General features: G+C 72.2%; 46 protein-coding genes, 1 tRNA gene and 1 riboswitch (2 of these 48 only partly in view). Of the genes, 18 read left to right on the forward strand and 29 right to left on the reverse strand.

Annotation, left to right across the window (positions count from 1 at the left end):
- Positions 1-95: the start of a urocanate hydratase gene (gene hutU, locus OG753_RS18075; protein WP_327262797.1), read on the reverse strand. 1,570 nt of this gene lie to the left of the window's left edge; only the first 95 of its 1,665 coding nucleotides appear in the window; the start codon lies at positions 93-95; the stop codon falls past the left edge of the window.
- Between the two features lie 95 nt (positions 96-190).
- Between hutU and OG753_RS18080 the strand changes: the two genes are divergently transcribed.
- Positions 191-1,546 (forward strand): diaminopimelate decarboxylase, encoded by a 1,356-nt coding sequence (locus tag OG753_RS18080; RefSeq protein WP_405789180.1) that lies wholly within the window; start codon positions 191-193, stop codon positions 1,544-1,546.
- 97 nt (positions 1,547-1,643) lie between these two features.
- Here OG753_RS18080 and OG753_RS18085 read toward each other — a convergent pair whose 3' ends face one another.
- Positions 1,644-2,201: a TetR family transcriptional regulator gene (locus tag OG753_RS18085; RefSeq protein ID WP_327262799.1), complete on the reverse strand. Its 558-nt coding sequence runs from the start codon at positions 2,199-2,201 to the stop codon at positions 1,644-1,646.
- Between the two features lie 105 nt (positions 2,202-2,306).
- Here OG753_RS18085 and OG753_RS18090 point away from each other — a divergent pair, with 105 nt between their 5' ends.
- Positions 2,307-3,455, forward strand: a complete 1,149-nt coding sequence (locus OG753_RS18090; protein WP_405789182.1) for an FAD-dependent oxidoreductase — start codon at positions 2,307-2,309, stop codon at positions 3,453-3,455.
- Between the two features lie 10 nt (positions 3,456-3,465).
- Here OG753_RS18090 and OG753_RS18095 read toward each other — a convergent pair whose 3' ends face one another.
- Complete coding sequence (locus OG753_RS18095) at positions 3,466-4,308, reverse strand: MurR/RpiR family transcriptional regulator (protein ID WP_327262801.1); 843 nt, start codon at positions 4,306-4,308, stop codon at positions 3,466-3,468.
- A 141-nt stretch (positions 4,309-4,449) separates the two neighbouring features.
- Between OG753_RS18095 and OG753_RS18100 the strand changes: the two genes are divergently transcribed.
- Positions 4,450-4,833 carry a hypothetical protein gene (locus tag OG753_RS18100; RefSeq protein ID WP_405789183.1) on the forward strand — a complete coding sequence of 128 codons (384 nt, stop codon included), beginning with the start codon at positions 4,450-4,452 and terminating at the stop codon, positions 4,831-4,833.
- A 440-nt stretch (positions 4,834-5,273) separates the two neighbouring features.
- On the opposite strand, the gene OG753_RS18105 is transcribed toward OG753_RS18100, so the two are convergent.
- Complete coding sequence (locus tag OG753_RS18105) at positions 5,274-6,656, reverse strand: cystathionine beta-synthase (RefSeq protein ID WP_327266801.1); 1,383 nt, start codon at positions 6,654-6,656, stop codon at positions 5,274-5,276.
- 128 nt (positions 6,657-6,784) lie between these two features.
- Between OG753_RS18105 and OG753_RS18110 the strand changes: the two genes are divergently transcribed.
- The 3 genes from OG753_RS18110 (at position 6,785) to OG753_RS18120 (ending at position 10,447) form a co-directional block, all read left to right on the forward strand.
- Positions 6,785-7,783, forward strand: coding sequence for an SGNH/GDSL hydrolase family protein (locus OG753_RS18110; protein ID WP_327262803.1), 999 nt, complete (start codon positions 6,785-6,787; stop codon positions 7,781-7,783).
- Positions 7,784-8,015: 232 nt separating this feature from the next.
- Positions 8,016-9,236: an acetyl-CoA C-acetyltransferase gene (locus OG753_RS18115; RefSeq protein ID WP_327262804.1), complete on the forward strand. Its 1,221-nt coding sequence runs from the start codon at positions 8,016-8,018 to the stop codon at positions 9,234-9,236.
- A gap of 395 nt (positions 9,237-9,631) precedes the next feature.
- Positions 9,632-10,447 carry a hypothetical protein gene (locus OG753_RS18120; RefSeq protein ID WP_327266802.1) on the forward strand — a complete coding sequence of 272 codons (816 nt, stop codon included), beginning with the start codon at positions 9,632-9,634 and terminating at the stop codon, positions 10,445-10,447.
- Here the strand turns inward: OG753_RS18120 and OG753_RS18125 are convergent.
- Complete coding sequence (locus tag OG753_RS18125; protein ID WP_327262805.1) at positions 10,431-10,781, reverse strand: hypothetical protein; 351 nt, start codon at positions 10,779-10,781, stop codon at positions 10,431-10,433. The genes OG753_RS18120 and OG753_RS18125 overlap by 17 nt on opposite strands.
- A gap of 102 nt (positions 10,782-10,883) precedes the next feature.
- On the opposite strand from OG753_RS18125, the gene OG753_RS18130 reads away from it, so the two are divergent.
- Positions 10,884-11,114: a DUF4287 domain-containing protein gene (locus OG753_RS18130; protein WP_189971141.1), complete on the forward strand. Its 231-nt coding sequence runs from the start codon at positions 10,884-10,886 to the stop codon at positions 11,112-11,114.
- A 142-nt stretch (positions 11,115-11,256) separates the two neighbouring features.
- Here the strand turns inward: OG753_RS18130 and OG753_RS18135 are convergent, their stop codons facing one another.
- On the reverse strand, positions 11,257-12,105 hold the full coding sequence (locus OG753_RS18135; protein ID WP_327262806.1) for a Bax inhibitor-1/YccA family protein: 849 nt from the start codon (positions 12,103-12,105) through the stop codon (positions 11,257-11,259).
- Between the two features lie 146 nt (positions 12,106-12,251).
- Positions 12,252-12,333 (reverse strand) — tRNA-Leu (locus OG753_RS18140).
- A gap of 419 nt (positions 12,334-12,752) precedes the next feature.
- Between OG753_RS18140 and OG753_RS18145 the strand changes: the two genes are divergently transcribed.
- Both OG753_RS18145 and OG753_RS18150 read left to right on the forward strand, forming a co-directional pair.
- Positions 12,753-13,517 carry an ABC transporter ATP-binding protein gene (locus OG753_RS18145; RefSeq protein WP_327266803.1) on the forward strand — a complete coding sequence of 255 codons (765 nt, stop codon included), beginning with the start codon at positions 12,753-12,755 and terminating at the stop codon, positions 13,515-13,517.
- A 55-nt stretch (positions 13,518-13,572) separates the two neighbouring features.
- Positions 13,573-16,125 carry an ABC transporter permease gene (locus tag OG753_RS18150; RefSeq protein WP_405789184.1) on the forward strand — a complete coding sequence of 851 codons (2,553 nt, stop codon included), beginning with the start codon at positions 13,573-13,575 and terminating at the stop codon, positions 16,123-16,125.
- Between the two features lie 66 nt (positions 16,126-16,191).
- Here OG753_RS18150 and OG753_RS18155 read toward each other — a convergent pair whose 3' ends face one another.
- The 9 genes from OG753_RS18155 to OG753_RS18195 all read right to left on the reverse strand — a co-directional run bounded on the left by OG753_RS18155 (position 16,192) and on the right by OG753_RS18195 (position 26,809).
- Complete coding sequence (locus OG753_RS18155) at positions 16,192-17,601, reverse strand: class I SAM-dependent methyltransferase (protein ID WP_405789186.1); 1,410 nt, start codon at positions 17,599-17,601, stop codon at positions 16,192-16,194.
- 169 nt (positions 17,602-17,770) lie between these two features.
- Positions 17,771-19,156, reverse strand: coding sequence for an NAD(P)/FAD-dependent oxidoreductase (locus OG753_RS18160; RefSeq protein ID WP_327262809.1), 1,386 nt, complete (start codon positions 19,154-19,156; stop codon positions 17,771-17,773).
- Positions 19,157-19,546: 390 nt separating this feature from the next.
- Entirely contained in the window at positions 19,547-20,488 is a 942-nt protein-coding gene (locus OG753_RS18165) for an exopolyphosphatase (RefSeq protein ID WP_383201518.1), read from the reverse strand.
- On the reverse strand, positions 20,485-21,036 hold the full coding sequence (locus tag OG753_RS18170) for a DUF501 domain-containing protein (RefSeq protein WP_327262811.1): 552 nt from the start codon (positions 21,034-21,036) through the stop codon (positions 20,485-20,487). The genes OG753_RS18165 and OG753_RS18170 overlap by 4 nt, the downstream gene beginning before the upstream one ends.
- 56 nt (positions 21,037-21,092) lie before the next feature.
- A complete protein-coding gene (locus tag OG753_RS18175) occupies positions 21,093-21,581 on the reverse strand; it encodes a septum formation initiator family protein (protein WP_327262812.1) in 489 nt (162 codons plus the stop codon).
- A gap of 99 nt (positions 21,582-21,680) precedes the next feature.
- The gene (gene eno / locus OG753_RS18180) at positions 21,681-22,961 is read right to left on the reverse strand and encodes a phosphopyruvate hydratase (protein WP_030763520.1); all 1,281 of its coding nucleotides are present in this window, start codon (positions 22,959-22,961) and stop codon (positions 21,681-21,683) included.
- 291 nt (positions 22,962-23,252) lie between these two features.
- Entirely contained in the window at positions 23,253-23,966 is a 714-nt protein-coding gene (locus OG753_RS18185; protein WP_327262813.1) for a transglycosylase family protein, read from the reverse strand.
- A gap of 2 nt (positions 23,967-23,968) precedes the next feature.
- Positions 23,969-24,141, reverse strand: a riboswitch (cyclic di-AMP (ydaO/yuaA leader).
- A gap of 279 nt (positions 24,142-24,420) precedes the next feature.
- On the reverse strand, positions 24,421-25,431 hold the full coding sequence (locus OG753_RS18190; RefSeq protein WP_327262814.1) for a transglycosylase family protein: 1,011 nt from the start codon (positions 25,429-25,431) through the stop codon (positions 24,421-24,423).
- Positions 25,432-25,519: 88 nt separating this feature from the next.
- The gene (locus OG753_RS18195) at positions 25,520-26,809 is read right to left on the reverse strand and encodes a cytochrome P450 (protein ID WP_405789190.1); all 1,290 of its coding nucleotides are present in this window, start codon (positions 26,807-26,809) and stop codon (positions 25,520-25,522) included.
- Positions 26,810-26,930: 121 nt separating this feature from the next.
- Between OG753_RS18195 and OG753_RS18200 the strand changes: the two genes are divergently transcribed.
- On the forward strand, positions 26,931-28,136 hold the full coding sequence (locus OG753_RS18200) for a globin domain-containing protein (protein ID WP_405789192.1): 1,206 nt from the start codon (positions 26,931-26,933) through the stop codon (positions 28,134-28,136).
- A gap of 27 nt (positions 28,137-28,163) precedes the next feature.
- Here OG753_RS18200 and OG753_RS18205 read toward each other — a convergent pair whose 3' ends face one another.
- Together OG753_RS18205 and OG753_RS18210 are read right to left on the reverse strand one after the other, a co-directional pair.
- On the reverse strand, positions 28,164-29,186 hold the full coding sequence (locus OG753_RS18205) for a nucleoside triphosphate pyrophosphohydrolase (RefSeq protein WP_327262817.1): 1,023 nt from the start codon (positions 29,184-29,186) through the stop codon (positions 28,164-28,166).
- A 70-nt stretch (positions 29,187-29,256) separates the two neighbouring features.
- Positions 29,257-29,880, reverse strand: a complete 624-nt coding sequence (locus OG753_RS18210) for a SurA N-terminal domain-containing protein (protein WP_327262818.1) — start codon at positions 29,878-29,880, stop codon at positions 29,257-29,259.
- A gap of 278 nt (positions 29,881-30,158) precedes the next feature.
- Between OG753_RS18210 and OG753_RS18215 the strand changes: the two genes are divergently transcribed.
- On the forward strand, positions 30,159-32,534 hold the full coding sequence (locus tag OG753_RS18215; RefSeq protein ID WP_405789195.1) for a YfhO family protein: 2,376 nt from the start codon (positions 30,159-30,161) through the stop codon (positions 32,532-32,534).
- Between the two features lie 34 nt (positions 32,535-32,568).
- Here OG753_RS18215 and OG753_RS18220 read toward each other — a convergent pair whose 3' ends face one another.
- The 3 genes from OG753_RS18220 to OG753_RS18230 form a co-directional block, all read right to left on the reverse strand.
- Entirely contained in the window at positions 32,569-34,077 is a 1,509-nt protein-coding gene (locus OG753_RS18220; RefSeq protein ID WP_327262820.1) for a serine/threonine-protein kinase, read from the reverse strand.
- On the reverse strand, positions 34,074-34,730 hold the full coding sequence (locus OG753_RS18225; RefSeq protein ID WP_401683754.1) for a hypothetical protein: 657 nt from the start codon (positions 34,728-34,730) through the stop codon (positions 34,074-34,076). The genes OG753_RS18220 and OG753_RS18225 overlap by 4 nt, the downstream gene beginning before the upstream one ends.
- Positions 34,731-34,853: 123 nt before the next feature.
- Complete coding sequence (locus OG753_RS18230; protein ID WP_405789197.1) at positions 34,854-36,929, reverse strand: class I SAM-dependent DNA methyltransferase; 2,076 nt, start codon at positions 36,927-36,929, stop codon at positions 34,854-34,856.
- 164 nt (positions 36,930-37,093) lie between these two features.
- Between OG753_RS18230 and OG753_RS18235 the strand changes: the two genes are divergently transcribed.
- Both OG753_RS18235 and OG753_RS18240 read left to right on the forward strand, forming a co-directional pair.
- Complete coding sequence (locus OG753_RS18235; protein WP_327262823.1) at positions 37,094-37,789, forward strand: hypothetical protein; 696 nt, start codon at positions 37,094-37,096, stop codon at positions 37,787-37,789.
- 103 nt (positions 37,790-37,892) lie between these two features.
- Positions 37,893-38,606 carry a hypothetical protein gene (locus tag OG753_RS18240; RefSeq protein WP_405789199.1) on the forward strand — a complete coding sequence of 238 codons (714 nt, stop codon included), beginning with the start codon at positions 37,893-37,895 and terminating at the stop codon, positions 38,604-38,606.
- 70 nt (positions 38,607-38,676) lie between these two features.
- On the opposite strand, the gene mfd is transcribed toward OG753_RS18240, so the two are convergent.
- Positions 38,677-42,210, reverse strand: coding sequence for a transcription-repair coupling factor (gene mfd / locus OG753_RS18245; protein WP_327262825.1), 3,534 nt, complete (start codon positions 42,208-42,210; stop codon positions 38,677-38,679).
- Positions 42,211-42,624: 414 nt separating this feature from the next.
- Between mfd and OG753_RS18250 the strand changes: the two genes are divergently transcribed.
- Positions 42,625-43,890 (forward strand): DUF2079 domain-containing protein, encoded by a 1,266-nt coding sequence (locus tag OG753_RS18250; RefSeq protein ID WP_405792708.1) that lies wholly within the window; start codon positions 42,625-42,627, stop codon positions 43,888-43,890.
- Positions 43,891-43,976: 86 nt separating this feature from the next.
- Here the strand turns inward: OG753_RS18250 and OG753_RS18255 are convergent, their stop codons facing one another.
- Both OG753_RS18255 and OG753_RS18260 read right to left on the reverse strand, forming a co-directional pair.
- Positions 43,977-46,562 (reverse strand): ABC transporter permease, encoded by a 2,586-nt coding sequence (locus OG753_RS18255; protein ID WP_405789202.1) that lies wholly within the window; start codon positions 46,560-46,562, stop codon positions 43,977-43,979.
- Positions 46,559-47,335: an ABC transporter ATP-binding protein gene (locus OG753_RS18260; protein ID WP_245385273.1), complete on the reverse strand. Its 777-nt coding sequence runs from the start codon at positions 47,333-47,335 to the stop codon at positions 46,559-46,561. The genes OG753_RS18255 and OG753_RS18260 overlap by 4 nt, the downstream gene beginning before the upstream one ends.
- A 381-nt stretch (positions 47,336-47,716) precedes the next feature.
- Between OG753_RS18260 and OG753_RS18265 the strand changes: the two genes are divergently transcribed.
- Positions 47,717-49,333 (forward strand): MFS transporter, encoded by a 1,617-nt coding sequence (locus OG753_RS18265; protein ID WP_405789204.1) that lies wholly within the window; start codon positions 47,717-47,719, stop codon positions 49,331-49,333.
- A 96-nt stretch (positions 49,334-49,429) separates the two neighbouring features.
- Positions 49,430-50,293: a hypothetical protein gene (locus OG753_RS18270; RefSeq protein ID WP_405789206.1), complete on the forward strand. Its 864-nt coding sequence runs from the start codon at positions 49,430-49,432 to the stop codon at positions 50,291-50,293.
- A 185-nt stretch (positions 50,294-50,478) separates the two neighbouring features.
- On the opposite strand, the gene OG753_RS18275 is transcribed toward OG753_RS18270, so the two are convergent.
- Positions 50,479-51,039, reverse strand: a complete 561-nt coding sequence (locus OG753_RS18275) for a CGNR zinc finger domain-containing protein (protein ID WP_327262828.1) — start codon at positions 51,037-51,039, stop codon at positions 50,479-50,481.
- A gap of 81 nt (positions 51,040-51,120) precedes the next feature.
- Between OG753_RS18275 and OG753_RS18280 the strand changes: the two genes are divergently transcribed.
- Together OG753_RS18280 and OG753_RS18285 are read left to right on the forward strand one after the other, a co-directional pair.
- Positions 51,121-52,020, forward strand: coding sequence for an alpha/beta hydrolase (locus OG753_RS18280; protein ID WP_327262829.1), 900 nt, complete (start codon positions 51,121-51,123; stop codon positions 52,018-52,020).
- Positions 52,021-52,124: 104 nt separating this feature from the next.
- The gene (locus OG753_RS18285) at positions 52,125-52,802 is read left to right on the forward strand and encodes a DUF4232 domain-containing protein (RefSeq protein WP_405789208.1); all 678 of its coding nucleotides are present in this window, start codon (positions 52,125-52,127) and stop codon (positions 52,800-52,802) included.
- A 9-nt stretch (positions 52,803-52,811) separates the two neighbouring features.
- Here the strand turns inward: OG753_RS18285 and OG753_RS18290 are convergent, their stop codons facing one another.
- The 4 genes from OG753_RS18290 to OG753_RS18305 form a co-directional block, all read right to left on the reverse strand.
- A complete protein-coding gene (locus OG753_RS18290; RefSeq protein ID WP_327262831.1) occupies positions 52,812-53,870 on the reverse strand; it encodes a vWA domain-containing protein in 1,059 nt (352 codons plus the stop codon).
- A gap of 107 nt (positions 53,871-53,977) precedes the next feature.
- Complete coding sequence (locus OG753_RS18295) at positions 53,978-54,850, reverse strand: cellulose-binding protein (protein WP_405789209.1); 873 nt, start codon at positions 54,848-54,850, stop codon at positions 53,978-53,980.
- 131 nt (positions 54,851-54,981) lie between these two features.
- Positions 54,982-57,498 (reverse strand): SUKH-4 family immunity protein, encoded by a 2,517-nt coding sequence (locus OG753_RS18300; RefSeq protein WP_405789211.1) that lies wholly within the window; start codon positions 57,496-57,498, stop codon positions 54,982-54,984.
- A gap of 7 nt (positions 57,499-57,505) precedes the next feature.
- Positions 57,506-57,671, reverse strand: the final stretch of a protein-coding gene (locus tag OG753_RS18305) for an SMI1/KNR4 family protein (protein ID WP_327262834.1). It continues 830 nt past the right edge of the window; 166 of the gene's 996 nt are visible here — the last part of the coding sequence; its start codon lies beyond the right edge, outside the window; it ends in the stop codon at positions 57,506-57,508.

A 57,671-nucleotide genomic window follows, 5' to 3' on the forward strand; every position in this document is an offset into this window, starting at 1 on the left:
TTGTTCTGGAGCATCCGCAGCGCGGCCTCCTGCTGCCATCCCAGGGTGCTGAGCTCGGTGCCTCGCGCGGCACGTACGGGGCGGGGTCCTGACATGGCGGTGCCTCCTCCGATGTTGGTCAATCTATTCACATCCTCGCTCCCTGAATAGATTCAGTCAACAGCTGCGATCGGCCCCGTCGGGTGATGGGATGGCCGATATGGACACGGAGGGCGCCGCCGCGCGCCGGGACCTGGCCGTACGCGCCGCCGTCGAGCAGGGGCTCGTGGGCGGGGCCGGCACCGCGGAGCCGCTGACCTGCCTGCTGGACACCGCCGGGATCCGGGCCTCGGCCGCGGCCCTGACCGGTGCCTTCGCCGCCGCGCTGCCCCCGGGCACCCCCGTCCTGCACGCCTTCGCCGTCAAGGCCGCCCCGCTCGTCCCGGTCCTGCGGCTGCTCGCCGACGCCGGGCTCGGCTCCGAGGTGGCCAGCCCCGGCGAGCTGGCACTGGCCCGGGCGGCGGGTGTCCCGGCCGGCCGGACCGTCCTGGACTCCCCCGCCAAGACGGTGGCCGAGCTGCGCGAGGCCCTGGAGCTGGGCATCGCCCTCAACGCCGACAACCCGCAGGAGCTGGCGCGCCTCGACGCGCTCGTCGGCCGGGCGCCCGCGTCCACCGCGGCCCCGGTCGGCCTGCGGATCAACCCGCAGACCGGCGCCGGGGCCATCGACGCGCTGTCCACTGCGACCACGACCTCGAAGTTCGGCTTCGCGCTGCGCGACCCCGGCGCGCGCGAGTGGCTCGTACGGGCCTGCCTGGACCGGCCGTGGCTGACCCGCCTGCACATCCACTCGGGCTCCCAGGGCGTTCCGCTCGCCCTGATCGCCGAAGGCGTACGGGAGCTGCACGCACTGGCCGAGGAGATCAACGCGGCCGCCGGGCGGCGCCGGATCGACACCCTCGACATCGGCGGCGGCCTGCCGGTGAACTTCGCCTCCGACGAGGCCACCCCGACGTTCGCGCAGTACGTCGCCGCCCTGCGCGAGGCGGTCCCGGCCCTCTTCGACGGCTCGTACGGCCTGGTCACGGAGTTCGGCCGGTCCCTGCTGGCCAAGCACGGACTGGTGCTGGCCCGGGTCGAGTACACCAAGACCAGCGGCTCCCGGCCGATCGCGCTCACCCACGCCGGGGTGCAGGTGGCGACCCGCACCGCGTACGCCCCGGCGGCCTGGCCGGTGCGGATCCTGCCGTACGACGCGAAGGGCGCCCCGAGGACCGGAGATCCGGTGGCCCAGGACATCGCGGGCCCGGCCTGCTTCGCGGGGGACCTGCTCGCCGTCGCCCGCGAGCTGCCCCGGCTCGCCCCGGGCGACCTGATCGGCGTCCCCGACACCGGCGCGTACTTCTTCACGGCCCACTACGGCTACAACAGCCTGCCCCGGCCGGCGGTCCACGGCTTCACGGTCACGGACGCGGGCGAGGTCCGCTTCCGCCTGGTCCGCCCGGCGCAGGACGTATCGGAGATCGTCTCGGAAGCGGGCGGCGACCTGCGGGACGCGCTGCTGTAAGAACCTGGGCCTCCGCCGCTCCAGCCCCGCCGGCGTCCGAGGCGCGGGGGTTCGGGGGCGGCGCCTCCGACAGCGGCGCGCACTCCGGGCGACGGCCTCAGCCGGAGAGGGTGGCCGCCAGGGCCGGGGCCAGGCCTTGGACCACGCCCTCCGGCGTCAGCGCGACAACGCCCGGCAGTCGCAGCAGGTAACGGCTCAGGGCCAGGCCCAGCAGCTGCGCGGAGACCAGCCCCGCCACCGCCCCGGCCCGCTCCGACCCGACGGCGGCCGCCAGCGCCGGAGCGACCTGGGCCGCGAACACCTCCCGCATCCGCGCCGCGGCCCGCTCGTTCGTCACCGCCGAGCGCAGAAGCACCAGCAGGGCGTCGTCGGCCGGATCACCCTCCCACCGCTCCACGAAGTGGCGCACGAGGGCGGCGGGGAGCTCCTCGGCCGGCACCGCGCCGAGGTCGGGCAGGCGCAGGTCCACCGTGAGGGCGGCGTCGAAGAGCTGCTCCTTGCTGCCGAAGTACCGCATGACCATCGAGGGGTCGATCCCCGCGTCCGCCGCGACGGCCCGGATGGTGGTGCGCTCGTAGCCCTGGGCGGCGAAGCGCTCCCGCGCCGCCCGCAGGATGGCCGTCTTGGTCGTGTCGGAAGTGCGTCGCGCCGTCATGCCAACAACCGTAGGCCAACAGGCGTTGACATGCCAGCGAAGCGGGCGCACTCTTGAGTCAACAACCGTTGGCCAACAAGCGTTGGCCCGCCGGAGGAGGCCCGCATGACCAGCACCGCCGCACTCCCGACCCGTACGGACGTGGCCATCGTCGGCGCCGGGCCCACCGGCCTCGCCGTCGCCGTGACCCTGGCCGGGGCGGGTGTCGACTTCGTGCTCCTCGACCGGCAGGCCGAGGGCGCGAACACCTCCCGCGCCGCCGTCGTGCACGCCCGCACCCTGGAGGTCCTCGACGAGCTCGACCCGTCGGGCGGCCTCTCCTCCGAGCTGATCGGCCGCGGGCTCCTGGTCACCCGGTTCCAGCTCCGCGACGGGGCCCGCCCGCTCGCCGGCATCACCTTCGACCGCCTGCGCACGGCCCATCCGTACGCGCTCATGGTTCCCCAGTACGAGACCGAGGCGGTGCTCCTGCAGCGCCTGCGCGCCCTCGGCCACGACGTGCACCGCCCCCACGAGGTCACCGCCGTCACCCAGGACGCGGACGGGGTCACCCTCACCACCGCCACCGGCGAAACCCTGCGCGCGGCCCACGCCGTCGGCGCCGACGGGATGCACAGCGCGGTCCGCGAGGCCGCCGGGATCGGCTTCACCGGCAGCGCCTACGGGGAGTCCTTCGTCCTCGCCGACGTCGTCATGGACTGGGCCCCGGGCCGCGGGGAGGTCTCGCTCGCCTTCGGCGCGGCCGGGCTCACCGTGGTCGCCCCGCTGCCCGGGGGCCACTTCCGGATCGTGACCACCGTCGAGGAGGCCCCCGCCGAACCGGACCTCGCCTTCGTCCAGCGCCTGCTGGACGAGCGCGTCCCCGGTGAGGCCGTGGTCCGCGAGCTCGTCTGGTCCTCCCGGTTCCGCATCCACCACCGGGTCGCCGACCGCTACCGGGCCGGCCGGCTGCTGCTCGCCGGGGACGCCGCCCACGTCCACAGCCCGGCCGGCGGCCAGGGCATGAACACCGGCATCCAGGACGGCCACGCCCTCGGCCGCGCCCTCGCGACCGGGGACCCGGGCGGCTACGGGGCCCGCCGCCGCCCGGTCGCCCTGCGGGTGGTGGCCCTCACCGACCGGATGACCCGGATCGCGACCACCCGCAACCGCGCGCTGCGCACCGTACGCAACACCCTGCTGCCGGTCCTCCTGCGGATCCCGGCCCTGCACGACCGGCTGGCGAACGAGCTGGCGGAACTCGACTACCGCTGAGGCCGCGCGGCTACTCCACGAACAGGCCCCGCGCCGCCGCACGGGCGTCGAAGGCCTCCAGCCGGGCCTGCGCGTCCGGCAGCGCGTCCGCCATCGACTCCAGCAGCACCCGGCCCAGCAGCATCGGCGCGCACGCCGTGTCGAAGGCCAGCCCGGTGCCGACCTGCGCCGGAATCAGCAGGTCCGAGTGGCGCGCCACCGGGGCGAAGGCCGAGTCGGCGACGGTGACCACCGTCAGGCCGGCCCTCCGCGAGCGTTCCAGCGTGTCCACGACCTCCCGCGGGTGGCGGGGCAGCGCGAAGCACAGCAGCGCCGTCGCGCCCTCGTAGAGCGCCGCGTCGATGCGGTCCTCCAGCATCGTGCCGCCCTCGTCGAGGAGCCGTACGTCCGGGTGAACCTTCGAGGCGAAGTACGCGAACCCGCGCGCCTGGGAGGAAGCCGCCCGCAGCCCGAGCACCAGCAGCGGGGTGGAGGCGGCGAGCAGCCGACCGGCCTCCTGGACCGGCGCGGGGTCGGCGAGCATGGCCGCCAGCTGCCGCAGGTTCTCGATCTCGCCGAGGACGGCCTGCTGGTACTCGTTGTACGAGTCGTCGTGCGCGGCCTCCGGCCGCTCGGCGGGGGCCACTTCGCGCAGGTGGCGGCGGAGCGCGGGATATCCGTCGAAGCCGAGCGCCACGGCGAACCGGGTGACCGAGGGCTGGCTCACCCCGGCCAGTTCGGCGAGCTCGACGCTCGACAGGAAGGGCACCTCCGCCGCCCCGCGCACCATGCAGTGCGCGATCCGCCGCTGGGTCGGCGTCAGCCGGTGCCCCTCGAACAGCTTCTGCAGCCGCGCGGCCGGGCTGTCACTCATCCCGTCCCCTCCGTCCCGGTGAGATATTCAGTCACGGAGCACTCTGCATGCGGTTATGCAGCGGGGCAAGCCGTGCCCGCGATGCGGATACGGGGGATAGCCCCAGTGCAGGGGCCCGCCGGGGGTTCCTACGGTGAGGGCATGGACGCCCACGCCCAAGAGCTGAAGAAGGAATTCGACGCGACGGTGGACGCCCGGCGCGAGCTGGGGCCGGAGTACGAGGCCGCGCTGGTGGACTCGTTCGTCGAGAAGGTCGACACCCAGGTCCGGCGCCGGCTCGCCGAGGAACGCCTGGCCGCGGCCCGCGGCGACGGCCGCGCGCCCTCCGCCGTGGCGGGGGACGGGAACTTCGGAGAACGTTTCGGCTTCGCGATCATCACGCTGGTGCTGGCGATCCCGCTGTCGGCGATCGCTGCCGCGCACGCCAGGCTGCCGGGGCTGATCGTCGCCTGGGCGGGGATCGTGGGCGTGAACTTCATCCACGCCCATCGCCTCCGGCGCGGTACGCAGGACCCCCGAGACTGATGCAGTACGCCAGTGCGGCGCCGCTGCGGGGGCTCCGAACTCCCGCGCCTCATCCCCCGGCTGCCGCCGGGAGGTGCCCCTGGCGGGGCCGGGGCGGAAAAGGAACGCGCGGGGACCGCCGCACCCCCGGTCGCCCGAGGGGCGGGACGACGGCGGTCCCCGCGAAGGACACGGCCGGGTCAGGGCCGTCCGCGTCCGTGGCGCAGGCGCAGTCCGGGAGCCGCTCCGGAGGTACGCACACGCCGTTCCGTGGTGCCGGCCGGATTCCGGTCTCCCGGACTTCCCTGCCGACAACCACCACTGTGCCCCAGGCGTGTTAAGCGGGTGCTGCCGTCACGTGTCGTGCCCGTACCGTTTGCGCGAAGGCCACGCCACGGGCCGGGCGCCCGGGTGAGGAGGCGGGCCGTGGGCCCGCACCCCTCCCCCGAGCGGGCCGCAGGCTACTTCGCGGACTTGGCCAGGAAGGCCAGCAGGTCCTGACGGCTCACCACACCGGTGGGCTTGCCCTCGACCAGCACGATCGCCGCGTCCGCCTCGCCGAGCACCGCCATCAGCTCGGACACCGGCTCGCCGGAGCCGACCTGCGGCAGCGGGGAGCTCATGTGCTTCTCCAGCGGGTCGGTCAGCGAGGCCCGCTGGGCGAACAGCGCCGCCAGCAGCTCCTTCTCGACCACGGAGCCGATGACCTCGGCGGCCATCACGTCCGGGTGACCGGCGCCCGGCTTGACGATCGGCATCTGCGAGACGCCGTACTCGCGCAGGACCTCGATGGCCTCGCCGACCGTCTCCTCGGGGTGCATGTGGACGAGGGAGGGGATGCCGCCCTCCTTGTCCTTCAGCACGTCACCGATGCGCGCGGCGGGGCCGGCCTCCTCCAGGAAGCCGTGTCCCGCCATCCACTCGTCGCTGAAGATCTTGCTGAGGTAGCCGCGGCCGCTGTCCGGCAGCAGGACGACGACCACGTCGTCCGGGCCGAGGCCCTCGGCGGCCTTGAGCGCGGCGACGACGGCCATGCCGCAGGAGCCGCCGACGAGCAGGCCCTCCTCCTTGGCGAGGCGGCGGGTCATCTGGAAGGAGTCCTTGTCGGACACCGCGATGATCTCGTCGGTCACGTTCGGGTCGTAGGCGGTCGGCCAGAAGTCCTCGCCGACGCCCTCGACCAGGTACGGCCGGCCGGAGCCGCCCGAGTACACCGAGCCCTCGGGGTCGGCGCCGATGACCTTGACCTTCCCGCCGCTGACCTCCTTGAGGTAGTTGCCGGTACCGGAGATCGTGCCGCCGGTGCCGACGCCCGCGACGAAGTGGGTGATCTTCCCGTCCGTCTGGTCCCACAGCTCGGGGCCGGTGGTCTCGTAGTGCGAACGGGGGTTGTTCGGGTTGCTGTACTGGTCGGGCTTCCAGGCGCCGGGCTCGCGCGCGAGGCGGTCGGACACGTTGTAGTACGAGTCCGGGTGCTCGGGGTCGACGGCGGTCGGGCAGACCACGACCTCCGCGCCGTACGCGCGCATCACGTTGATCTTGTCCATGGACACCTTGTCAGGGCAGACGAAGATGCACTTGTAGCCCTTCTGCTGGGCCACGATGGCGAGTCCTACACCCGTGTTGCCGCTGGTCGGCTCCACGATGGTGCCGCCGGGCTTGAGGGCTCCGCTCTGCTCGGCGGCCTCGATCATCCGTACGGCGATCCGGTCCTTCACGGATCCACCGGGATTGAAGTACTCGACCTTCGCAAGGACGGTGGCCTGCAGGCCTTCGGTCACACGGTTGAGCTTCACCAGCGGGGTGTTGCCGACGAGGCTGATCATCGAGTCGTGGAATTGCACCATGTTCTCCAAGGAGGGGACTCCGCGGGTTCTCCGGGAGGTCCGGCCAGAGTATGCGGAAAGGGATTGGCCGACCGTACGTACGGGGCAGGTAGGGATCAATGAGGACCGAGGAGGTGGCCTGAAGGATGTCCAGGGCGAGGACAGCCCGCCGGATCGCGGCGGGGGCGGCGTACGGCGGAGGCGGCCTCGGACTGGTCGGGGCCGCCGCGGTCGGGCTGGTGGTGGCCGAGATGCAGTTCGCCAGGCGGGCGGTGGGCTCCGGGCTGCCGGACCCGCCACGGGCCGACGGGCTGTACGGGAGCGAGTTCGGCGGGCCGGAGCAGAGCCCGGGCCCGCTGCGCCTGGGCATGCTGGGTGATTCCACGGCCGCGGGACTGGGCGTGCGCCGGGCCCGGCAGACTCCGGCGGCCCTACTGGCCTCCGGGCTGGCGGCGGTGGCCGAGCGGCCGGTGGAACTGCGCAACGTGGCCCTCTCGGGAGCGATGTCGGACGACCTCGACCGGCAGGTCGGTCTGCTGCTCGACGGCACCTGGCCGCCCCCGGACGTCTGCGTGATCATGATTGGCGCGAACGACGTGACGCGCCGGATGCCGCCGACCCAGTCGGTGCGGCTGCTGACCTCGGCCGTGCGCAGGCTGCGCATGGCCGGCTCCGAGGTCGTCGTGGGCACCTGCCCGGACCTCGGCACGATCGAGCCGGTGTACCAGCCGTTGCGCTGGCTGGCGCGCCGGGTCTCGCGCCAGCTGGCGGCCGCGCAGACCATAGGAGTGGTCGCGCTGGGCGCCCGTACGGTCTCCATGGGGGACCTGCTGGGCCCCGAGTTCGCAGCGAACCCGCGCGAGATGTTCGGCCCGGACTCCTACCACCCCTCGGCGGAGGGGTACGCGACCGCCGCCATGGCCGTCCTGCCGACCCTGTGCGCGGCGCTGGGCCTGTGGCCGGAGTCGGACCGGCTGGACGTCTCCCGGGACGAGGACATGCTGCCGGTGGCGAAGGCCGCGTCGGCCGCTGCGGGCGAGGCCGGTACGGAGGTCACGGCGGTCCGCGGCCCCTGGGTCCTGCTCAAGCACCGCCGGCGGCGGCGGGTGCCGGCCACCGACCCGGCCCAGCCCGTGGTGCCGTAGACCCCGGCCGGGCGCTCCGCGCCGGGCTCACGGGGCCGGCAGGACGCCGCCCCGGGCCCCGCCCGGACGCCCGCCCGGGTGCCCTGCGCGTCGCCGTCCCGCCCGCGTACGGTCGGACCCCGCGGGCGAGTGCGGCCCGTGTCACACGCCCCGGCCGGTGACCTGGACCGTACGGGGCGGTAACTTCGCTTGCGGTCCCGCTCAGAGCCGCAACACACCCCTTGGAGTCCCGATGCCCGAAGCCGTCATCGTTTCCACCGCCCGCTCCCCCATCGGGCGCGCCTTCAAGGGGTCCCTCAAGGACGTGCGGCCGGACGACCTGACCGCGACGATCATCCAGGCCGCCCTGGCCAAGGTCCCCGGGCTGGACCCGCGCGAGATCGACGACCTGATGCTCGGCTGCGGCCTGCCCGGCGGCGAGCAGGGCAACAACCTGGCCCGCATCGTGGCCGTGCAGATGGGCATGGACTTCCTGCCCGGCACGACCATCACCCGCTACTGCTCCTCCTCGCTGCAGACCTCGCGGATGGCCCTGCACGCCATCAAGGCGGGCGAGGGCGACGTCTTCATCTCGGCCGGCGTCGAGACGGTCTCGCGGTTCGCCAAGGGCAACTCGGACTCCTGGCCCGACACCCACAACCCGCTCTTCGCCGATGCCGAGGCCCGCACGGCGGCCGTCGCGGAGTCGACCGGCTCCGGCTGGCAGGACCCGCGCGAGGACGGCCTGGTCCCGGACGCCTACATCTCGATGGGGCAGACCGCCGAGAACCTGGCCCGCATCAAGGGCGTGACCCGCCAGGACATGGACGAGTTCGGCGTCCGCTCGCAGAACCTCGCGGAAGAGGCCATCAAGAACGGCTTCTGGGCCCGCGAGATCACCCCGGTCACCACCCCGGACGGCACGGTCGTCTCCACGGACGACGGCCCGCGCGCCGGCGTGACCCTGGAGGGCGTGCAGGGCCTCAAGCCCGTCTTCCGCCCCGACGGCCTGGTCACGGCCGCCAACTGCTGCCCGCTCAACGACGGCGCCGCGGCGCTGGTCATCATGAGCGACACCAAGGCCCGTGAGCTGGGCCTGACCCCGCTGGCCCGGATCGTCTCCACCGGTGTCACCGGCCTCTCCCCCGAGATCATGGGCCTGGGCCCGGTCGAGGCGTCGAAGCAGGCCCTGAAGCGGGCCGGCCTCACGGTCGGCGACATCGACCTCTTCGAGATCAACGAGGCCTTCGCGGCCCAGGTCATCCCGTCGTACCGGGACCTGGAGATCCCGCTCGAGAAGCTGAACGTCAACGGTGGAGCCATCGCCGTCGGTCACCCCTTCGGGATGACCGGTGCGCGCATCACCGGCACCCTGATCAACAGCCTGCAGTTCCACGACAAGCAGTTCGGCCTCGAGACGATGTGCGTGGGCGGCGGCCAGGGCATGGCCATGGTCATCGAGCGCCTGAGCTGAGCCGGAGCGGAGGGTAGGGGTCGTCCGAGGCACGAGGGTCGGCACCTGCCCGCAGCGGCGGCGAAGATCAGCGCGACCACCGGATCGAGCGCCCGAGCTGAGTCGATCAAGAGCGCGTCCCGGGCGCCGCAAGGGATCCGGCCGGATCCCTTGCGGCGTACTGACGCCGGATCCAACCCGGTCGCAGCCGACCTGTGACCAAATTTCCCCCAGGATGTGACCTATCTCCTGGGGGATAGATGTTTACGCAGGTCAATGGCGGTACAGAGGGTGCGGGTGTGACCAAAGCCCTGTCCATTTCGTGACGTAATGCACTGCACGCCATTCCCAGGTCGGGACACTCTGATGTAGGAAGTCGGGGGATCGAATACCTCAGGAGTTAGTCAGTGAGCGCCATGTCTCTTGCCCTGCTGCTGACCACGGCCGCTGCCACGGCCGTGGGCGCTGCTGCGCTGCACGCCGTCCATGGTCTGCGCAAGCAGGTCACCGCCCTGCGCACTGAGCTGGCGCTGCCGGTCCACCCTCGCGGTGCGACCGTCCCGCACGCCCGCAGCGCCGTGGAGTCCCCCGCCGCGGAGATACGAGCCGCCGTGGCCGAAGCCCTCGCCGAGGAGCGCGAGCGCGAGCTGGCCGAGGCGCGTGCCTTCTGGGCCGCGCAGGAGGCCCGTGACGCCGCCGACGCTCCCTCGCTGCTGGGCGGCCTGCCCGGCCTCGGCGAGGACAGCCCGGTCTTCCTGCCCCGGCAGGCCGACCTGGTGGGCCTGGAGCCCGTGCTCGGCGAGGAGATCCTCGACGAGCTTCCCGGGTACCCCGAGGATTCGGCCGAGCTGGCCGCCGCGCGCCGGCGCCACCCCTCGCACCCCGACTTCGTACCCGTGCAGGCCTCGCACCCCGGTGCCGACCACGAGCGCACCGTGAACCGCCTGGAGGAGCTCGCGGAGGCCCGTACGGCCCTCGCGGACGTCCGCCCGGGGCCGCTGGGCACGCTCGACGTGTACGTCTTCACGGACGGCACGACGCTGTGCATGACCCCGGGGCACCGGGAGACCGCGGAGCGCCTGGCCGAGGCCCTGCGCTCGGGCACCGCGCCGGTCCTGCTGGGCGGTTCGGGGATCTCCGGCGCCTACGCGCTGACCTTCTCGTGCGGCGACGCCGAGGACCCCGACAGCAACGTCTACATCCTCGCGGACCGCGTCATCGCATCGCTCTGACTTCCGCCTGCTCCACCAGCCGCACGGCCTCGTCCAGCACCTCGGACGGGGCCTTCGCGCTGTCCGGGGCGCCGGCCGTGGCCGCGGCCCGCAGTGCCTCGGCGAGGTCCCGGCCCGTCACCGCCACCTGGTCGCCGACCACGAAGATGCCGGCGTCCGGCACCTCCCTCGGCTCCTGCCCGGGCGTCTCGATCCGCTGGGCCCGTACGGAGAGTTCGCGGGCCAGCTCCAGCGCCGCGGCGGCGGCGCCCTGCTGCAGGCGGCTCTGCGGCGCGGCCCGCAGCCGGTCGGCGAAACGTTCCACGACGGCGGTCAGGGGCGAAGTATCAAGCACGCGGCCGACCCTACGCGCCGTCCGGGCACCATTGCCAACGGGCGAACTCTCCGGCACGGTGGCGTGAAGAGAACAGCCACGGCAAACCTTCCGGAGGCGCCCATGTCCGTAGAGTTCTCCGAACAGACACACCGCAACATGATCGACAGAATCCCCCAGACCACCGGTCGTGAACTCTCCGACTGGCTCCGCACCGTGGACGACGGCCCCTCACTCGTCCGGTTCGAGGAGAAGGTCAGCTGGCTGCGCGGCGCGCACGAGCTGTCGTACGGCCAGGCCAAGGCGATCATCCACGAGTACGACCTGCGCAGAGCCGCACGCCGGTTCGGCTGAGTCCTCTCCCCCGACCCACGTATCCGCGTACCGCCTATCCCTCGTCCGTGTACTCCCTGAATGCGGGAAGGCCCCGCGAGCGGTGTGCTCGCGGGGCCTTCCCCATGCTGTGTGCAGGCCGGTCGTCGGCGTGCGGGTCCTGCTAGTCGTCGCCCGAGAGGATCGAGAAGATGCGCAGCATCTCGACGTAGATCCACACCAGGGTCATGGTGAGGGCGAAGGCCGCCAGCCAGGACTCCTCGCGGGGGGCACCGTAGGTGATGCCGTCCTCGACCTGCTTGAAGTCGAGGGCGAGGAAGCAGGCGCCGAGGATGACGCCGATGGCGCCGAACAGCAGGCCGAGGCCGCCGCTGCGGAAGCCGAGGCCGTCACCGCCGCCGAAGACCGCGAACAGGGAGTTCACGAGCATCAGCAGGATGAAGCCGAGCGTCGCCGCCATCACGAAGCCGTAGAAGCGGCGGGTGACGCGGATCCAGCGCATCTTGTAGGCGAAGAGCACGGCGGCGAAGACGCACATCGTGCCCATCACGGCCTGCATGACGACGCCGGGGCCGAGGTAGGTGCTGACGGCCGCACTGATGACGCCGAGGAAGACACCCTCGAACGCCGCGTACGCCAGGATCAGGGCCGGGACGGGCTTGCTCTTGAAGGACTGGACCATCGCGAGGACGAACGCGACGAGAGCCGCGCCGATGGCGATGCCGTACGACATTCCGAGGCTGTCCGGGTCGACCGGCAGCAGCACCCAGGAAAGGGTCGCCGTCACGATGAGCGTGCCGAGCGTCATGGCCGTACGGCTCACGACGTCGTCCATCGTCATCACATTGGCGCGGGCCGGGGCCTGCGGCATGCCCGTGGTCGGGTCGGTCGCGTACGGGTTCGTCGCGTACGGGTTGGTCCCGGCCTGCTGCGGCTGCGCGTCAAACCCCGCGTAGCCGCCGTTGTCGCGGCTGAACCCCCGTCGCGAGAAGACCGGGTTACTGCTCCTCATCTCACTCCTCCGTGGCCACCGAGCGCGGCCTTGCATCAAGAGTAATGCGCTCGCAAAGAAAGCACCCTACTGCTGGAGGAGGATCTTAGGAGAAGGCGTGGCGAAGCGCAGGGGATAAAGGGGGGAGCCCCGCGGGAGCTGCGGAGTGCCCGGAGCCGGACTTGAACCGGCACGGCCCGAAGGCCAGCGAGGTTTAAGCTCGCCGTGTCTGCATTCCACCATCCGGGCAAGGCGTGGCGGCCCCCGTCAAAAAGCCTTGAACGCTGAGCCGAGCCTATCCGGATCGCTCCCCCTGCCAACCTGCGAACTTTCCGATGTTGTCTGATTTTATTGGCGCTTGAGGGTTCGTCAGGCCCGAGAATGCACGGTCGGCCCGTTCTGGACGTCGATCACCACCTGTACGGGAATGACGGGATTTCGATGGCCCCCGCCATCCCCTCGCCATCCCCCGCGCCACCCGCTCCGCCACCCCGGGCCGTGGCCCGTCGATCAGGCTCCTGTCATACCAGAGGAGGAGACGCACCCGCCCGCCGTCAGACTCCAGTGGGCCGGGAAACAAGCACGGCGGCTGATCCGCGACGGGGATGCCCGCGGCGAGGATGGAAGTGTCCCCGCACCACAGCCCGAGGAGCCGTCCCGTGACCACCATGAACTACGCCCCGCACACCGCTCAGACCGTGGCCGCCCGCGCCACCGAGCTCTCCAAGGTGTACGGCCAGGGCGAGACCCAGGTGGTCGCCCTGAACAAGGTCACCGTGGACTTCGCGCAGGGACAGTTCACCGCGATCATGGGCCCCTCGGGCTCCGGCAAGTCCACGCTGATGCACTGCGTCGCCGGCCTCGACACCTTCTCCGCGGGCTCGGTCCGCATCGGCGACACCGAGCTCGGCAGCCTGAAGGACAAGCAGCTCACCCAGCTCCGCCGGGACAAGATCGGCTTCATCTTCCAGGCCTTCAACCTGCTGCCGACCCTGACGGCCCTGGAGAACATCACGCTCCCCATGGACATCGCCGGCCGCAAGCCCGACAAGCAGTGGCTGGACGCCGTGATCAGCATGGTCGGCCTCTCGGAGCGCCTCTCCCACCGCCCCACGCAGCTCTCGGGCGGCCAGCAGCAGCGCGTGGCCGTGGCCCGCGCCCTGGCCTCCCGCCCGGAGATCATCTTCGGCGACGAGCCCACCGGCAACCTCGACTCCCGCTCGGGCGCCGAGGTCCTCGGCTTCCTGCGCAACTCGGTGCGCGAGCTCGGCCAGACCGTGGTGATGGTCACCCACGACCCGGCCGCCGCGTCCTACGCGGACCGCGTCATCTTCCTCGCCGACGGCGAGATCGTCGACGAGATGCTCAGCCCCACCGCCGACGGCGTGCTGGACCGTATGAAGGCCTTCGACGCCAAGGGCCGCACCAGCTGATCCGGGCCACTCCCGAAGCCCTCCTCCAGACTTCCAGCCCCAGGAATCACATCCCATGTTCCGTACCGCCCTGCGCAACGTCCTCGCGCACAAGGCCCGGCTGCTGATGACGGTGCTCGCCGTCACCCTCGGCGTCGCCTTCGTCTCCGGCACCCTCGTCTTCACCGACACCCTCAAGAAGTCCCTCTCCGGCCAGTCCGCCAAGAGCTACGAAGGCGTGGCCGTCTCCGTCACCTCGTACGGCCAGGGCCGCAACGAGAACGGCGAGAAGGAGGGCGAGCCCGGCATCGGCCAGGCCACCCTCGACAAGGTCAGGGCGCTCCCGGGCGTCGACTCCGTCTCCGGGCGCGTGACCGGCTTCGCCGGTGTGGGCGACGAGAACGGCAAGCTGATCGGCGCCGGCTGGTCCAACCAGGGCGCCAACTACACGCCCGTCAAGGACGGCAAGGACCCGCACTACGCCTTCATCGCGGGCGCCGGCCCGGCCAAGGCCGACGAGGTCGCGCTCGACAAGGCGACAGCGGAGGCGGGCAAGTACAAGGTCGGCGACAAGGTGCGCGTCGCCACCAACGGCCCGGTCAAGGAGTACGCCCTCGCCGGTGTCTTCACCACCGAGGACGGCGCCGTCCAGGCCGGCGGCAGCCTGGTGCTCTTCGAGACCAAGGTCGCCCAGGAGCTCTACCTCAAGCCCGGCTACTTCCTGGAGATGTCGGTCGCGGCCAAGGACGGCACCTCCGCCGACAAGCTGCTCGCCGACATCAAGCCGCTCGTCGACAGCAAGCACACCAAGGCGCAGACGGGCGCCGAGCTCGCCGCGAAGCAGGCCAAGGACATCGAGGAAGGCCTCGGCCAGATGGGCACCATGCTGCTCGTCTTCGCCGGCATCTCCCTCTTCGTCGGCATCTTCCTGATCTACAACACCTTCACCATGCTGGTCACCCAGCGCACCAAGGAGCTGGCCCTGCTGCGCGCCGTCGGCGCCAACCGCGGTCAGGTCATGCGCTCGGTGCTCGCGGAGGCCCTGGTCGTCGGCGCCCTGTCCGCCGTCGTCGGCCTGATCAGCGGTGTCGGCCTGGCCGTCGCCATGCGCTCCCTGATCGGCTCCTTCGGCGCCAAGCTCCCGGGCGGCGAGCTCGTGATCGCCCCGGGCACGATCATCGCGGCCCTGGTCATCGGCATCCTGGTCACGACGGTCGCGGCGCTGCTGCCCGCCTGGCGCACCGGCCGGATCGCCCCGGTCGCCGCCATGGGCAGCGCCCACCTGCCGGCCACCGCGAAGTCGCTGGTCGTACGCAACGTCCTCGGCTCGATCATCAGCGTCCTCGGCATCGGCCTGGTCCTGCTCGGGGTGTCCACCGGCGGCGACAACGGCCGCATGACCATCGGCGCGGGCGCGTTCTTCATGCTCATCGGCATGATCGTGCTGCTCCCGCTGCTGTCCAGGCCGGTCATCGGGGCCATCCGCCCGCTGCTGCAGAAGGTGTTCGGGATCCCCGGCAAGCTGGCCTCCCAGAACGCCGTCCGCAACCCGCGCCGCACCGCCGTCACCGCCGCCTCCCTGGCGATCGGCCTGACCCTGGTCACCACCCTGTCGGTGCTCGGCATCACCGTGGGCAAGGTCGTCGACCGGATGAGCACCGAGAAGCTCAAGGCCGACTACAAGGTCTCCATGGCCGGCGGCATGGGCTACCTCGACAGGTCGGTGACCGAGACCCTGGCCAAGACCCCCGGCATCAAGGCGGTCTCCCCGCAGACGGCCGGCTACTTCATGGTCGGCGAGGACTTCCGGTCCGCCTCCGGCGTCAACCCGGCCGCGATCGCCCAGCTGCTGAACATCGAGACCGTCAGCGGCTCGGTGGACTCCCTCGGCAAGGGCGAGGTCCTGGTCGCCGAGAAGACCGCCACGAAGCAGAACCTCACCGTCGGCTCCACGCTCGACGTGCGGTACGAGGACGGCCAGCAGGGCACCCTCAAGGTCGGCGCGGTCTACAAGGACATGGAGGGCCTGCTCTCCCCGTTCGTCCTCGACGACAAGATCCTCACCCAGCACAGCGAGGAGAGCGCCGTCTCCGAGGTGTACGTCAACGTCGACGGCGGGGCGTCCAAGGCCGGCCAGCAGAAGGTCGTCGACGCGCTGGGCAAGAACCCGGCCATCAACGTCGCCACCCAGCAGGACATGCGCAACGAGATGGGCGGCATGATCAACACCATGCTGAACGTCATGTACGGCCTGCTCGGCATGGCGCTGATCATCTCGGTGCTCGGCGTGGTCAACACCCTGGCGATGTCCGTCTTCGAGCGGACCCAGGAGATCGGCATGCTGCGGGCGATCGGTCTCGACCGGGGCCGGGTCAAGAACATGATCCGCCTGGAGGCCGTGGTCATCTCGCTCTTCGGAGCGGCCCTGGGCGTCGCCATCGGCGTCTTCCTCGCCTGGGCGGTCGGTACCACGATGGCGAAGGCCATGCCGAACTACGAACTGATCCTCCCCTGGGACCGGATCGGCATCTTCCTCCTGCTGGCCGCCGTGGTCGGTGTCCTGGCCGCCATGTGGCCGGCCCGCAGCGCCGCCCGCCTGAACATGCTCACCGCCATCAAGACGGAGTAGCGGCGACACGGACACCGGAAGGGCCCCAGGCGTCGCCTGGGGCCCTTCCGCGTTCCCGTCGCAGTGCTAGACCGTTTCTGCTTCCGCGTCCCACGTACGCAGCCGCAGGGGCAGCCGGGCGTCCCCGGACGCCGTGGGCCGCACCGCGAGCACCTGGTTGACCCCGAGGCGGCCCCGCTCGAAGCCGAGCGCGCAGGCCGCCATGTAGAGCTGCCAGACCCGGGCCCGCCCCGGGGAGGTCAGCCGTACCGCCTCGGTCCAGTGCTCCTCCAGGCGGGACACCCAGGCCCGCAGGGTCAGCCCGTAGTGCTCGCGCAGCGCCTCCACGTCGCGGACCTCGAAGCCGGCTCGCTCCAGTTCGCCGACCGTGGAGCCGAGCGGGGAGAGCTCCCCGTCGGGGAAGACGTAGGCGTCGATGAACTCGTCGATCCGGTAGGCCTCTTCGTCGGGCTCCGGGCGGCGGGCGATCTGGTGGTTCAGCAGCCGTCCGCCGGGGCGCAGCAGGGCGTGCAGGGTGCGGGCGTAGTCCCGGTAGCGGTCGGCCCCGACGTGTTCGGCCATCCCGATGGAGGAAATGGCCTCGTACGGGCCGTCGCTGACGTCCCGGTAGTCCTGGATCCGGATGTCCACCACATCGGTCAGTCCCGCGTCGGCGACCCGTTTACGGGCGTACACGGCCTGCTCCCGGGAGAGCGTGACGCCGGTGACCCGGACGCCGTACTCGCGGGCGGCGTGCAGCGCCATGGACCCCCAGCCGCAGCCGACGTCGAGCAGCCGGTCCCCGGGCCGCAGGGCGAGCTTGCGGCAGACCAGGTCCAGCTTGTCGCGCTGGGCCTGTTCCAGGGTGGAGCCGGGGCTCCAGTAGGCGCAGGAGTACACCATCGAGGGGCCGAGCACCCGCTCGTAGAAGTCGTTGCCGACGTCGTAGTGGTGGCTGACGGCCCGGCGGTCGCGGACCTTGCTGTGGCGCGGCCCGGTCCGCCGGGAAGCCGCCTCCTCGGCGGGGGGCGCGGGCGGCGGGAGGGGTCCGGCGAGGGCGATCAGCTCGCGTGCGGCGGCCCGGTGGGCGGGATCGCGCCACTTCGCCCCCGGCAGCCGGGAGAGCGCGGGCAGACCGGCGCGGCGCACGGCGCCCCCGAGCGCCGCGAACCGTCCGGGCCCGCCCTGCGCCGTGGAGACGGCGGGGCCGACGGGCGGCAGTTCCCGTTCCCGCTCCCACAGCAGGCCCGCCACCCGGTCCAGCAGGTCGAACAGGCTGCCCTCGACGGTCAGCTCCCCCGCCACCCAGGCGCGGGCCAGACCCAGCTCGCCGGGCCTCCAGAGCATCCGCCGCACGGCGCGGCGGTCGTGGATCACGAGCACGGGACCGTCGGGCGGACCCGCCTCACTGCCGTCCCAGGCACGCACGCGCACCGGCAGCGGGGCACCCATCAGAGTCTCGGCAACAACGGCGAGCCGCGGCGCGGCGTCGGTCATGGCGCACCTCCACAAAAGCTCCGACCCCTCCGTCTACCCATCCCGGGCCCCGGGTACGCCGAAGAGGCCGCCCGCACCACGGATGGCGGGCGGCCCCTTCGGGGTCGTGCAGGTCGTACAGGTGAAGCCGTTGGACCCGGTGGAGCTCAGGTCCGGCCGGTCACACCGGTCAGGAGGCCTTGGCCTTCTCGGCCGGGGCAGCGGCGGCGGCTGGGGCCGGCGCCGGCTTGGCGGCCTCGTAGAACTCCTCGCGGGGGGTCTCCAGCGCACCGAGGGAGACGACCTCGCGCTTGAGGAACATGGCGAGGGTCCAGTCGGCGAAGACGCGGATCTTGCGGTTCCAGGTCGGCATGGCCATGCCGTGGTAGCCACGGTGCATGTACCAGGCGAGCCGGCCCTTGAGCTTGATCTTCGTCTTGCCCATGACGATCATCGCAACGCCCTTGTGGAGGCCGAGGCCCGCCACCGCACCCTTGTTGGAGTGCGAGTACTCGGCCTGCGGGAAGCCCCGCATGCCCGAGATGACGTTGTCGCCGAGGACCTTGGCCTGGCGCAGCGCGTGCTGGGCGTTCGGCGGGCACCAGGCGTTCTCGACGCCGGCCTTGCGGGAGGCCATGTCCGGAACCTGGGCGTTGTCGCCGGCGGTCCAGATGTAGTCCGTGCCCGTGACCTGGAGGGTCGGCTGGGCGTCGACGTGGCCGCGCGGGCCCAGCGGCAGGCCGTAGCGGGCCAGCACCGGGTTCGGCTTGACGCCGGCGGTCCACACGATGGTGTTGGAGTCGACCTCGAGGCCGTTCTTCAGCACCACGTGGCCGTCCACGCAGGAGTCCATGGAGGTGCTCAGGTAGATCTCGATGCCGCGGGACTCGAGGTGCTCCTTGCCCCAGGTGCCGAGCTTGGGCCCGACCTCGGGAAGGATCTTGTCGGCCGCGTCGACCAGGATGAAGCGCATGTCCTCGCGCTTGATCGTGGAGTAGTACTTCGCGGCGTCGCGGGCCATGTCCTCGACCTCGCCGATGGTCTCCGCACCGGCGAAGCCGCCGCCGACGAAGACGAAGGTGAGGGCCTTGCGGCGGACGTTCTCGTCCGTCGTGGACTCGGCCTTGTCGAGCTGCTCGAGGACGTGGTTGCGCAGGCCGATGCCCTCTTCGACGCCCTTCATACCGATGCCCTGTTCGGCGAGGCCGGGGATCGGGAAGGTGCGGGAGACGGCGCCGAGCGCGATCACCAGGTAGTCGAAGGGCAGCTCGTACGCCTCGCCGACGAGCGGCGTGACGACGGCGACCTTGCGGTCCTGGTCGATGCTGGTGACCCGGCCGGTGAGGACCTCTGCCTTGGGCAGCACGCGTCGCAGCGGGACGACGACGTGCCGAGGCGAGATGCTGCCTGCGGCCACTTCAGGGAGGAAGGGCTGGTAGGTCATGTACGAGCGCGGGTCGACGACCGTGACGGTCGCCTCGCCGTAGCGCATCTTCTTCATGATGCGCTTGGCTGCGTACAGGCCTACGTACCCACCTCCTACAACGAGGATCCTGGGACGCTCCGTGGTGCTCATGGAACGAGTATCCAGCACCCAAAGGGGTGTCGCTCGTGAGCCCCTTCACAAGGACTGGGAGACCCTCTGCTACACTCCGCCGCCCACGTGACGGAGGTCATGGTGCGCGACGGGAACCACGAGGTGTCCGGAGTCGTTGTTCACCCGTCCTGAACTGGCCTCCAAGGCCGAAAGCGGACTGGACCACAGGGGTTCGTCCATACCTCTGACGCGGAACCCGTCGCCTCCGCGGATCGCACGAACGCGACGGAAAAAGGGCCTGAGGGCCCCCGGAAGGGCCCCAAGGACCCCTCCGCCGACCCAACAGACCCTTTTTCCTTGTGAAGAACTTCACGAACTTTGTTTGGATCACCGCCCCGAGAGCCCCTCACAGGCTGCTTCGAAGGTCGTTCAGGCGATGGACCAAGCGATTCCATCGAGGATGTCGTGCTCCGACACGACAACCTCGGAAGCGCCGATACGTTCCATGATCGCCAACAGCACCAGCGCGCCCGCGCCGATCACGTCCACCCGGCCCGGATGCATCACCGGGATCGCCGCGCGCTCGGCGTGCGTCTGCGTCAGCATCCGCTCACTGATCCCGCGGACCTGCTCGTAGGAGATCCGGGAGTGGTGGATGGCCGACGAGCGGTACTCCGGCAGCCCCAGCGCGATCCCGGCGACCGTGGTCACCGAGCCGGCCAGGCCCACCAGGGTGCGCGCCTCGGACAGCGGGACGCTCTCGGCGGCCAGGTCCAGCGCCGCCTCGATGTCCGCCCGGATCGCGGCGACCTGCTCCGCGGTCGGCGGGTCCGTGACGACCCCGTCCACCACCAGGTGCCGCTCGGTCATCCGGACGCAGCCGATGTCCACGGAACGGGCCGCCCGGACGTGCTCCTCGCCGACCACGAACTCGGTGGAGCCACCGCCGATGTCCACCACCAGGAACGGCCGCTCCAGGTGCTCGTGGGCCGTGAGCTCCTTGGTGGCACCCGTGAAGGAGAACTCCGCCTCCTGGTCACCGGAGATCACCTCGGGCTCGACGCCCAGGATGTCCAGGACGCCCCGGACGAAGTCCGCCCGGTTCTCGGCGTCCCGGGAGGCGGAGGTCGCCACGAAGCGCACGCGCTCCGCGCCGAACTCCTTGATGACCCCCGCGTACTCGCGGCAGGCGGCGAAGGTGCGCTCCAGGGCCTCCGGGGCCAGGCGGCCGGTCCGGTCCACGCCCTGGCCGAGCCGGACGACGGTCATCCGGCGGTCCAGCTCGACCAGCTCGCCGGTGGCCGGGTCGCAGTCCGCCACGAGCAGCCGGATGGAGTTCGTGCCGCAGTCGACGGCGGCGACCCGGGTCACGCCCGCGACTCCCCGTCGTCCGTCTTCTTCTCACCGCACGGCACGACGCAGGCGCCCTTGGCCCACCACTCGGGCAGCATGGCGAGGGCCTCGTCGCCGAACGGGTTCACCCCGGGGCCGGCGGCCAGGGAGTGGCCGACCAGCACGTGCAGGCACTTGACCCGGTCCGGCATGCCGCCGGCGCTCGGGAAGCCCTGGAGCACCTCGATGGCGTCGCGCCGCTCGATGTAGTCCTCGTGCGCGGCCTGGTAGGCGGCGGCCAGTTCCTTGTCCTCGGCGAGCCGGGCCTGCATCTCCTTCATCACGCCGTTGGCCTCCAGCGTGCCGATCGCGGAGGCCGCGCGCGGGCACGTCAGGTAGTACAGCGTCGGGAAGGGGGTGCCGTCGGGGAGCCGCGGGGCGGTCTCCACCACGTCCGGCTGCCCGCAGGGGCAGCGGTGCGCGATGGCGCGCAGTCCGCGCGGCGGGCGGCCGAGCTGCTGCTCGAACGCCTCGATGTCCGCGTCGGTCGGCTCGGTCCGGTCGGTCTGGGGCGGGGGCGTCTGCATGCCTGGAGGAAGTCTCTTCGTTCTCGTGGATGGGTGCTGCGGTACGGCGGTACGGGTCAGTCGCCGGGGCGGTCGGCCTTGTCGACGCCGTCCCAGACGTTGGAGTACCAGGGCCGGTCGGAGCCGGCCTGGCCGGTCCGGTTCGGCTGTGGGGGCTGGGCCCCGGGGTCGCTCATGATGTAGCCGATCTCCCCCGGGCGCAGGAAGTGCAGGTGCTTGCGCGCCTGCTGCTCCGCGTAGGCGTCGTCCTGCCAGCGGGCCTTCTCGTCGCGGAGCCGCTCCAGGCGCTCCCGCGCGGTCGCGGCGGCCCGCTGCTGCTCCGCGATCTCCGAGCGCTGGGACACGTACTGACGCATCGGATACGCGAGGGCGACGACCAGCGTACAGAGGACGAGCACCAGGAGCGCGGCACGGCCGGTGAGCCGGCTGCGGCGGACCTGACGCCGCGACTGCGACCGGTAGACGTGGGCGGCGGTCCGCTCACCGAGCTGCTTGAGCCTGGTCGCGGTGGAGAAGGTGGAGAACCGATCCCGGTTCCCGGCCATTGGTCCGCCTCCCCTAGGTACGCACTACGCAATACGTCCCCGCACACGGTACGGGACCGAGTGCGGGGACGTACGGAGGCCAGCCCCTCAGGGGGGTGATTAGCCCTTGAAGCGCGGGAAGGCGGAGCGGCCCGCGTACACCGCGGCGTCGTCGAGGATCTCCTCGATGCGCAGCAGCTGGTTGTACTTGGCGACGCGGTCCGAGCGGGCCGGGGCGCCGGTCTTGATCTGACCGCAGTTCACGGCGACGGCGAGGTCGGCGATGGTGACGTCCTCGGTCTCACCGGAGCGGTGGGACATCATGCACTTGAAGCCGTTGCGCTGGGCCATCTCGACGGCGTCCAGGGTCTCGGTCAGCGAACCGATCTGGTTCACCTTCACGAGCAGGGCGTTCGCGGAGCCCTCCTCGATACCGCGGGCCAGACGCTCCGGGTTGGTGACGAACAGGTCGTCACCGACGATCTGGACCTTCGCGCCGAGGCGGTCGGTGATGGTCTTCCAGCCGTCCCAGTCGTCCTCGAACAGCGGGTCCTCGATGGAGACGAGCGGGTACGCCTCGACGAGCTCGGCGTAGTAGTCGGTCATCTCGGCGGCCGAGCGGGACTTGCCCTCGAACTCGTACTGGCCGTCCTTGTAGAACTCGGACGCGGCGACGTCGAGCGCGAGCGCGATGTCCGTGCCCGGGGTGTAGCCGGCCTGCTTGATGGCCTCGATGATGAGGTCGAGCGCGGCGCGGTTCGACTCCAGGTTCGGGGCGAAGCCGCCCTCGTCACCCAGGCCGGTGGAGAGGCCCTTGGTGTGCAGGACCTTCTTGAGGGTGTGGTAGACCTCGGCACCCCAACGCAGCGCCTCGGAGAAGGACTCCGCGCCGATGGGGGCGATCATGAACTCCTGGATGTCCACGTTGGAGTCGGCGTGCGACCCACCGTTGAGGATGTTCATCATCGGAACGGGCAGCAGGTGCGCGTTCGGACCGCCGAGGTAGCGGAAGAGCGGAAGGTCCGAGGCCTCGGACGCGGCGTGCGCGACGGCCAGGGACACGCCGAGGATGGCGTTGGCGCCGAGCGAGCCCTTGTTGTCGGTGGCGTCCAGGTCGAACATGGCCTGGTCGATCAGACGCTGCTCGGTGGCGTCGTAGCCGACGAGCTCCGGGCCGATCTGCTCGATGACGGCGAGGACGGCCTTCTCGACACCCTTGCCGAAGTAACGGTCGGGGTCACCGTCACGGAGCTCGATGGCCTCGAATGCACCGGTGGAGGCGCCGGACGGAACTGCAGCACGGCCGGTGCTGCCATCGTCGAGGCCCACCTCGACCTCGACCGTGGGGTTGCCTCGGGAGTCCAGGATTTCCCGGGCTACGACGACGTCGATGGACGGCACGAGCATCTCCTTCTGGGATGTGACGCTGGGTGTGCGGTGGCGTGTCAGGCCGTGGGATGGCCTTGCCGCCTAGAGCCTAACCGGCTCCGGGCACTCGACCGGCCGACCGCCCGGACCCTGGGACGAAAAAGGGACCGAATACCCCTCTTCCGGGACATAGCCCCTTGATCATCGGCCCACGGAGGCCGGGAACAGCACCGCCCGGCGCGTGGAGCATGCGCCGGGCGGTGGGCATCCTGCACACAGTCAGAGGACGTCCTGCACAGGGTTTTGCGGCTTTTGCCGCAATGTTCAGCTGAGCTTGAGCTTCTGACCCGGGAAGATCAGGTCGGCGTCCGAGACGATGTCCTTGTTCAGCTCGAAGAGCTTCTCCCAGCCGCCCTTGACGCCGTTGGTCTCGGCGATGGTGCCCAGGGTGTCGCCCGGCTTGACCTCGTACGAGCCGTTGCCGGTCTTCGGCGCGGCCGGAGCCTCGGTGCGCTCGGAGCGGGTGACCGGAGCCTCGGCGCGCTCGGTCTTCGGCGCGGCCTTGGTCTCGGTCTTCTTCTCGGTCTTCGGCTTCGGCTGCGGCTTCGTCTGCGGCTTGTTCGACGCCGGGGTGCCGGTGCCGCCACCGTTGTTGGCGGCGTTCGACAGGCCCTTGCCGCAGTGCGGCCAGGCGCCCTTGCCCTGGTTCTTGAGGACCTTCTCCGCGACGGCTATCTGCTGCGCCTTGGTGGCCTGGTTGGCCTGCGGGGCGTACGCCTTGCCGCCGTGGCCGGCCCACGTGGAGGACGAGAACTGCAGGCCGCCGTAGTAGCCGTTGCCCGTGTTGATGGCCCAGTTGCCACCGGACTCGCACTGCGCGACCTTGTCCCACTCGGACGTGGTGGCGGCACTGGCGGTGCCCGCGGCCATCAGCGGGGCGGCCACGGCCACACCGGCGACACCGGCGAGCGTGACGATGCGGACGGACCGCTCGATGGCGGTACCGCGACGGTGCTTGCCCTTGCCGGAAAGCAGCATGGAGTTCTCCTCACCGACGCCTACGAGGTGAGCTGTCGGGTTCGGGCGAGTGAGTTGCCCGGCCGTGCGACCTAGCGCACGTCTTAACCCCTAGCCGGTGGCGTGACCGTCTCTCAACGGCCGCTCCCGGCACCTACCTTGGTTCCCCCGCTCCTGCCTTCGGCGCTTGACGCGACGACTGTTCCCCCCGTCCGCCGGCAGGATTCGGCGATGCGGTCGAAGGAGCTCGCGGTGGCGAGCGATTCAGAAGGTAGACAGGTCTCTCCCCGATGTTCAACGAGGAACATCGGGGAGAAACGGCCCCTACTTGCGCTCCCCGCAGAGGTGTTTGCGCAGGTGAGGGCGGTGTTTGCGGAAGCCCCGCGGAGAGACACGCCAGTTGACCGGAAGAGACGCATGTCTCACTTGACGAAAACCGACATTCGACCCTTTCCGGATAACTGAACTGTCCTTATTACGTGGTTAGATCCAGGTTCTGGCCGGGCTTGATCAGGTTGGCGTCCTCACCGATGACCTGCTCGTTGGCCTCGTAGAGACCGTTCCAGCCGCCCTTTACGCCCTTGGCAACCGCGATGGTCGCCAGGCTGTCGCCCGCCTGGACCGTGTACGTGGGGTTCGACGAGACGTCAGAGGGGCCCGCCGACTCGGGTGCAGGCGCACCGCGGTGCTTGCCGTTGCCCACGCCCGGAGTGGCACCCAGGGTCTCGGGCGTCTCCGGAGCCCCGGGAGCCGCAGGGTCCGTCGGGGAGACCGGGGGCAGTCCGGGCGTGACGGGCGGGGTCGTGGGCGCGGTCGGGTCCACCGGCAGCGTCGGGGCCGTCGGGTCGACGGGGGCCGGCGTGGTGCCCGGGAGCGTCGGGTCGACGGGAGGCGTCGTCGGGACGTCCGGCGCGGGCATGACGGGCAGTCCGATGGACGGGGCGTCGGGAATGAGGAACGGGGTGTCGGACGGGCTCGGGGTCGGCGACCCGTAGTCCGTGGACGGCTTGCCGCCCTTGGTGGACGGAACCGCGTCGTCCGGGCGGGCCGGCGCCGGGGCGAGCGGGCCCTTGCCGCCGGGCAGACCGGGGTCCACCTGTGCGGCGGGGCTCTGCCGGTCCAGTCCGGCCGAGGCCGCGCACAGCGGCCAGGCCTGCGGGCCCGTCGAACCCAGCACCCGCTCGGCCACCGCGATCTGCTGCGACCGGCTCGCGAGGTCGGGGCGCTCGGCGAAGTCGAGTCCGCCGGCGCTCTGCCACTCCTCCTGGGTGAACTGGAGTCCGCCGTAGGCGCCGCTGCCGAAGTTGGCGCTCCAGGCGCCACCGCTCTCGCATTCGGCGACCTTGTCCCATGTGGACGTGTCGGCGGCGGTGGCACTGGTTGCCGCTAGCAGCGGCAGAGCCAGCGCGGAGCCAGTGACTCCGGCTGTGACGACCAGCGCGGGGACCTGGCGGGGGCGTCTGTGGCGGCCGTTCCCGGAACGCATGTAGGTGCACCTTTCGCATAACAGCGGGGTAACGGCAGAACCTAGCGGCCTTCGAACGATTGTCACAAGTTCAAGCTGGATCTGACTTTTAATCAGATGTCGCTGAAGTGTTTTGAGCTGTAAACCGAACGGGAAGAGTACGTAGCCCTCGCATGATCAACCCCCCACGCCAGCGCAGGTCTTGGGGCGGAATGGCGAGCTCCAGATCGGGCAGGCGCGTCAGCAAAGTCGCGAGCGCAGTCTGTCCTTCGAGCCGGGCGAGCGGGGCACCCACGCAGTAGTGGATGCCGTGACCGTATCCGAGGTGCTGGTTGTCGCTCCGTGAGAGGTCGAGGGTGTCCGGGTCCGCGAACCGCTCGGGATCCCGGTCGGCGGCGGCGAGGACGACCAGGACCGGGTCGCCGACCTCGACGGACATGCCCCCGAGGGTCAGCGGCTCGGTGGCGAACCGCCATGTGGCCAGCTCCACGGGACCGTCGTAGCGCAGCAGTTCCTCGACCCCGGTGGCCAGCAGTCCGCTCTCGCCGGCCGCGAGGGAGAGCTGGAGGCGCTCGCGCTGCCCGGGGTTCATGAAGAGGGAGTGGACCCCGTTGCCGATGAGGTTCACGGTGGTCTCGAAGCCGGCGAAGAGCAGGATGAAGGCCATGGCGGTGGCCTCGCCCTCCGTCAGATGGTCACCGTGATCGCTCGCCCGGATCAGGTCGGAGATCAAGTCGTCGCCCAGATCATCCCTTTTGCGGTGAATGAGTTCACCGAGATAGGTCCGCATCTGCTTGACCGACCGGGCGACCCCGCCCCGCGGGCCCCCGCCGTGGCGGATCATCATGCCCGCCCAGTCGCGGAAGTCGTCCTGGTCCTCGCGCGGTACGCCGAGCATCTCGCAGATGGCGTAGATGGGGAGCGGGAAGGCGAACTCGTGAATGAGATCCGCCTCTCCCTTCTGCGCGAACCCGTCGATGAGGTGGTCGGTGAGCGCCTGCACCCGCGGGGCGAACTCGGCGACCCGGCGCGGGGTGAACGCCTTCGACACCAGCCGCCGCAGCCGGGTGTGGTCCGGCGGGTCGATGTTGAGAAGGTGCGTCATCAGCTCGGCCTTGCGCTCGCCGGGGATCCCGGTCTTGCCCTTGGCGTGCGCGGGCTCAGCGTGGTGCGCCGGATTCTTGCTGAGCCGCTGGTCGGCGAGGGCCTGGCGGGCGTCGGCGTACCGGGTGACGAGCCAGGCCTCGACCCCGCTGGGCAGCTTCGTGCGGTGCACCGGGGAGTGCTCGCGCAGCCAGGCGTAGGCCGGGTAGGGGTCGGTCGCGAACTCCCAGTCGAAGAGGGTGGGGCCCTCGGCGGAAGGGGTGTCGGCGGGGTTTTCGGAGGTCTGCTCGTGCACCTGATGACCGTATCCCGGCGCCGAGCTCCCATCCGATATGGGTCGTTCGTCGCGGCTGTCCGTAGATCGTCCATCCCTTGACGTGGCCTTCTGTGACATTCCTACTTTCGGTCTTGTGGATGTGAGGATCTTGAAGAGCAGTTTCGCGGTGGTGGAGCGACGGGCCGAGCACGCCGTCAAGTTCTTCTACTCCCACCTGTTCTGGCACAACCCCGGAGTCCGTGCCCTCTTCCCGGACTCCCTCCACGACATGGAGCGCCAGCGGGACCGGCTCTTCGCCGCGCTCACCCACGTGATCACCCACTTCGACGACGAGACGATCGGCCCCTATCTGCGGGACCTGGGACGCGACCACCGCAAGTTCCTGGTCCGCCCCGAGCACTACGCCGCCGTGGGCGCCAGCCTGCTCGCCGCGCTCGCGGAGACCTCCGGCGCCGCCTGGACCCCGTCGGTCGAGAAGGCCTGGGCCGAGGCGTACCAGGTGATGGCCGATGCGATGACGGCCGGCGCCGACGCGAGCGAGGACCCGCCGTGGTGGGACGCGGAGGTCGTGCGCCACCTCACGTACGGGCCGGACATCGGCGTCCTGACACTGAGGCCGCACGCGCCCTTCCCCTATCTCCCGGGCCAGTACACGAGCGTGAGCAGCGAACGCCTCCCGACGGTCTGGCGCACGTACTCCATCGGCAACGCCCCCCGCCCCGACGGCACCGTCGACCTGCACGTCAGCAGGATCGACCACGGGCGGCTGAGCACCGCCCTCGTCCGCGAGACGCTGCCCGGCGACGTGCTGCGGCTCGGCGCCGCCGGCGGGCAGCTGACCTTCCGCCGCGGGGACCGCCCGGCCAGCCTGATCGCCGCCGGCACGGGCTGGGCGCCGATCCGGGCCATGCTGGAGGATCTCGCGGAGCATCCCCCCGATCAGGACGTACGGCTCTTCGTCGTGGCCCGGGACGGCGCGCACCTCTACGACCGCCCGCTCATCGACGCGTACGCCGCCGAATGCGGCTGGCTCGCCGTCACCTACATCGCGCCCGCCCCCGGGCAGCACCGCAACCAGGCCACCGACCGGCTCGCGACCGCGCTGGGCAACCGGGGCCTGTGGCCCGACCAGGACGTCTACCTCAGCGGTCCGCCGCAGTTCATCGACGAGACCGCCCACCTCCTCCGGGAGCTGGGCGCCGTCCCCGGCCACCTCTTCCACGACTCCGTACCGGCCCGGGGCCAGGGACACCCCGAGCGCCCGCTGGGATTCCGCGAATGGTTCCTGGACCCCCCGGCGCCCCACTGGCACAACCCGTCGGCCCGCGCCCCGAGGACGCACTAGGGGGTGTCCTTCCGGGCATCCCGGCGGCTACTGCGCCGGGTCGGCGATGCCCTCCGCGGCCCGGATCGCGTCCCGGTAGGCGCGGGCCGCCGCGCGCAGCGCGGTCTCCGGGTCGGTCCCCTCCGCCTCGGCGCGCGCCGCGAGCGCCAGCAGCTCGTACCCGATGCCCTCGCCGCGGGGCAGCTCCACGGCCACGCCGCCCGTACGGGCCCGGCCCGCGAGTTTCGCCGCGAGCGCCAGGCCGGGCTGGCCCACCGGGATCCCGTCGGTGACCGACTCCCGCCGCTTCTCCACCGCCTTGGTGCGCTGCCAGTGCGCCTTGACGTCCTCCGGGGTCTCGGCCTTCGCGTCGCCGAAGACGTGCGGATGCCGGTGGATCAGCTTCGTGACGAGGGCGCCGGCCACGTCGTCGATGGAGAAGGCCTCGGCCGCGTCCTCGTCGTCCCCGCCGGCCTCCTCGGCGATCCGCGCGTGGAAGACCACCTGCAGCAGCACGTCGCCGAGTTCCTCGCGCAGCTCGTCCCGGTCCCCGTCCTCGATGGCCTCGACCAGCTCGTACGCCTCCTCGATCGCGTACTTGGCCAGGCCCAGGTGGGTCTGCCGGGAGGTCCACGGGCACTCGCGCCGGACCCGGTCCATCACCTGGACCAGGTCGAGCAGGCGCGCGCCCGGCAGATCGTACGAGCCGGGCAGCAGTTCCAGATCGGGCATGGAGACCCGGCCCGAGCCGGCCAGCCGGGCCAGTCCGTCGGTGAGCCGCTGGTCGCCCTCGCCGCCCGGGAGCACCACGACCGTACGGCCGCCCGCGCAGGCCTCGACCAGCGCGTGCGCGTCCGGGCTCTCGAACGCGACCTCGACGCCCGCCTCCGCCAGGTACGGCAGCTGCGGGTGACCGGGGTCGGCGCACAGCACCCGGTCCGCGGCGTGCAGGGTCTGCCACGCCGGCCAGGACAGTACGCCGGGGGCGACCCGGTGGCTGGTGGTCAGCAGGACGATGCGGCCCGTGGGCTCGCCGGCGGCCGCGGTGGTGGGTTCGGAGTGGTCGGTCACCCTCCGAACCTACCTCCGATCCGCCGGCCCACGGCCCGGGGGACCGGCGGACCGGCGGACTTCCGGGTGCTCAGGCTCCGGCAGGGGGCTGTTCGGGCCGGGTCCGCTGGGTGATCCAGGGCGTCTCCCCGCCGCCGAGCCTGATCTCCTTGGCGTCCCAGGCCCCGTAGCGCGGGTTCACCTCGATGTGCAGGGCCTTCACGGCGGCCCGGGCGGGCTCCTCCAGCTTCCCCGCTCCGTACTTGGCGGTGAGCTTGGCGAAGAGCACCTGGTCCCGCAGGAAGCGGTCGACCTGGGCGGGGGCCATGGCGCCCTTGTGCAGGAGGACCGCCTCGAACTGCTCGTTCCCGCCGCTCTCGGCGGCGCGGGTCCTGCGTTCGTCCTCGATGTCCTTCTGGGTGGCCGTGAGCCCGGCGGTGTCGGCCATCTTGTCGATGATCCGGCTCTGGAGGGCCGCGTCGAGCTTCTGGCGTTCCAGGTGGGGGGTGCTCGCGATGAGCTCGGCGGCGGCCTGCCCGGAACGGTTCTGCGCCGCGCGGACGTCGTTCACCTGCGCCTGGAGCGAGGAGGTGGTGATGCGTTCGCCGCCCACGACGGCCGCGGTGCCGGGACGCGGCTCGCCCGAGCAGGCGGACAGCAAGGGCGCCGCCACGAGCAGGGCGGTGGAGACGGAGAGCGCTGTGCGACGGTGCAAAGGAGCCTCCAGGGCCGGGAGATTGTGCGTCGGTGCACAAAGGGCCGTGCGGTGATCGATGTTATGAGGTCACGGTGATCCGGACCACCGGTTCGACCAACGATTCGCGCGCGGACCGAACACGCACCGTTCATAAGCGAGTCGGCCCGCACCGGCGTGCCCGCCGCGCCATCCGTCACCCATCCTGGGGACCCCGCGACCCGGGCGGCGACCGGATCGGCCGTTGGCCACCCCGGGGCAACCCCTTGGTCACCCGGCGCTGCGAAGGTCGGCCCACCATGCCGACAACGCACCGCTCACCGCTCCGCCGGGCTCTGTTCGGCCCGGCGCTCGCCGCCCTCCTCACGGCGGTCGCCCTCTGCGCCGGGGACGCGGCCGCGCGCGTCTTCCCGTACGGACCGCGCCACCGAAGCGTCAACGACCTCGGCAATCAGTTCGTCCCCTTCCACGCGCAGCTGTGGGACCTCCTGCACGGCCGCGCGGAGGGCGGGCTGCTGTTCAACTGGCGCTCCGGCTACGGCATGAGCTTCCTGCCGGACCTGGGCACCTATCTGACCAGCCCCTTCGCGGTCCTCGTCGGCCTCTTCCCGCGCGCCGACATCGACCTCGCCGTGTACGTCGTCACCGTGCTCAAGACGGCCGCCGCCGCGGCGGCGATGTGCCGGCTGCTGCTCGCACAGTGCCGCGGGCCCCGGTGGACGGCCGCGCTGCTCGGGGCCTCGTACGCGCTGTGCGGCTGGTCGGTGATCGAGGCCGCCTACAACCCGATGTGGCTGGACGGGCTGATCGCCTTCCCCCTGCTGTGCCTGACCGGTGAATGGGCCCTGCGCGGCCGGCGCGCGGTGCTCGCCCCGCTGGTCGTCGCGGTCTGCTGGACGGCGAACTTCTACACCGCCTACATGGCGACGCTGGGTGCCGCGCTGGTGCTGCTGGTACGGGTGGTGCTCACCCGGGAGGGTGCCCGGACCCGGCTCGCAGTGATCGCGCGGGCGGCCGGGACGACCGTGCTGGGCATCGTGCTGGCCGCGCCCGTGCTCCTGCCCCTCTTCCTCAGCTCCGGGCAGGCGTACCCGGGGTGGAACAGGGAGTTCCTCCCGGTGTCCTGGGCGGACCTGTTCGCGCGGCTGCTGCCGGGGACCTACTCCTTCTCCTCCCCCGCCGTCTTCGTGGGGACCGGCACCCTGCTCCTGGTGGCCGCGTTGCCCTTCCACCGCGCGGTCCCGCTCCGCACCCGGCTGTGGTGGTCCGGACTGACGGTGGCCGTCGCGCTCTCCCTCCAGTGGGCACCGACGCACCTGGCCTGGCACCTCTTCGCCACCCCGAACGGAAGTCCGTACCGGCAGACCTTCGTCCTGGCCGGGATCGCCGTGATCGCCGCCTGGACCGGGCTGGCGGCGGGCCCGCCGCGGCCGGTGGCGCTGGCGGCGGGGGCGGGCGTACTGGCGGCCGCCGTGCTCCGGGCGGGCGGCAGCCCGCTGGTGACGGCACCGGGGTACGCGCTGTTCGGCGGCGGGCTGGTGCTGGCCGGCGCCGCCTGGTGGGGGCTGCGCCACCGGCGGCTCGCGCGTCCGGCGGCCGGGCTGCTCGCGCTGGTCCTGCTGGCGCAGGCCGCCGCGACCACCGCGTACGGCCACCGGGGCAAGCTGGGCGGCCTGGACGACTACCCGTCCTGGGGGCCGGCGCACACCGCGCACGCCGAGGCCCTGGCCGCGGCCGACGGCTGGCCCGCGTACCGCACCGACCCGGGCCGGCCCGCGCTGTCGGGCAACGACCCGCTGCTGCTCGGCGGGGAGGGCGGCTCGTACTACAGCAGCCACACCCCGGACGTGTTCACGCGCACGATGGCCGCCCTCGGCGCCGGCTGGACCTCGCGCGGACGCAACGTCCAGAGCCTCGACAACCCGGTGACCGACGCCGTCTTCGCGGTCGGCGCACGCCTGCGCAGCGACGGCACGGTCCGCAGGACGCAGGTGCCCCCGCTGGTGACGATCCGCCCGCCCGGCCCGCCCCTCTCCTACGCCGACGACTCCCCCTTCGCCAACCAGGAGGCGCTGCTGGGTGCCCGGGTGTACGAGGCCCCGCTCGCGCCCGGGGTCTGCCGCGCGGGCACGGACGCCTACCTGTGGGCGCCGGAGTACAACGCGACGGCCCGCCTCGCGGACGGCCCGGCCTTCCGCCTGAACGGCAGCGCCCCCCGCAACCGGGCGGCCCTCCAGCCGATGGGCCCCTCGAGCGGGGCCTCCTCGGCGCTGGTCTTCGACGCGGCCGCGCCCCCGCGGTGGACCCTGTCCTGCCTGGACCGGCATCGGCTCGATGCCGCGGTGGCCGCCCTGCGGGCCACGGCGGCGACCTCGGTGCGCGTCGGGCCCTCGGGGATCCGGGCCGGCCTGCCGGAGGGGGCCACGGGCACGGCGGTCCTCTCGGTCCCCGCGATCGCGGGCTGGACCTGCAACGACCGCCCCGCATCGGCCCACCTGGGACTGGTCGCGCTGCCCCTGTCCCCGGGCACCGGGCAGCTCAGCTGCACGTTCCGCCCGCCGGGTCTGCTGCCGGGGCTGGCGGCCCTGGCGGGCGGGCTGGGGGTCCTGCTGGCCGTGGCCCTGCACGGCCGGCACCGGGGCCGGGCCCCGGGTCAGGCGGGCGGGCCGGCGTAGAAGTCCTCGGCGAAGGGTCCGCCGAAGAGGAGCATCAGCGGACCTGGCTCAGCCAGTGCAGGGTGCGGCGGATCTCGGCCGGGAAGGGGTGGGCCGGGCCGTGCAGCCGTTCCGCGTCGAACAGCAGGCGGGCCAGGGTGTCGTGGGCCGCCTGGCGGTCGCCGAGGGAGAGCAGCAAGTGGGCTATCCGGCGGCGGACCTCCAGCGGCAGGCCCGGGTCGGGGTTGGCGTAGTGGTTCTCGAAGAGCGGGAGCAGCGAGCGGTACTCCGCCAGGGCGGCGGCCGGCTCGCCGAGTTGCTCCAGGCACTGGGCCGAGTCGTAGCGGAAGCGCAGCGACTGGGGGTCGCCGGCCGGGAACTCGTCGGCGAGGCGGCGCAGTTCGGGCAGGGCGCGGCGGTACTGGCCGTCGTCCATCAGCGTGGCCGCGTACTGCTTGCGCAGGGAGCGGACCACCGGCGAGTGCTCGCCGTGCTCGGCGGCGGCCGCCGGGAGGATGCCGCCGAGGATGTCCACGGCCTGGGTGAGCTGCCCCTGGTCCAGGAGCTTGCGGGCCTCGTCCACGGCGCCGGGGACGTCGGCCTTGGGCGGCGCGGGCGGGGTGCTCGGCCGCGGGGGGACGGCCGTGGCCCGGTCCGGCCAGGGTGCCTGCGGGCGCAGGAAGGGCCGGGTCGGGTCGAGCGGGCCGGACGGGGTGCGGCTGTCGCGGGCGGGCAGCAGCGGGGCCAGGGCCTCGTAGACCTCCTGGGCGGAGGCGGGCCGGTCCTGCGGGTCCTTGGCGAGGAGGTGGAGCAGGAGCTTCTCCAGCTCCGGCGGGACCTCCGGGCGCAGCTGGCGGACCGGGAGCGGGGGCTCGTACAGGTGGCGGTGGAGGACGCCGAGGGCGGTGGATCCGGCGAAGGGGACGTTGCCGCTGAGGAGTTCGTACAGCAGCACACCGAGGGCGTAGAGGTCGGTGTACGGGCCGACGGCGCCGCCCATGGCCTGCTCGGGCGCCATGTACGCGGGGCTGCCGATGGGCGAGCCGGTGCTGGTGAGGCGGGTGGTGTCCGTGTCCATCACCGAGGCCACGCCGAGGTCCAGGACGAGGACGGTGCCGTCCGGGCGGACCATCACGTTGCGCGGCTTCAGGTCCCGGTGCACGATCGGCACCGCGTGCACGGCCGACAGGACCGAGCACAGCTGCGCGACGACGGCGACCGCCCACTGCCAGGGGTACGGGTCGTGCTCGGCGAGGTGGTCGGCGAGGTCCGCGCCCTCCACGTAGCCCATGACGAGGAACAGTTCGTCGCCGTCGCTGCCCGCGTCGTGCACGGTGACCAGGCCGGGGTGGTCGACCTGCGCGGTGACCCGGCACTCGCGCACGAAGCGGCGGCGCAGTTCCTCGGCGACGGTGCCGGGCCCGGCGACCTTGTCGGGGCGCAGCAGCTTGACGGCGACGCGGCGGTCGAGGCGCCGGTCGTACGCGGTCCAGACCTGGCCCATGCCGCCCTGGCCGAGGATGGTCGCGAGCTGGTAGCGGTCGCCGATGAGCCGGTCGGTCACTGGTGCGGGTCCTGGAACGGGGTCTGGTGGGGATCGTTGCGGGGGCCGCCGGCCGGCGGGGTCTGCTTGCGCAGCAGCTCACTGAGCTCGTCGAGCTCGGCCCGGACCTGCCCGATGCGCGGGGGCGGGGTCGCCTGCGGCGGCACCTGGGGCGGCGCCGGGGTGGGCGTGTGCACCGGGGTCGGCGCCGGGGTGGAGGGCCGGGTGGTGGCCGTGGAGGCGGGCGGGTAGCCGTAGGCGGGCCCGGTCGGCTGCGGGTGGGCGTACGGAGCGGACTGCGCCGGGTACCACTGCGCGGTCGGAGCCGTCCGCAGGGCCTCGTGGTACTTGATGTCGGCGACGAGGAAGTACACGCAGATCGCGAAGCCGGTGAAGATCGAGCCACCGGCCCCCAGGTTGCCCTGCCAGCCGTTGACGTCCGGGGTGGGGTCGATCTGGATGAGCGTCATCCATACGACGGCCAGCACGCCGCTGACCACCATCAGGATCCAGTCACGGGACTTGCGGGTGACCAGGGCGAGCCGCAGCAGTGACCCCCAGGCAAGGAAGCCGCAGCTGAGGACGGGCAGCAGCATGAACACGACGCGCAATGCCACCACACCCCCGGAATTGGACTGGGGGCCGTGCTGCGGCGGAAGGCCGGGGCCGTGCATCGCTGCTCCTGACGGGCCGTGCGGAAGAAGTTTCGGGTCTGAGGGTATACAGCGTTCCCGGCCATGGGTGAGGGGATGCGCGCAACCGTTGCACGCTCGCTGCACGGCTGTTCGCTCCGCCGATCACTCCGGCGTGACCGTGCCGTCGGAGAGGCCGTCGTAGAAACCCTGTACGAGTTGTTCGCCGAGCCGGCCCGCCAGCCGCAGCGCGTCCTCGAAGTCGGCGAGCGCGCGGAAGCGGTCCCCGTAGCCCTGCTGCTGCGCCAGGGGCAGCCGGGGCAGGCGCAGTCGGCGTACGTCGAGCCGGGTGGCGGTGGAGGCGTGGCTGCTGGCGCGGCGGTTGTTGGCGGTGCCGCGCAGGAATCCGGCCAGGAACCACGGGTCGAGGGCGGCCGGGTCGGGGCGCAGCAGGGCCAGGCCGCGGCCCGGTACGGCGCCCGCGGTGGCCTCGTCGACGACCCGGGCGATGGCCGCGCCGCCGACGAGGGGAACGAGTACGTCGCCGGGCGCGGTGACCACGGGCTCGTCCGCGGTGGCGGCCAGCGTGCCGGAGGGTCCGGTTCCGGCGTAGACGTCCTGTTCGGTGAGGACGGGGGCCGAGCCGGTCCCGCCGCCGGTGCCGGTGTGCAGCTCCAGGGCGCCGGCTCGGGCGAGTTCGCCGATGGTGGTCATCGGCGGCCGGGCCGCGGCCGCGGCGGGCGCCGTTGCCGGCGGCGGTGTGAGCGCGGTGGCCCGGCCGAGGGTCTCGCCGAGCCGCTCCCGTACGGCGGTCAATTCGGCCGGACCGCCACCGGCGGCCGGCGGGGGCAGGTGGCGGGCGGGGGTGAGGTCCACGTCGTCGTCCAGCAGCTCGATGACGGGCACGACGCGGCTGACGCCCGGAACCTGCTCCACGGAGCCGGTGCGGTCGTACGCGCCCCAGGCGTCCCGCACCGCGCCGTCCACGGCGGTCCAGGCGGAGCGGAGTTGGCCGTCGGCGGCGAGGGCGGCGGTGTCGATGAGCAGCAGCCCGACCGGGGGCGCCGCCTGGGGGGCGGGCCGGCGCAGCACCCACAGGTGCAGGGGGATCCCGTATGGAGGCGCCGCGCCGGCCGGGAGCGCGACGACGGCCCGCAGCGCGCCGCGGCGCAGCAGGTCGGCGCGGATGCGGCGGCCGGAGCGGCGGGCGGCGACGGCGGGCGGCATGAGCAGGACGGCGGTGCCGCCCTCGCGCAGGTGGGCCAGGGCGTGCTGGACCCAGGCGAGTTCGGATTCGGTGCGGGCCGGGAAGCCGTACTCCCAGCGCGGGTCGTAGGCCAGTTCCTCGTGGCCCCAGCCGCGTTCGTTGAACGGCGGGTGGCAGAGCACGGCGTCGACGGTGTCCTGCGGGAAGGCGTCTGCGCGCAGGCTGTCGGCGGCGGCGGCGCGGACCTGGGCGGGGCCGTTCAGGGCGAGGCGCAGTGCGGCGAGGGCGGCGAGTTCGGGCGAGGAGTCCTGCGCGTGCAGGGCGGTGGCGCCGGGGACGGCCCGCAGCAGGGTGCCGGTGCCGCAGGCGGGGTCGAGGACGGTGCGCGCTGCGGGTCCGGCGAGGGCGGCCATGAGCCCGGCGAGAGAGTCCGGGGTGAGCGTGTACTGGCGCGGGTTGGCGTCGAGGTGGCGTCCGAGGAGGAACTCGAAGGCCTGGCGGGCGCCGAGTTCGGCGGCGAGTTCGGCGGTGGCCCGCAGCAGCGGCATGGCGGCAGGGCGCAGCGGGATCGCGGTGAGGGCATGGCCGGGTCCGAGGCGCGCGCCGAGCACCTGATCGAGGACGGGCCTCAGCAGGGTGGTCATGCGTGCGTCGGAGACGGCGGTCAGCTCCAGCCAGTCGGCGGGCCGGTCGCGTACGACGAGCAGCGCGGCGCCCGCCTTGACGAGTGCGGTGACGGCGCCGCCGGGGTGGCCGGTGATCTGCTGCCAGACGCGTTCGCGCAGGGGGACCTCGGCGAGTTTGCCCTGGGCGCGCAGCCAGTGCTCCACCTCGCCGAGGGAGAAGGAGGGGCTGGTCTCGGTGCCGCCGACGGGCTTGGGGAAGTCGGCGTGGCGGCGCCGCCAGTTGCTCACGGCCGCGCGGCCGACTCCGGCCAGGCGGGCGACCTCGGCCGCGGTGACCTCGGCCGCGCCGGCCTCTGCTGCTGCCGCCTCTGCTGCGGCGGCCTCTACTGCGGCGTTCTCCTCGGGCATGCCGGGGAGCATACCCGCTCACACCCAAGAGACCGATTCACACCGTGAACCTAAACTCTTCCGCAAATCTTGTTGACTCGGTTCACAGCTATCTGGTGTGATCAGCACGTCAAACCAGAGCAGCCGGAGAAATCCAAGAACAGCCGGAGAGGCAGGAGTCACTCATGTCCCACACCTCGCGCACGTCCTGGATCGCCCGCCACAGGACGCTGACCAGCTGCGGGGCGGTCCTCGCCCTCGTGACGCTCGGTGCGTGCACCGCCCCGGAGGAGACCGGCGGGACCGAAGGGGGCGCGGCGCCGAAGCCCGCCGCCTCCTCCCCGGCCGCGAAGGGCGGCGACGCCCCGCAGAAGAAGGCCGCGATACGCGGCAGCGGCACCTTCGAGGTCGGCAAGGACGTCCCGCCGGGCACCTACCGCACCACCGGGAACGGCGGCGCCGGCTGCTACTGGGAGCGGAGCAAGGACTCCTCGGGCGAGCTGGACTCCATCCTCGCCAACGACAACGTGACCGGCACGAGCTACGTGACCATCGCGGCCACCGACAAGATCTTCAAGTCCGGCGACTGCAAGGACTGGGAGGCCGTGGACCCCCAGGCCGCGGGCGGCTCCCCGAAGACCGAGTTCTCCGGCAAGGCCGGAATGCTCAAGGTCGGCACGGACATCGCCCCCGGCACCTACAAGTCCGAGGGCCCCTCCGAGGACGGCGCCGGCTGCTACTGGGAACGCGCCAAGAACGCGGGCCACGACATCGACTCGATCATCGCCAACGAGAACCCGGCCGGTCCGGCCGTCGTGACGATCGGGGCCGACGACGCCTACTTCAAGACGGTCGACTGCGCGGACTGGAAGAAGTCCTGACCCGGTCGATCACTCCCGCCCACCTGAGCGGAATTTAATCTTCCGCTTCTCCTTTAGTCTTCTTACTCCCCGTCTCCCCGTCCCCCCGTCGTAGAGAGTCCCCATGCGTACCGCTCACCGCTTCACCGCCACCGCCGCCCTCGCCTGCGCCGCAGCCCTCGGCCTCACCGCCTGCTCCGCGTCCGGTCCGTTCCCGGACCTGTCCGGCTCCGAGGTGGCGGACAAGTCCGTGGACGCCCTGCGCGGCGCCTCCTCGCTCACCGTCAGCGGAAAGGTCTGGGACGGGGGCAAGCCGCTGGAGATGAACATGGTCGTCAGCAAGACCGGCGACTGCCGGGGCACGATCGCCGGCCAGGAAGGCTCCTTCGAGCTGATCCGCAACTCCGAGTTCGTCTTCATCAAGGCCGACGAGCCCTTCTACCGCTCCCAGATGAAGGACCTGCCCAAGGACCAGGCGGACGCGGCGGTCAAGCAGCTGGCGGGCCACTGGCTGAAGTCGAAGGCCACGGAGGCGGACTCGAAGGAACTGTCCGCCCTGTGCGACCTGAACGATCTCCTCAAGGAATTCGACGAGAGCAAGGGCGCGAAGAAGGGCGAGGTCACCACGGTCGGCGGCCACAAGGCCCTCACCCTGACCACGAAGACCACCGAGGGCACCGAGACCCTGCTGGTCGCCACCGAGGGCAAGCCGTACCTGCTCAAGGCGAGCACCACCGGCAAGGAGCCGGCCGAGGTCGCCTTCAGCGACTTCGACAAGCCGGTCCAGGCCGAGGCTCCGACCGGCAAGGACGTCATCGACGCGGACGCGATGAACTGACGCACCCCGCGGACACGGCTGCGGCCGGGGACCTGCAAGGTCCCGGGCCGCAGCCTTCTGCGTCGCCGGCCTACGAGCCGAGGATCGTGGTGAGGAACTCCCCGGTCCAGGCCAGCAGCTCCCGCCCGATCACCGGCTTGCCTCCGATCCTGCCCGCCTTCGGGCGCGGGATCAGGATCTGCGAGGTGGCCGGCTTGAGCACGGTGCCCGGGTAGAGCCGCTTGAGGCGCAGCTCCTGCGACTCGCGCAGCTCCACCGGCCCGAAGCGGATGTTGTTGCCCTGGAGGGTGATGTCCCCGACCCCGCAGGCCCGGGCGAGCATCCGCAGCCCGGCCACCAGCAGCAGGTTCTCCACCGGCTCCGGCAGCTTGCCGTAGCGGTCGGTGAGCTCCTCCCGTACGGCCTTGATGTCCGCCTCGGAGCCCGCGGAGGCGATGGACCGGTACGCCTGCAGGCGCAGCCGCTCGCCCGGCGCGTAGTCGTGCGGGACGTGCGCGTCGACCGGCAGCTCGATCTTGACCTCCAGCGGCGGCTCCTCCTCCACCCCGCCCTCGACCGCGGCCCGGTAGTCGGCCACCGCCTCGCCGACCATGCGGATGTACAGGTCGAAGCCGACGCCCGCGATGTGGCCGGACTGCTCGCCGCCGAGCAGATTGCCCGCGCCGCGGATCTCCAGGTCCTTCATCGCCACGTACATGCCCGCGCCCATCTCGGTGTGCTGGGCGATCGTCGCGAGCCGCTCGTGCGCGGTCTCCGTCAGCGGCTTCTCCGGCGGGTACAGGAAGTACGCGTACCCGCGCTCGCGGCCGCGCCCGACGCGGCCGCGCAGCTGGTGCAGCTGCGAGAGGCCGAAGTTGTCGCCGCGCTCCACGATCAGGGTGTTCGCGTTGGAGATGTCGATGCCCGACTCGACGATCGTGGTCGAGACGAGCACGTCGAACTTCTTCTCCCAGAAGTCGACGACGACCTGCTCCAGGGCCTGCTCCGACATCTGGCCGTGGGCCGTCGCGATCCGCGCCTCGGGCACGATCTCGCGCAGCTTGGCCGCCGCCCGGTCGATGGACTCGACCCGGTTGTGGATGTAGAAGCACTGGCCCTCGCGCAGCAGCTCGCGGCGGATGGCCGCGCCGATCTGCTTCTCCTCGTACGGGCCCACGAAGGTCAGCACCGGGTGGCGCTCCTCCGGAGGGGTGGTGATCGTCGACATCTCACGGATGCCGGTCACCGCCATCTCCAGGGTGCGCGGGATCGGGGTCGCGGACATCGTGAGCACGTCGACGTTGGCGCGGAGCTTCTTCAGCTGCTCCTTGTGCTCCACGCCGAACCGCTGCTCCTCGTCGACGATGACCAGGCCCAGGTCCTTGAAGCGGGTCTCCTGCGAGAACAGCCGGTGCGTGCCGATGACCACGTCCACCGAGCCTTCGTGCAGCCCCTCCAGGGTGGCCTTGGACTCGCTCTCGCTCTGGAAGCGCGAGAGCGCCTTCACCTTGACGGGGAACTGGCTGTAGCGCTCGGAGAAGGTGCCGAAGTGCTGCTGCACGAGGAGGGTCGTCGGGACGAGGACGGCGACCTGCTTGCCGTCCTGGACCGCCTTGAACGCGGCGCGCACGGCGATCTCCGTCTTGCCGTAGCCGACATCGCCGCAGATCAGCCGGTCCATCGGAACCGACTTCTCCATGTCCTCCTTGACCTCGGCGATGGTGGTGAGCTGGTCGGGCGTCTCCGCGTACGGGAAGGCGTCCTCCAGCTCGCGCTGCCAGGGGGTGTCCGGTCCGAAGGTGTGGCCGGGGGCCGCCATGCGCGCGCTGTAGAGCTTGATCAGGTCGGCGGCGATCTCCTTGACCGCCTTCTTCGCGCGCGCCTTGGTCTTGGTCCAGTCGGCGCCGCCGAGCCGGTGCAGGGTCGGGGCCTCGCCGCCGACGTACTTGGTGACCTGCTCCAGCTGGTCGGTGGGGATGTAGAGCCGGTCGCCGGGCTGCCCGCGCTTGGCCGGCGCGTACTCCACCAGCAGGTACTCGCGGGTGGCGCCCTGCACCGTCCGCTGGACCATCTCGACGTAGCGGCCCACGCCGTGCTGCTCGTGGACGATGTAGTCGCCGGCCTCCAGGGTCAGCGGGTCGATCGTCTTGCGGCGCCGGGTCGGCATCCGGCCCAGGTCCTTGGTGGCGGTGCGCTGGCCGGTGAGGTCGGTCTCGGTGAGGACGGCCAGGCGCAGCACCGGGTCCACGAAGCCGTTGTCGATCGAGCCGCAGGCCACATGGACCAGGCTCGGCTCCAGCGTGCGCAGCTCCGGCTCCAGCCGGGCCGCGATGCCCTCGCCGCCGAGCACCTCGACCGTACGGGCGGCCGGGCCGTGGCCCTCGGTGAGGTAGACGGTGTGCCAGCCCTCGGAGATCCAGCCCTTGGTGTCGGCGAGCGCCCGCGCGGTGTCGCCGCGGTAGGCCTCCGGGGCGTGCATGCCGAGCTTGAGGGTGTCGCCGCCGCCCGCGCTCTCGTCGGCGGCGAACGGGGACACCGACCACCACATCATGTCCAGCTCGCGGGCCCGGTCGCGGACGTCGGCGATCCCGCGGAGCGAGGCCGCGCCCACGTCGATGGGGGCCTCGCCGCCGCCCGCGGTGGCCGCCCAGGAAGCCATCAGGAACTCCTGGCTCGTGGCCACGAGGTCGGCGGCCCGGGTCCGTACCCGCTCGGGATCGCAGACGACGGCCATCGACCCGGCGGGCAGCACGTCGATCAGCAGTTCCATCTCGTCGACGAGGACCGGGGCGAGGGACTCCATGCCCTCCACGGCGATCCCCTCGGCGATCTTGTGCAGCAGCTCGCCGAGCTCGGGATGGGCCTCGGCGAGGGCCGCGGCCCGCTCCCGTACCTCGTCGGTGAGCAGCAGCTCGCGGCAGGGCGGGGCCCACAGGCCGTGCTCGGCGACCTCCAGGGAGCGCTGGTCGGCGACCTTGAAGTAGCGGATCTCCTCGACCTCGTCGCCCCAGAACTCGATGCGCAGCGGGTGTTCCTCGGTGGGCGGGAACACGTCGAGGATGCCGCCGCGCACGGCGAACTCCCCTCGCTTCTCGACGAGCTCGACCCGTGCGTACGCGGCGGCGGCCAGCGCCTCGGTGATCTCGCCGAGGTCGGCGCCGCCGCCCTGGCGCAGGCTGACCGGCACCAGGTCGCCGAGCCCCTTGACCTGCGGCTGGAGCACGGACCGGATGGGGGCGACGAGGACGCTCACGGGGCCTGCGGCCGGATCGTCCTTGCTCGGGTGCACCAGGCGGCGCAGGACGGCGAGCCGGCGGCCCATGGTGTCGCTGCGCGGGCTGAGCCGCTCGTGCGGGAGCGTCTCCCAGGACGGGTAGTCCACCACCTCGTCGGGGGGCAGCAGGGAGCGCAGCGCGGCGGCGAGGTCCTCGGCCTCGCGCCCGGTGGCGGTGACCGCGAGCACGGTCCGCCCGGTCTGCCGGGCCAGCGCGGCGATCGCGAAGGGCCGCGCGGCGGCGGGGCCGACGAGGTCCACGTGCATGCGCTTGCCGTCCCCGGCCGCGGTGACCGCCTCGGTGAGGGCGGCATCACGGGTGACGGCGTCGAGCAGTCCGTGCAGGCTCATGAAGAGGCTTTCCGTCCGGTGAAGGTCTGAATCCGGTGAAGGTCTGAAGGTGTGCGGTGCGGTGCAGGTGCGGGTGCGGTGCGGTGCCGGTTCGGGTGCGGGGGCAACGCGAAGGGCCCGACACGTCGTACGGGCCGGGGGTTCCCACCCTACGACGACGCCCCTCGCCCCGCTTTACGATGTTCTTGTTCCGAACCGTCCCAGCTCGCCGCGTCACCTTCCGCCGGGGTCCGGCCCGATCCGCCCCACACCCCCCGAGGAGCAGAGTCCGTGACGAGCGATGCGATAGCCCGCCCGGCGCCGGCGACCCCGGCACCCGCGAAGTCCGGGCGCGGCGCGTGGGCACCGCCCTGGCTGGTGGCGGCCGGGCTGTTCCTCGTCTACCTCGCCCTGTCCGTCGGGCGGTTCCGGCGGATGGACTGGGCCTCCTGGGACCTGGGGATCTTCGAGCAGGCGATCCGCGCGTACGCGCACCTGCAGGAGCCCGTCGTCGACCTGAAGGGGCCGGGGGCCAACATCCTCGGGGACCACTTCAGCCCGATCATCGCGCTCGTCGCCCCCGTGTACCGGGTCTTCCCCGGGCCCGTCACCCTGCTGGTCGTGCAGGCCGCGCTGTTCGCGCTGTCCGCCGTGCCCGTCACCCGGGCGGCCGTGCGGATCCTCGGGCGGGCCCGCGGGCTCGCCGTCGGCATCGCGTACGGGCTGTCCTGGGGCATCCAGCGGGCCGTCGAGTTCGACTTCCACGAGATCGCCTTCGCGGTGCCCCTGCTGGCCTTCGCCCTGGAGGCGGTGCTCGCCCGGCGCTGGCGGGCCGCCCTGCTGTGGGGACTGCCGCTGGTCCTGGTGAAGGAGGACCTCGGCTTCACGCTCGCCGCCCTGGCGGTGGTGGTGGCCTGGCGGGCCCGCACGAGCGACCGGCGGATCGCGGTGACCGCGCTCGCCCTCGCCGGCGCGGCCTGCGTCTTCGCCATCCTGGTGTTCACCGTGTTCATACCGGCCTTCGCCACCGGGGGCTACGGCTACTGGGACAAGATCGACGGCGCCGGTCCGCTCGCCGGCATCGGCACCAAGCTCACCACCCTGGCCTGGGTCCTGGTCCCCACCTCCGGGCTGCTCGCGCTGCGCTCGCCGCTGCTCCTGGTCGCCGCGCCCACCCTCGGCTGGCGGTTCCTGTCCGGGGACGACCACTACTGGTCCACCGACTGGCACTACAGCGCCGTGCTGATGCCCGTGGTGGCCCTGGCCCTCGTCGACGCCATCGACACCGTCCGGCGCGGCGAGCGGCCCCGGCTGCGCGCGTACGCCCTCCAGATGCCGACGGCCGTGCTCGCCGCCGCCCTCGCCCTGAGTGCGACGGCGATGCCGACCGCCAAGCTCGCGGAGGCCCGTACGTACGAGAAGCCCGAGCGCGTCCACGCGATCGAGCGGCTCCTGGACCTGATCCCCGACGGGGCGACCGTGGAGGCGGACACCACCCCGCTGACCCGGCTGACCTCCCGCACCCGTGTGCTGTGGATCGGCGGCAGCAAGGGCGTGGTCCCGGACTGGATCACCCTCGACAACTCCTCCAAGTGGGCCGGCGAGGATCCGACCGCCTACGCCCGCCAGCTCCACCCCGGCGAGCAGTTCACCCTGGTGGGTGAGGCGGCCGGGATCGTGCTGATGCAGCGGGACCGGTAGCGGACCCGGCGGGCGACGCCGGAAACGAAGCCGGTCCGGGACCCCGAGGTCCCGGACCGGCATCTCCCCCGGACGATCGCGAGCGGTTACTCGCTCGCGATCGCGTTCAGTACGTTCATCCGCCCTGCCCGGAAGGCCGGGACCAGCGCGGCGAACAGGCCCACGAGGGCCGAGGCGGCGAACACCCCGAGGATCGTCGGCCACGGGATCTCCAGGACCTTCAGGCCCTGGAGCGCCAGCAGCTGCTGGGCGCCGATCCCCCAGCCCATGCCCAGCCCGAGGCCGAGGAGGGCACCGAAGAGGGCGATGACCACCGACTCCAGGCGGATCATGCGGCGCAGCTGGCGGCGGGAGAGGCCGATGGCGCGCATCAGGCCGATCTCGCGGGTCCGCTCGACCACCGAGAGGGCCAGGGTGTTCACGACGCCCAGGACCGCGACGATGATCGCGAGACCGAGGAGGCCGTAGACCATGTTCAGCAGCTGGCCGACCTGGTCCTTGAGCGCCTGCTTGTAGTCGGTCTGGTTGCGCACCTTGTACTGCGGGTACTCGGCCATGGCCGTCTTGACCGACTGGTAGGCGGCGGTGTCCGACTGACCGTCCTGCGCGCTGGCCAGCAGCATGAAGGGGAGCGGCAGCTTGTCGGCGGGGACGTTCGCCCGGGCCGCCTCGGTGCTGATGTACTTCATGCCCTTGTCGAGGTTGCCCTCGTCGCTGGTGATCGCGGCGACCTTCAGCTTGACGGTGTTGCCACCGGTGAAGGCGACCGTCAGCTCGTCGCCGAGCTTGATGCCGTGCTTGGTCGCGTACGCCGAGCCCACCGACATGGAGTCCTTGTCGTACGCCGCCGTGTGCTCGCCGGCCACCATCTTGCGCCGGATGTCCTTGGCGTACGTCGGGTCGGTGGCGCCGAGCCCATCCTCCTCGGAGGTGCCGTCGGGGGCCGTGACCTTGGCCGCGACCTCGCGGTATGCGGTGACGTGGTCGAGGCCCTTCATGGCGCGCAGGGCCTGCTCGGCCTGCGGCAGCACGGGCTGACCGGTCTCGGAGTTGACGATGTAGTCCGCGCCGACCGACTTGTCGAGCTCCTCGGTCGCGGAGGCCACCATCGAGGAGCCGACCACCGACAGGCAGGCGACCAGCGCGAGGCCGATCATCAGCGCGGCGGCGGTGGCGCCGGTGCGGCGCGGGTTGCGCAGGGCGTTGCGCTCGGCGAGCCGGCCCACGGACCCGAAGGGCCGCAGCACCGCTCCGGAGAGCACCCGCACCACGCCCGCGGCGAGCAGCGGACCGATCACGATGAAGCCGATGAGGGAGAAGACGACGCCCAGGCCCAGCCAGGCCGAACCGGGTCCGGCCTTCTCGGCGGCCGTGGCGAGGTAGAGGCCTGCGCCGCCGATGCCGGTGAGGAACAGGCCGAGGCCTGCGCGGACGGCGCCGGCCTTCTTGTCGCCGGGGGTGCCGGACTCGCGCAGCGCGGCCATCGGGGAGACCTTGCCGGCCCGGCGGGCCGGGACGAAGGCGGAGACGACGGTCACGACGACGCCGAGGACGATGCCGACGACCGGGGTGGTCCAGGCGACGGTCAGGTCGTCGGTGGACAGGTGCATGCCCATGGAGCCCATGAGCTCCATCAGGCCGATGGCGAGGCCCACGCCCGCGCCGACACCCAGGACCGAGCCCACGACACCGAGCAGGAAGGCCTCGACGACCACGGACTTGAGGACCTGCCCGCTGTCCGCGCCGATGGCGCGCATCAGGCCGATCTCGCGGGTGCGCTGGGCCACCAGCATCGAGAAGGTGTTGAAGATCAGGAAGATGCCGACGAGGAAGGCGATCCCGGCGAAGCCGAGCATCACGTACTTCATGACGTCGAGGAAGGAGCCGACGTCCTTGCGGTTGGCGTCCGCGGCTTCTTTGGCGGTCTGCAGCTTGTAGGTGTCCGCGCCGACGGCCGTGGCGATGTTCTGCTTGAGCTGCTCGTCGCTCACCCCGTCCTTGGCGGTGACGTTGACGTGCGTGAATGCGCCCGGGGAGCCGAGCAGCGCCGTCTGCGAGGTGGCGGTGTCGAAGTAGACGATCGCCGCGCCCGGGTTGGTGACGGTGAAGGTGGCGATACCGCTGATCTTCGCGCGGATGTCGCCGGTGATGGCGATGGTGCGCAGTTCGTCACCGAGCGCGAGGTGGTGCTTCTCGGCGGTGTCGGCGTCGACCATCACCTCGGTCGGGCCGCGCGGAGCGTGCCCCGAGGTGATCTTCATGGACTTGAGCTCGTTGTCGTTCCAGTTGCCCGCGATGGTCGGGGCGCCGGTGGTCGAGCCCATGTTCTCGTTCTTGGAGTTGACCACCGTGACGGACATCGAGACGACGCCGCCCTCGGCGTTCTTGACGCCCTCGGCCTTGCGGACCTGCTCGACCGCCGAGCCGGACAGCATCTCGGGGCGGCCGCGCTCGGGGTTCTCGTCCCCGTCCTTGCCCTCCTTCGGGCTGACGGTCACATCGGAGCTGGTGACGGCGAACAGCTTGTCGAAGGTGGTGTTCATGGTGTCGGTGAACACCAGGGTTCCGCAGACGAAGGCGACGGAGAGCAGGACCGCGATGGCCGAGAGCGCCATCCGCCCCTTGTGGGCGACGAAGTTGCGCCGCGAGGTCTTCAGGACGGTGTTGCTCATGAGGTCCGCCCGCGGGCGTCGAAGTCCTTCATGCGGTCCAGGACCTGGTCGGCGGTGGGGCCGTACATCTCGTCGACGATCCTGCCGTCGGCCAGGAAGATGACGCGGTCCGCGTAGGAGGCGGCCACCGGGTCGTGCGTGACCATGACGATCGTCTGGCCGAGCTCGTCCACCGAGCGGCGCAGGAAGCCGAGGACCTCGGCGCCCGCCCTGGAGTCCAGGTTTCCGGTCGGCTCGTCGCCGAAGATGATCTGCGGGCGGGCGGCGAGGGCGCGGGCCACCGCCACGCGCTGCTGCTGGCCGCCGGAGAGCTCGGTCGGGCGGTGCTTGAGACGGCCGGCGAGGCCCACGGTCTCCACGACCCGGTTGAGCCACTCCGCGTCGGGCTTGCGGCCCGCGATGTCCATGGGGAGCGTGATGTTCTCCAGGGCGTTGAGCGTGGGCAGCAGGTTGAAGGCCTGGAAGATGAAGCCGATCCGGTCACGGCGCAGCTGCGTGAGCTTCTTGTCCTTCAGCCCGGTGATCTCCGTGTCGTCCAGGTGGATCTGGCCGCTGGTCACCGTGTCGAGCCCGGCGAGGCAGTGCATCAGCGTGGACTTGCCGGAGCCCGAGGGACCCATGATCGCGGTGAACTGGCCGCTCATGATGTCCACGTCCACGTCGTCGAGGGCGACGACGCGCGTCTCCCCGGAGCCGTAGGCCTTGACGACCTTTCGTGCCCGGGCCGCGACGGCTGCATGCCCTCCAGTACCCCCGTGCCTGGTTTCGGTCATAGCCGTTGTCACGGACTTTCTCCTTCTTCGAATGCGTGCGTCTGCGTCGTGCGCGTCATCTGCGTACGGGTGCGTCCGACCGCGCCTGTATGTGCGTCGCCGTCATGAAGTCTCCGCCGGGCGGACGCACGGCGCGCTGGTGCCCATCGCCGTATCCGCCCGGGGGTTAACCCCACCCCCCGGCCCTGCTGCGTAGGTTCCAGTTAAGGAGACGGCGGGCCGCCCCACGTCCTCCGCCGGGAGGAACGACCCCTGGCCCGATGTGCGGAGGGACCCTTAGGGGATCTGCACCCTTCGGCGTACCGGCCCTGGGGGATACCGTCCGGCACGTGGCGGTGAGATGGTGTTCCCCGCAGTTACGTGCAGGGGGAAGGGATTTCGGTGGCATCGGCGGAGGGCACGGGCGCGAGCCCGGACGGCATACCCGCGGAGCGTCCGGACGCCGCGTCCGGGACAGGAGTTCCGGCCGGGATCGCGACCGGCGGCGCCTCCGGGCGGAAGCCCGCCCCGCGGCCTCCCGCCCCCGTCGTCGCCTCGCTGATGCTCGGCATGGCCCTCGTCGCCCTGGACAGCACCATCGTGGCCACCGCCGTCCCGCAGATCGTGGGCGACCTCGGCGGCTTCTCCGTCTTCTCCTGGCTCTTCTCCGGCTACCTGCTCGCGGTGACCGTCACCCTGCCCGTTTACGGCAAGCTGTCCGACACCTTCGGACGCAAGCCCGTCCTGCTCTTCGGCATCGGCCTCTTCCTCATCGGCTCGCTGCTGTGCGCGTCCGCCTGGAACATGGCCGCGCTCATCGCCTTCCGCATCGTCCAGGGCCTGGGCGGCGGCGCCCTCCAGGGCACGATCCAGACCCTGGCCGCCGACCTGTACCCGCTGGCGGAGCGGCCGCGGATCCAGGCCCGGATGTCCAGCGTCTGGGCCACCTCGGCCGTGGCAGGCCCGGCGCTCGGCGGGCTGCTCGCCTCGTACGCGAACTGGCGCTGGATCTTCCTGATCAACCTGCCGCTGGCCGGCCTCGCCCTGTGGATGATCTCCCGGCACCTGACCGAGCCCGTACGGTCGCCCGGTCGCCGCGGACCGGTCGACTGGGCGGGGGCGCTGGCCGTCTTCGCCTGCGGCGGACTGCTGCTCTTCGCGCTCGTCCAGGGCGGGGTCGCCTGGCCCTGGCTGTCCGCGCCCTCCCTGGGTCTGCTGGGTGCGAGCGCGCTCCTGGCCGCGGTCGTGGTCCGGGTGGAGCGCCGCGCCGAGGAACCGATCCTGCCCGGCTGGGTGTGGCGCCGGCGCACCATCGCCGCCGTCAATCTCGCCATGGCCGCGCTCGGCCTGCTGATGGTCGCCCCCATGGTGTTCATGCCGACCTACGCGCAGTCCGTGCTCGGCCTCGGCCCCGTCGGCGCCGGCCTGGTCATGTCGGTGATGACCCTGAGCTGGCCCGTCAGCGCCGCCTGCAGCCAGCACGTCTACCGGCGCATCGGCTTCCGCAACACCGCCGCCGTCGGGATCGGGCTGGCCGCCGTGATCCTGTTCTCCTTCACGCTGCTCCCCCACCCCGCCCGGCCCTGGCAGCCCGCGCTGATCATGCTGCTGCTGGGCGGCGCCCTCGGTCTCTTCCAGCTCCCGCTGATCGTCGGGGTCCAGTCCACCGTCGGCTGGGCGGAGCGCGGGACCACGACCGCCTCGGTGCTGTTCTGCCGTCAGGTCGGCCAGAGCGTGGGCGCCGCGCTGCTCGCCGCCGTCGCCAACGCCACCCTCGCCGCCCGCCTGGCGGACGCCCCCGTGGCGGGCCTCCCCAAGCACCTGGACGACGTGGCGAAGGCGCTGGCCGAGCCCGGACTGCTGCCCGGCGCCGCCGCCGACTACCTGCGCCGGGCCGTGGCCGCCGCGGTGGAGCACATCTTCCTCGGCGCGTCGGCGGCCGCCGTGGCCGCGCTGCTGGTCCTGCTGCTCGTGGCGCCGCGCAGGTTCCCCGTGCTGCCGGAACTGCGCGAGGAGTAGCGGCGGCACGGAGGGGGGCGGCTCGGAGGGGCGGCTTGTCATGGCCGGGCCAGTAAGTGACCCTCGTGGCACGACCGTTCACGGGGGGACCACACCATGGCATCCGCACTCTGCGCACTCGCGTTACTGGCCGCGCTCGCCGGCCCGATCTGTCTGCGGCTCCGCCGTGACCCGGGCTTCATCACCGGACGCGACGGCCGCCTCTCCACCTCGATCGTGCTCGCCCTCGCCTGGACGGTGATCCTGCTCTGGCTGCTGCTCGCGATCCTCGGCTACGGGCTCACCGCCGGCGGCGGGGTCGCGTACTTCCGGGGCGCCGACGGGCCGCTGTCCACCCTGACCACGGTCTACCTGCCGCTGCTCGGCGGCCCGTACGTGGCCCTGATCGCGGCGAAGGCCGTCGTCGGCCTGCGCGTGGAGCACGGCACCATGACCAAGCCCGCCGCCCGCCCGACCGGCTCCGGCCGCAGGCCCCTGCACGAGCTGATCGCGAACGACAGCGGCCGCACCGACCTGGTGGACGTCCAGTACGTCGCGCTCAGCGCGGTGACCATGCTGTACGTGGTGCTGTTCTTCCTGGCGGACGCGGGCGGCGGACTTCCGCGCCTGCCCTCCGAGATATGGGCCCTGACGGGCGCCCCGGCGGGCGCGTACCTGGTCAACAAGATGGCCGTGCGCGCCAACCCGGTGATCACGAACGTCACGCTGAAGGACGGCCGGCTGATGGTCGAGGGCGGCGGCTTCACCCCCGGCCCGGCCGGTCCCCCGCCCCTCCTCACCGTCGACGACACCCCCCTCCCGGCCCTGGCCGACCCCCTCACGGGAGCCCTGACCGCCACGCTCGACCCGCCGAGGGCCGCGCCGTTCACCGTGGTCGTCACGGCCCGCGGCCTGCGCAGCGACCCGTACCGCTACGGGTCCCCCGCGAAGCCCGCCGTCCCCGCGCCCCTGCGGACATAGCTCAGGCCCGCGCGGGCACGCGAGCGGCACGCCGTGATCCCCACGGTCCACGGCACGTACACGCTCTTCCGGGAACCGGGCCCGCGCTGGGCATGGACGCCAGGGCCGAGGCGTGGGAGCGCCGGGAGTTCCTCCAGAGCCCGCCGGCCGCAGCCCGCAGGATGGGGCCCGCAGGGTGAGGCTCTTCAGTCCTTGTCGCCCTTGTGGCGGGCGTAGTACCGGGCCACCCGGGCCCGGTTGCCGCAGACCGATGCCACGCACCAGCGGCGCCGGGGGTGCGCCGGCAGGAAGAGCAGCACGCAGTCGTGCGCCTCGCACGCCCGCACCTGCCCCACCCGGGGGTCCGTGAGGAGTTCCGCGGCCGCCTCGGCCAGCTCGGCCGCCAGCCGCCGGGCCGGGCCGGCGCCGCGGTGCGCAGCGGCGACCGTCCCGCCCTCCTCGGTCCAGGCCAGCACCCGGTGCGCCGGCGCAGCGGCCAGGGCCTCGTTCAGTGCGCGCAGCGCTCCGTCCGGCGGCCGCTCACCGCGCCGCGCGGCTTCGAGCGCCGCCCGCGCGGCCTCCCGTACGGCCTGTACGGCGGCCACCTCGGCCGCGCCCACCGCGTCGAGCGGGGTCAGCCGCCCGGCCTGCCCGGCCAGCCAGTCCGCGAGTGCCGCCGGGTCCGCGACGAGGTCGCCCTCGGCGGTCTCGGTGTTGAGGAGGTCCAGCGCGAGGGGCTCACCGGTGAGCGGGAAGGTCACTGTCACCCGCCTAATGGTACGGCAATCACTTGACCCATTAGCGATCACCGGCAAGACTAATGGAACCAAGGCCACAGGAGGCATGTGATGACCGCTCGCCGCACCCTTCCCGCCGTCCGGCACCGCACCGTCGACGTGGACGGCGTCCGGGTCGCCTACCGCGAGAGCGGCCCGGCCGACGGACCCGTCCTGCTGCTCCTGCACGGCTTCCCCACCGCCTCGCACCAGTTCGCACGGCTGATGGACGCCCTCGGCGACACCCCGTACCGCCTGATCGCCCCCGACTACCCCGGCTCCGGCCGCACCGAGGCCCCGGCCGGGTTCACGTACACCTTCGACCGGCTCGCCGACATCGTGGAGGGCTTCACCGACGCCCTCCGGCTGGACCGCTTCGCCCTGTACGTCTTCGACTTCGGCGCCCCGGTCGGACTGCGGCTCGCCGCGCGCCGCCCGGAGCGGGTCACCGGCCTGATCGTCCAGAACGGAAACGCCTACGAGGAGGGCCTCTCGGACGCGGCCCGCGAGTTCGCCGGGCTCCGGCGCGAGGTCCCCGGCAACGAGGAGCGCGTCCGCGGCCTCTTCGCCCCGGAGGGCATCCGCTTCCAGTACGAGAGCGGCGTTGCCGACGCCGAGCTGCTCTCCCCCGACAGCTGGACCCTCGACCTGCACCACCTCGGCCTGCCGGGCCGCGCCGACGCCCAGGCCGACCTCGCCTTCGACTATGCCTCGAACTTCGCCCACTACCCCGCCTGGCAGGCCTGGCTGCGCGCCGCGCGGATCCCCGTCCTGGTCGTGTGGGGCGCCGGCGACCCCTTCTTCACCCCGGCGGGCGCGAAGGCCTACCTCCGCGACGCCCCGGACGCGGACGTCCACGTCTTCGAGGGCGCGGGCCACTTCGCCCTGGAGACCCATCTCCCGCAGATCGCCCCGCTGATCGAGGACTTCCTCGGCCGGCTGCCGGACGGAACGGTCACCGTCGCGTACTGAGTCCGTAACGGCGGCCCGGCGGCAGGACTTCGGCGTGCCGGATGGGGAATGAACCGGCCGGCCGACCATTCCATTCGGCCGTGCGAAGCCACACGGGAGCCATCATGCGTACTGTCCGCGCCAGTTGGAGAAGCCACGCCCTCGGGGTCGCGGCCGTCGCCGCACTCCTCGCGACCGCGGCCTGCGATTCCGGCGGCGCCGACGACGCCAGGCCTTCCGCCGCCCCGACCGTCCCCTCCACCCCGAGCGCGGCCGCCACACCCACCGCACCCGCCCCCTCGGCCAGCCCGAGCCCGACGGCCACCGCCGCCGGCACCTCCTCGGGTCCGGGCACCGTGGCCTGCAACGACAACGACCTCTCGATCGCCACGTCCGTCTGGCGCCAGGACTCGGGGCAGCACCTCCTCATCACGGCCACCAACTTCACCGACAAGGCCTGCACCCTCTACCACTACCCGTACGTCGGCTTCGGCGCCGCAATCGACGGACCGATCGACGCGATGGGGTCCGCGCCGAAGGCGATCGCCACGATCGGACCGAAGGAGAAGGCCTATGCGGGCCTTTTCCTCTACCGGGGCAGCGAGCGGACGATCGCCGTCGAGGCGGTGTCCATCGGCTACCAGGACCGCGCCCTCAACAGCAACAAGGAGTCGTCGATGCTCGACGTCGCCCTGTCCAAGGAAATCGGATTCCTCAATGTGGGGACCAACGCCCGGGTCACTTATTGGAACCGCGATCTCCGCGCGGTCGAGGACTTGCTCTTCAGGTCTGGAAACAATTGACCTGCATTCTCAGAGCATGACGAGCAGACGCGTCTGCGGCTTGAGCTTCCTGTTCACCGAACGGCTCTGCACGTAGACCTCCAACTCGGGATTGTTTCCGGCCTTCACGGAAACCGTTCCCTGAACTCCCTTGCCGAAAAGCAGAGTACGCGCGGCGTCACCCGTGTAGGCGAGATCGGTCTTCTTCTCGACCACGACGACTTCCTTGTCGGGCTGGACCTGGACCCTGGTGCCCAGCTGGTAGTAGCACGCGCCGCGTTCGTACGTCACGTCCGGCTGCGCGTCGACGAAGGCCCGGATCCCGACCTCCGCGTCGACCGGCAGGAGCCGGTACTTGTCGGCCGGGACCGGCTCCAGCGTCGCCCGCACGTCGTCGACCGAGATGTCCTGGCCGACCGTGAAGAGGTTCTTCGTACCGCGCACGCCCTTCTCGCGGCCCCGCAGGAAGCTGGTGGCGGCGGCGCGCACCGTCCCGATCGCCTCCTCCACGCCCGCCTGGGAATCCGCGTCCCAGATGGCGATGTTGCCGGCCGGGAAGCCGTAGTTCTGGGCGGTTCGCTTCGCCAGGGAGTTCGGGACGAGGATCGCGGAGGTCCAGTGGCCCGGAAGGGCACCCATCTTCGCCGCGATCCTGTCGAGCCAGGGCCCGAGGACGGCCATGTCGCCGTCGTGCCGCCGGTCGCCGCCGGAGGCGTTCTCCTCGCCGTCCGTCACCACGATCTGCAGGAAGCTGTGCTCGCCGTACTCCTCCCAGATGTGGCCCAGGTCGTCCAGCGACTTCAGTGAGGCTTCGATGAGGGCGGTGGCGCCGTTCTTGACCTTGTACAGGCCTCGCATGGACGGCAGATGCTTCACGTCCATGTCCCAGACCAGATTCTCCACCTTGTGATCGAAGGAATAGAGGCTGATCCGGGTCTCATGACCGAGGCTGTCCGATTCGGCCTTCAATCCCGCCACGAACTCGTCGACGACGCGAATGAGCTGACTCTGGTGCGGACGCATGGAACCCGAACAGTCCACGACCAGCGCGACGTGATTGACCTTGTGCTGGATTTTGTTTGTGGACATGTTTCTGCTCCTTCTCCGAAGCTCCCCGAGTGATGTATCCACACTAGGTGGCCCCACTGACAACGGAGCTTGACGGACCATCACCCGCACCGCCGCGACGGGCCGGCCTATCCCTCCGCCGGAGCTCGGCCCGTCAGGGCCGCCAGGCTGGAGCGGACGTGGTTCATGTGGGCCCGCATCTCCTCCGTCGCCTCCGCGTGCTCCCGCAGGATCCCCCGCGTCTCGCGTCCGGTCCGCTCCTCCGTCACCCGCGCCTCCGCGAGCAGTTCCGCGGCCTGCGCCTCCGCGTCCTCCTGGCCGTGCCGCGCCGACTCCTCCGCCTCGGCGAAATCGCGCCGGGCCTCCGCCAGCCGGGATTCGGCGTGCCGCTCCAGTTCCGCGTGGCGCGCGTCCAGTTCCGTCTCCCGCGCCACCCGCTCCCGCTCCGCCGCCTCCCAGCGCTCCGCCTGCTCCTGCTCGCGCCCGGCCCGCTCCGCGTCCGCCCGCCGCCGCGTCTCCGCCAGCGCGGCCGACGCCTGCCCCCGCCACGCCGCCGCGTCCTCCCGTGCCTGCGCCCGCACGTCGTCCGCCTCGCGCTCGGCCCGCAGCAGCCCCTGCCGGGCTCGGACCTCCGTCTGCTCGCGCACCGCCTCCGCGTCGTTCCGCGCGAGCTCGGCCGCCCGGTCGGCGCGCGCCTCGGCCGCGCCGAGCGTCGCGGACGCGTCCACCCGCGCGTCCGTCCGTACGGCGTCGGCCTCTTCCTCCGCCAGCAGCAGGATCCGCCGGGCGCGTTCGCTCAGCTCGTCGTACGCCTGCGGAGCCAGCGCGGAGACCGCCTCCCGCAGCCGCGCCGCCTCCGCCTCCATCTGCTTGGCCAGGACCGTCAGCCGCGCCACCCGCTCCCAGGCCTCGTCCCGGCTCCCGGAGAGCCTGGCGAGGTACCGGTCGACCTCTTCCATGCGGTAGCCGCGACCGCGCACGGTCGCCATGGGTGCACTCATCCTGGATGCGCCTCTCTCGCGGGGATTCCCGTCAAGGATGCGCCATTTGAACCCAGAAGCCCGAATGGCCGGGCCGGGAACCTGTTCGAAGGTCCCGGCCCGGCCACCCAATGGATCATCCGATCAACCGATCAGAGCAATCCGTCCCACATCTGCTCCAGCAGCACCGACCACCAGCTCTCCGGTGAGGCCAGCGCCGCGCTGTCGAGTCCCGCCAGGTTCGCCTGGAAGTCGACCGTCCAGCGGCCCGCCTGTTCCGGCGTCAGATGCTGGCGCAGCCGCCACATGTGACCCAGCATCGCGAGGGACCGTACGAACTGCGGCAGGCTCGAGTTCACGAACTGCGGCGGTACGGGAGCACCCCCCGGGCCGCCTTCCACCGGCACCGCCACGATGTGCGCGGTGCCGTACTGCACGCACAGCGCCTTGCCGAAGTCGCTGCCGACGACCAGGTACGAGCCCGCGTCCGAGGCCGGCTGCACCTGCCGCTGCTGGGCCAGCTCGGCCAGCGTCGGCACCGGCTGGCCGGGCACGGCCTGCGCCCAGAAGAACGGCCCGAAATCGACGGGCAGGCCCGACCACATCAGCGTCTGCGCCACGATCTCCGGCACGCCCTGACGGGACACGGCCCGCTGGTCGAAGCGGAACACGCCCTGCGGACCGAAGGCCGCCGTCAGCTCCTGCGCGATCGCCTCCAGCGGGATCGCCGGCTGCAGCGGAACCTGCGGCAGCGGCGCGCGTACCGGCGCCGGGCGCGCCGGACCGTCCGCCACCTGGTGCAGCTCGCCCTGGTGGGTGAGCAGGTGCCGCATGCCCTGCTGACGGCCCGCGTGGTCCTTGCCGTACGGGGCCACGCTCGTGATCCGCACCTGCGGCCAGGTCTCCCGGATCATCCGGGCACAGTAACCGCCGGGCAGCTCACAGGACTCCAGCTCGGTGTGCAGCTCCAGCACCTGCTGCGGCGGCACGTTCGTGGCGCGCAGCTCGTAGAGGATCTGCCACTCCGGGTGCGGGGTGCCGGGCGCCGAGCGGCGGATGAGCTGCTGCTCGGAACCGTCGGGCGCGCGGTAGCGCAGCACGGCCTGGTAGCCGGGGCCGACGGTGGGCGCGCCGGTCGGGACCGGGGCCTGCGGGCCGGGCCCACCGGGCGCACCCGGCGGCGGGCCGGGCGGACCGGGCGGCTGCGGAACACCCGGGCCGGCCAGCATCGTCGCGGCATGGTCGATCCCGCCACCGGGCGTACCGGGCGCACCCGGCGGACCGGGCGGCTGCGGTACGCCGGGACCCGCGAGCATGGTGGCGGCGTGAGGGGCCCCGCCACCGGGGGCACCGGGCGGACCGGGAGGCGCCGGCGGCTGACCGGTGACGGCCGGACCCGCGAGCATCGTCGCGGCATGGTCGATCCCCCGGCCCTGCGACCCGGGAGCACCCGGCGGACCGGGAGGCGCCGGCGGCTGACCCGCACCCGGAGCACCGGGCGCACCCGGCGGACCCGGAGGCGCCGGCGGCTGACCGGTGACGGCCGGACCCGCGAGCATCGTCGCGGCATGGTCGATCCCCCGGCCCTGCGACCCGGGAGCACCCGGCGGACCGGGAGGCGCCGGCGGCTGACCCGCACCCGGAGCACCGGGCGCACCCGGCGGACCCGGAGGCTGCGGAACACCGGGACCGGCCAGCATGGTGGCGGCATGGTGCGCCCCGCCACCGGGCACCCCGGGCGGACCCGGGGGCGTCGACGGCGTGGACGGCCGGCCGGCACCGGGGCCGGAGCCGCCGGGCCGGGAGATCTGGGCCTTGCTGGTCGGCGCGTCGGCGATGTCGCTCGCCGACGGACCACCTGACGGACCACCGGCGGAAGCACCCGCCGGACCGGCGTCCGGCGCACCCAGCGCGGGCACGATCGCGGTCCTCGGCAGCTGGCTGCCGCCCGCCATCAGCGTGGTCTTCGCCTCCGGGGCCACCCCGGACGACGGCGCGTCCTCCAGGTCCGACCCGGACAGCGGCGGCGCGAACACGGTCGCGGGCAGCGGTACGGACACGTCGTCCGCACCGGAGTTCACATCGGTGCCCGCCCACGGCGTCGCACCGGCCGGCACCGAGGCCGGCACCCCGTCGTTGGCCGTGGGCTCGTACGGGATCTCGCCCCCGCGCCGCAGCGGCACGGCCTCGACGGACGCCGGTGCCGCAGGAGCCGGCACGGGCTCGGGCGCGGCGTCCGCGGGCGCACTGTCCGCGGGCGCGGCCGGAGCCGGCGCGGGCGTCGACCGCGGCGCGATCCCCGCCCGGTCCGCGGCCTCCTGCAGCCACTCCGGCGGGCTGAGCATGAACGACGTCTGCTCCGAGTCGATCCGCGGCGGCGGGACCGAGGCCTCCGACGCAGCCGCGGCCACGGCCCCGTACTCCTCCTCGTACCGGCGGATCACCTCACCCACCGGCAGTCCCGGCCACAGCGTCACCTCCCCGCTGTCCCGCGCGATGACCAGCCGCTGCCGCCCACCACCGGACACGGGACCGGCCGCGCGGTCCTCCGCCCACACCACGAACCCGAGCCCGAACTCCCGTACGCGCACCTCCCGGTGCTGGTACGCGGGCACGTCGCCGTTGATCCATTCCTCGGCGCGCTCCTGCGCCTGCGCAAACGTCACCATCGCGCGCTCACCCCTCCACCGGTGCCGGACCCGACACCGGAACCGAACGTGCGAATCCGCCGTCCACCATCAGACCGGCCACCGTCTCCAGCTCGGGCGGGTTGCCCGCCAGCCGCTCCAGAAAGGCGTCGAAATCAGCACCGCACGGCAGCAGCAACCGCTCCACGCGCTCC

Source organism: Streptomyces sp. NBC_00029 (assembly GCF_045160505.1).
Classification (GTDB): domain Bacteria; phylum Actinomycetota; class Actinomycetes; order Streptomycetales; family Streptomycetaceae; genus Streptomyces.

Coding starts and splice junctions, on each gene's coding strand:
- OG753_RS18235 (WP_327262823.1), top strand. CDS start 37,094: ATGTCCCACACCTCGCGCACGTCCTGGATCGCCCGCCACAGGACGCTG.
- OG753_RS18290 (WP_327262831.1), bottom strand. CDS start 53,870: ATGTCCACAAACAAAATCCAGCACAAGGTCAATCACGTCGCGCTGGTC.
- OG753_RS18110 (WP_327262803.1), top strand. CDS start 6,785: ATGTCCAGGGCGAGGACAGCCCGCCGGATCGCGGCGGGGGCGGCGTAC.
- mfd (WP_327262825.1), bottom strand. CDS start 42,210: ATGAGCCTGCACGGACTGCTCGACGCCGTCACCCGTGATGCCGCCCTC.
- OG753_RS18190 (WP_327262814.1), bottom strand. CDS start 25,431: ATGCGTTCCGGGAACGGCCGCCACAGACGCCCCCGCCAGGTCCCCGCG.
- OG753_RS18240 (WP_405789199.1), top strand. CDS start 37,893: ATGCGTACCGCTCACCGCTTCACCGCCACCGCCGCCCTCGCCTGCGCC.
- OG753_RS18115 (WP_327262804.1), top strand. CDS start 8,016: ATGCCCGAAGCCGTCATCGTTTCCACCGCCCGCTCCCCCATCGGGCGC.
- OG753_RS18295 (WP_405789209.1), bottom strand. CDS start 54,850: ATGAGTGCACCCATGGCGACCGTGCGCGGTCGCGGCTACCGCATGGAA.
- OG753_RS18085 (WP_327262799.1), bottom strand. CDS start 2,201: ATGACGGCGCGACGCACTTCCGACACGACCAAGACGGCCATCCTGCGG.
- OG753_RS18080 (WP_405789180.1), top strand. CDS start 191: ATGGCCGATATGGACACGGAGGGCGCCGCCGCGCGCCGGGACCTGGCC.
- OG753_RS18185 (WP_327262813.1), bottom strand. CDS start 23,966: ATGCTGCTTTCCGGCAAGGGCAAGCACCGTCGCGGTACCGCCATCGAG.
- OG753_RS18170 (WP_327262811.1), bottom strand. CDS start 21,036: ATGCAGACGCCCCCGCCCCAGACCGACCGGACCGAGCCGACCGACGCG.
- OG753_RS18090 (WP_405789182.1), top strand. CDS start 2,307: ATGACCAGCACCGCCGCACTCCCGACCCGTACGGACGTGGCCATCGTC.
- OG753_RS18160 (WP_327262809.1), bottom strand. CDS start 19,156: ATGAGCACCACGGAGCGTCCCAGGATCCTCGTTGTAGGAGGTGGGTAC.
- OG753_RS18145 (WP_327266803.1), top strand. CDS start 12,753: ATGAACTACGCCCCGCACACCGCTCAGACCGTGGCCGCCCGCGCCACC.
- OG753_RS18250 (WP_405792708.1), top strand. CDS start 42,625: ATGGACTGGGCCTCCTGGGACCTGGGGATCTTCGAGCAGGCGATCCGC.
- OG753_RS18095 (WP_327262801.1), bottom strand. CDS start 4,308: ATGAGTGACAGCCCGGCCGCGCGGCTGCAGAAGCTGTTCGAGGGGCAC.
- OG753_RS18300 (WP_405789211.1), bottom strand. CDS start 57,498: ATGGTGACGTTTGCGCAGGCGCAGGAGCGCGCCGAGGAATGGATCAAC.
- OG753_RS18255 (WP_405789202.1), bottom strand. CDS start 46,562: ATGAGCAACACCGTCCTGAAGACCTCGCGGCGCAACTTCGTCGCCCAC.
- OG753_RS18230 (WP_405789197.1), bottom strand. CDS start 36,929: ATGCCCGAGGAGAACGCCGCAGTAGAGGCCGCCGCAGCAGAGGCGGCA.
- OG753_RS18215 (WP_405789195.1), top strand. CDS start 30,159: ATGCCGACAACGCACCGCTCACCGCTCCGCCGGGCTCTGTTCGGCCCG.
- OG753_RS18285 (WP_405789208.1), top strand. CDS start 52,125: ATGCGTACTGTCCGCGCCAGTTGGAGAAGCCACGCCCTCGGGGTCGCG.
- OG753_RS18280 (WP_327262829.1), top strand. CDS start 51,121: ATGACCGCTCGCCGCACCCTTCCCGCCGTCCGGCACCGCACCGTCGAC.
- OG753_RS18225 (WP_401683754.1), bottom strand. CDS start 34,730: ATGCACGGCCCCGGCCTTCCGCCGCAGCACGGCCCCCAGTCCAATTCC.
- OG753_RS18135 (WP_327262806.1), bottom strand. CDS start 12,105: ATGAGGAGCAGTAACCCGGTCTTCTCGCGACGGGGGTTCAGCCGCGAC.
- OG753_RS18150 (WP_405789184.1), top strand. CDS start 13,573: ATGTTCCGTACCGCCCTGCGCAACGTCCTCGCGCACAAGGCCCGGCTG.
- OG753_RS18175 (WP_327262812.1), bottom strand. CDS start 21,581: ATGGCCGGGAACCGGGATCGGTTCTCCACCTTCTCCACCGCGACCAGG.
- OG753_RS18155 (WP_405789186.1), bottom strand. CDS start 17,601: ATGACCGACGCCGCGCCGCGGCTCGCCGTTGTTGCCGAGACTCTGATG.
- OG753_RS18260 (WP_245385273.1), bottom strand. CDS start 47,335: ATGACCGAAACCAGGCACGGGGGTACTGGAGGGCATGCAGCCGTCGCG.
- OG753_RS18100 (WP_405789183.1), top strand. CDS start 4,450: ATGGACGCCCACGCCCAAGAGCTGAAGAAGGAATTCGACGCGACGGTG.
- OG753_RS18270 (WP_405789206.1), top strand. CDS start 49,430: ATGGCATCCGCACTCTGCGCACTCGCGTTACTGGCCGCGCTCGCCGGC.
- OG753_RS18130 (WP_189971141.1), top strand. CDS start 10,884: ATGTCCGTAGAGTTCTCCGAACAGACACACCGCAACATGATCGACAGA.
- OG753_RS18120 (WP_327266802.1), top strand. CDS start 9,632: ATGTCTCTTGCCCTGCTGCTGACCACGGCCGCTGCCACGGCCGTGGGC.